Below are 45886 nucleotides of genomic sequence, written 5' to 3'. Positions count from 1 at the left end.
GTACTGCAGGGGGGACCCTGTGGGAGAGTAGGACGCCGCCGAACAATTATTGTGGGGAGCCCCGCACCGTATGGTGCGGGGCTTTTCCGCGTTCCGGACCGGGCGGATAATCGTGTGCGCTCATGGCGCCGTGCCTGACACGATCGATCCATGGAACATGTCATACGCCCCGTCCGCGCGGACGAGTGGCTCAAGGTCAGGGAACTGCGGCTGCTGGCTCTGCAGGATCCCGTGGCGGACATCGCCTTCCTGGAGACTTACGCCGACGCCGAAGCGCGGCCGGAGTCCTTCTGGCAGGACCGCGCCCGTGGTGCTGCGCACGGCGGTGCCGCGCGGCAGTTCATTGCGGAGACTCCCGACGGCGAGTGGGCCGGCACGGTGGTGGTGCTGGTCGAACCGGCCGGCACTGAGAGCGTCTTCGGCGACTGGGTGCCCATCTCACAGGGCCATCTGGTGGGAGTGTTCGTTCGTCCCGAGTTCCGTGGGACCGGGCTCACCGATGAGTTGTTCCGCAGCGCCTTGGAGTGGGCCTGGTCGGTGCGGGAGCCGAGGCTGGAGCGCGTACACCTGTTTGTCCACGAGGCCAACGGAAGAGCCGCTGCGTTCTACCGGAAGCTGGGCTTCGTACCCACCGGGGATTCCGTCCTCGCCCCCGGCGACAAGGGGGAGCGGGAGCTGGAGATGGCGGTCGTGCGTCCGGCCTGACGCTGGGGACGAGCGGCCACCAGAAGATCCACCAGGTAGGTCTCCTCCACCGTGCCGTCGGGCAGCGCCTCGCGCAGCCGCCTGCGTTCGTCGTCGAGGAACACATGCCGACGGGGCTCATCGAGGACCAGGAACGCCGATCGGCTGATGATGTTGGCGAGGTGGGTGTCGAGGGGGACCACACGGGTCCAGCGCACCTGGCGTCGTGCGACCCGCAGACCCGTCAGGCCCGCCAAGCGGATGGCGTCGCTGTCATCGGGACGTGTTGCGGGGTGCGGTTTCGTGCCGCAGAAGCGGGCGATGCGCTCGTGCTGTGCACGGATCCACGGCACGTCGAAGGCGGTGGTGTTCCACCAGATCGCCACCGCGCCGTCCCCGTGCAGGACGCGCAGCGCCTCGGGGACCGCGCGCGCCGGCTCCGTCCACTGCCAGGACTGCGCGTAGGTGATGAGGTTGTGCGAGGCGTCGGCCAGCGGGAGGGCGTTTCCGTCCCCGCGCACGACCGGCACATCGGGGAGTGCTCGGCGACACTCGGCGGCCATGGCCTCACCGGGCTCGACGGCGATCACGTCGGCACCTCTCCCGCGCAACAGTGCCGTAGCGAGTCCGGTGCCCGCGCCGACATCGGCGACCCGGGTACCAGTCAGCTGACGTTCGGTGAGCTGCTCGATGGCGTCGAAGACCGCGGGTGGATACGAAGGCCGGCTTGCGGCGTACTGGGCGGCGGCGGCATTGAACGAGTGGGCACGTGAGCCTGCAGTCATGCCCTCATCATCGTCCCCGGGGGAACAAGAGACGACCCGCGTCCGATCTCGGTGATCCTTCCCGGCGGCAGCCTCAGCGCGGCACGCTGTCCGGCCAGCGGGATCGCTGCTGTTCGCGGGAGCGCAGCAGAACGAGTGGTGTGAGTCCTTGGTCCTGGCCGGTTACCAGCAGCTCCGGGAGTTGGGGCAGTGGGGCCACGGCCGCGACATCGTCGAGGACCAGGGTCATTGGTGGGTCGAGCCGACCGTCGGTTGACCGTGCGGCCAGGCGGCGGCCGTGCTCGACCACGCTTGATACGAGTGCGGTGAGCAGCGGCATGGCGCCGGGGTGTGCGCGCGGATCCTCGATTGCTTCACCCACCACATAAAGAGTGCCCCCTTCATGGACGAAAGATTCCAGTGTGAGGGTGTCGGTTCGGTTGGGGGTGCAGGTCTCGCGGATGTGGATCGAGGAGAGTGCGGCCAGCGCACGTGCCGTCAGTTCCTGGGCGATCTCGCGGCGCTCGGGATGGGCGGTGAGCGCCGATTCGAGGAGACCCGCCGCGCCACCGGACGCCTTGGGATGGGTGCGGAGGATCCGTACGGGTTCGTGGGACGAACCGGACCCCTGGGCCCAGCGGTGCACCTGTTTGAACGGTCGGCCGTCGATCGCCGCCGCGTGCAGCCAACCACCGAGCAGCGTCTCAGCGGTGTCGGCCATTGCTGCGTCGATACGGGCCTGCGGCCGTATCGGGGCGAGCAGGGCGACGGCTCGTGCCGCGGCGATGTCCGCGGCCTCGCAGCCGGTGGTCGGGGACCAGTGCAGGCGGGCCGGGGTGTCGCAGAGGTGGCCCGGGTCGTAGACGAGTACCGGCCCGAGCTTGGCCCGGGCATCTTTGGTCTCGGCCCAGACCGCGGGCGACGACGTGACGACCAGCGCGGGGCCCGCCGCGTCGCGAACGGCCTGGACGGCGGTGGGGCGGCGGGTCTCGGCGGAGCCGTAGACAAGGCGCGGTGCGGTCTCCTGATGGGCGGCGCCGAGCGGCTGGGCCGGCACGGTGGCGATCGGCACATTGGCGATCGCCACCGGCGTTTCGGGCGGTGGACCGGCCGCCGGTTCGACGGACGCTTCGCCCACCGGTTCGACCGCTCGTTCCGCCGCTGGTTCAACCACCCGTTCCACCGCGGGTTCGACCGCTCGTTCGGCCGCCGACTCGGCCGCCGACTCGTCCGCCGGTCCGGCAGCTCGAGCTCGGCACCCCGCAGCACCCTCCGCCCGCCGGGACGCCCGTACCGCGCGCCAGCGGGTCACCGTGCCCAGCACGAAGACGGTGAGGACCAGCAGTGTCAGCAGCTCGCCGATCAGCAGCCCCCAGAACAGCCCGTACCCGGACAGCTGCGCGGGCGGGGTGTCCGGCCAGGCGCCAGGCAGGGCTTTGGGCGTGGTGGCCAGTTGGCGGATCGCCACCGGGGTGTGTGAGACCGTCACCCCATCCGGCCAGGAGCCGTGGGTGAACACTCCGGCCAGCCCGGTGGCCAGCCAGACCAGGAGCGTCAGACCCAGCAGGAACACCATCAGCGTGATCAACAGCCCGTCCGGGATCCCCCGCGACTGCTGCGATGCGGAGGCGGAGGTTGCGGACCGGTACGGGGGCCGGGCGTCGGGCATGTCAGGCCACCGTCGACTCTGAGGACTCGTTGAACTGCCGCTCGATCCGGGCCGCTCGCTCTTCCGCCTCCGTCTCCAGCTGGGCGGCCAGTGCGTCGTCGGCGTCCGGGGTGGAGGACTCCGTCATCGCGCGGTCGGTGAAGACCAGGGGGCGTTCCGCCTCGGTGATCAGGTGTTTGACGACCTGTACGTTGCCGTTGACGTCCCAGACGGCGATGCCGGGGGTCAGGGTGGGGATGATCTCCACCGCCCAGCGCGGCAGCCCGAGCACTCGCCCCGTCGCTCTCGCCTCGTCCGCCTTCTGGGCGTAGATGGTTCTGGTCGAGGCCATCTTCAGGATGGCTGCGGCCTCCCGGGCCGCCGCGCCGTCGACCACGTCCGACAGGTGGTGCACCACCGCCACGAACGAGAGCCCGAGCCGCCGGCCGAACTTCAGCAGCCGCTGGAAGAGCTGCGCCACGAACGGGCTGTTGATGATGTGCCACGCCTCCTCCACCAGGAAGATGCGCTTCTTGCGGTCCGGTCGGATCCAGGTGTGTTCCAGCCAGACACCGACGATCGCCATCAGGATCGGCATGGCGATCGAGTTGCGGTCGATGTGCGAGAGGTCGAAGACGATCAGTGGTGCGTCCAGGTCGATGCCGACCGACGTCGGGCCGTCGAACATGCCGCGCAGGTCGCCGTCGACCAGCCGGTCGAGGACCAGGGCGACGTCCAGGCCCCAGGCCCGTACATCCTCTATGGAGACGTTCATGGCCTCCGCCGACTCCGGTTCGGGGTGGCGGAGCTGTTCGACGATGTCGGTCAGGACGGGCTGGCGCTCCACGATCGTCTCGTTGACATAGGCGTGTGCCACCTTCAGCGCGAAGCCGGAACGCTCGTCCAGGCCGTGGCCCATGGCGACTTCGATGATCGTACGGAGCAGGGCCAGCTGCCCCGTCGTCGCGATCGCCGGGTCCAGCGGGTTGAGCCGGATGCCGTGGTCGAGTGCTGCCATCGCGTCCAGCCGGATGGGGGTTATACCCAGTTGCTGCGCGATGAGGGCCCATTCGCCGGCGCCGTCCTCGCCCTGCGCGTCCAGGACGACGACCTGCCGGTCCTTGAACCGGAGCTGGCGCAGCACGTAGGTCTTCTCGAGAGAGGACTTCCCGTTGCCGGATTCGCCGAGGACGAGCCAGTGCGGGGCGGGGAGCTGCTGGCCGTACAGCTGGAAGGGGTCATAGATGTAACCCTTCCCCGAGTACACCTCGCGGCCGATGATCACCCCCGAGTCGCCGAGGCCGGGTGCGGCCGTCGGCAGGTAGACCGCCTGCGCCTGGCCCGTGGACGTACGGACCGGGAGGCGGGTCGTCTCGACCTTGCCGAAGAGGAACGCGGCAAAGGCATCGGTGACGGCGGTCATCGGATCTCGCATCACGGGCCCCTATCGGCGGATGCCGGTCGCGAACGGCAGCGTATTCACAAAGGCCCTGTGGTGCTCGCGGTCGCACCATTCCAGCTTCAGATACGACTTTCCGGCAGAGGCGCGGATGGTCCGCTTGTCCCGGGCGAGCGCTTCGGGCGAGCGCGACGACACCGTGATGTACCCCACCAGGTTGACCCCGGCAGCACCGCTGGCGAGATCTTCACCCCGCTGGTCGAGCCGGCCGTGCGAGGCGACGTCGCGCGGGTCGACGGTCCGGTTCATCTTCGCGGCGCGGGAGGCTTCCGCCTCGTCGTTGGTCTTCTCGGTCAGCATCCGCTCGATCGCCACCTCGGTCGGTTCGAGGTCCATGCAGACCGCCACCGTACGGATCACGTCCGGGGTGTGGACGAGCAGCGGGGCCAGGAAGTTGACGCCGACGGGTGTCATCGGCCATTCCTTCACCCAGGCGGTGGCATGGCACCAGGGCGCGCGGGTCGAGGACTCGCGGGTCTTCGCCTGGAGGTAGGTGGGCTCCATGGCGTCCAGCTCGGCCGGCCAGGCGTTCCGCTTGGTCATGGCCTGGATGTGGTCGATGGGGTGGTCCGGGTCGTACATCGAGTGCACCAGCGAGGAGAGCCGGCTCTGGCCGAGGGGCTGGCGTACCCGGATGTCCGCCTCGGCGAGCCGTGCGCAGATGTCGGTCAGTTCGCGCGCCATGACGACCGCCAGGCCCGCGTCCCGGTCGAGCTTGCGGCCTGCCGCGGGCCGCGCGGCGCGGGCCATCGCGTTCGCCTCGGCGGACAGTTCGCGGGTGAAGTGCATGCAGGCCACGAGGTAGGCGCGGTGCTGTTCGCTGGAGGTGGACACCATCGAGGCGAGCTGGTCGTAGGAGTCCTGCAGCCAGGCCGGCGCGCGGGGGTCGCCGCGCTGGGCGACGTCCTTGGCGTGCGCGTCCGGGTCGGCGGGCAGGGTGCGTGCCAGGATCTGCAGGCGGGTCACGAAGCCGTCGCCGTTGGCCACGTGTTTGAGCAGTGTGCCGAACCGGTCGACCAGCGCTTCCTGGTCCTCCGAGTCCCGCAGGCCCACGCCGGGGCCCTCGATCTCGATGGCCGCGGTGACCGTACGCCGGTCGGCGTGCAGCAGGACGGCGATCTCATCGGGTCCGAAGGGGGCGGCGAGCCAGTTGATCCTGCCGATGCCCGGCGGTGGTCCGACCTCGACCTCCCGCCCGTCGAGCCGGGTGCCGGCCTCGACGGCCGACGATTGGTAGACGGTGCCGCGGCGCAGCGAGCGCTTGTAGCTGCGGTTGATTTCGAACCATTTGTAGAACGTGCGGTGTTTGTACGGGACGTACACCGCGGCGAGGGCCAGCATCGGGAATCCGGTGAGGGTCACGATGCGCAACGGCAGGACGGGGACCAGCAGTCCGCACATCATGCCGACGAAGGCGCCCGCGATGATCAGCGCGATCTCGCCCGTCTCGCGGTTCTTGCCGACGATCGCCGATGGCCGGGCCCGGCCGATCAGATACGTGCGGCGGGGCGCGACCGGCTGGGACTGGGTCGTCAACGCCCTCCACCTCCTGTGCCGTTGTTGCGTGTGCTGTGGGTTCCGGTACTGCTCGGCTTGCTACGGGGTGGGGGCGCGGCGGAGGGGACGCTTCCGCCGCCTCCCCGGCTGCCGCCGCCCATACCTCCGCCGGAGCCGCCGCGGTTACTGTGGGCCGCGACGCCGCCGGACAGGGGGTTTCCGGAGCGGGCGCCGCCGCCCTGACCGCCGCCGCCTCCGCCGTCGTTGCCGCCGCCCCGGCTGCTGTGCGTCTTGATGCCCTGCGACACCAGAGCAGCGGGTGAACTGATCAGCGCGGCGGCCTGGGAGCCGTCGGTGGCGGTCTTGCGGTTGGTACGGGAGGCCGCGACCTCGTCGCCGAAGCCGGGGACGAAGCGGTAGATCATGCCGCTGGCGAAGATGGCGAGCAGGATGATCGCGAGGCCGGAAACCACGGCGGAGAACGAATCGGGTCCCTTGCCGGACGTCAGTGCGCCGGCCAGGCCGAGCACGATCACGATGACCGGTTTCACCATGATTACCGCGATCATGATGCCGGCCCAGCGGCGGACATGGCCCCACATGTTCTTGTCGACGAGCCCCGCGTACACCACGGTGCCGAGCAGGGCGCCCGCGTAGAGCAGGGCGGCCCGGATGACGAGCTCCAGCCAGAGCACACCAGCGGCGAGGATCGACACCAGGGAGGTCACGATCAGCATGATCGGGCCGCCGCCGATGTCGGTGCCCTTCTTGAGCGCCTCGGCGAACGATCCGAAGAAGACGTCGTTCTGCCCGCCGGTGGATGACGCGATCACCTCGGTCACGCCGTCGGTCGCCGAGACGAGGGTGTAGAGGATCAGCGGTGTGAAGGCGGAGGCGATGACCGTCAGCCAGAGAAACCCGATGGCCTCCGACAACGCCGTGGTCAGCGGCACCCCGCGGACCGCCCGCTTGGCGACGGCGAGCAGCCACAGGACGAGGGTGAGGATGGTCGACGCGGCGAAGACGACGGCGTACTGGCGGAGGAACGCGGCGTTGGTGAAGTCCACGTTGGCCGTGTTCTTCACGGCCTCGGACAGTTTGCCGACGATCCAGGCGGCGGCGTCGGCACAGCCCTTCGCCAGGGACGAGAGGGGGTCCAGGGGGTCGTTGCTGGGCGTGGGGGTACTGGGGTTGGCCTTTTTGCCCGTGCAGTAGTCCTTGGCCAGACCGACGATGAGATCGCAGGGATCGTCGCTCTTGCCCGGGCTGGGGCTCGGCGACGGCGCCGCGACGGCAGCCGAGGACAAGAGGATGACTGCGGGCGGGAGAACGCCCAGAATCGTGGGCAGGGAAAGGGCACGACGTCGTCGGCTACCGGGCATAGGTGAAGCCTCCGAATCCCTGGACGGCACCGGCGATCTCGTCGGCAGTGGAAGCCCGGTTGTCGGCGCTGACGGGCGTCGGGCCTTCCTTCTGGCTCGACGACTCGATCTTCCAGTCGCCACCGACCCACTTGAGGTTTTCGGTGAGGGTGAACCAGGTTTCCGTGACCGGCTTGGTGGAACCTTCTCCGGCGAGACCGACCAGGCCCGTACACCAGACCGCTACAGACGTGGTGGCGCTCTGCTGCTGTGTCACCTGGGCACCTACGGGAACTGTCCGCGACACGAACGTCTGACCGCTGGGCGCGTCACCGTTCGCCGCGAGGCCGACGTTCTTGAGAAAGCCCGGAGCGTAAGCGCTGTCCAGCTCGGGCAGGAGCCCGTCGACGACGGCCGGGTCGTGAGTGGCGCTGATGATGGCATCCCGGCTGGTCTTCTTGAACATCCCGTCGGATCCGAGCGCCACCGCAAAATTGGCTGCCGCGCTCTGCGCGCCCTGCGCATCGTGCGCAAATCCCGAGGCGATCCATCCGCTCCGCCCGGTGACCGGCTTGACCCCCGACGCCGCCGTGGAAGCCGCCCCCGGCTTCTTCGCGTCGCCGGTGTCCGACGACGTACCGCCGCCCCGGTTGGCGAAGGCGATCGCCGCGATGAGCAGGACCACGACGCCCACGACCGTCACGAGCGAGCGCGAGGCCCGCGGAGGCCGTCTGCCGCCTCCGTAGACGTCGCCGCCTTCGGGCAGCCGCGTACGGGTCTGACCCGTGCCGCCCATGCCGTCGGGGCGGCCCGCGTCGCCGCCGTAGTCGCGCTCGTCGCCGAGACTCATGCCGCGTACGCCCCCTCAACCGTGTGCCGTGTCGTGCAGTACGACGGTAACTGTGCTGATGCCCGTGTGGGCGGGCCGTGGTGACACGACATCAGGGATGCCCAACCTCTGTATGAGCCGGGCAGCACCCGGGGCGACGGAGCCGCTGACCTGGGGTCAGACAGCCATTCCGTACACGATGGTGAAGACAGTGCCCAGGGAGCCGATGATGAAGACGCCGGTGAGGCCGGCGACGATGAGCCCTTTGCCCTGCTCCGCGCTGAACGTGTCGCGCAGCGCGGTGGCCCCGATGCGTTGCTTCGCCGCGCCCCAGATGGCGATGCCGAGGCAGAGCAGAATGGCGACCGCCATCACTACCTCGACCATCACCCGCGCCTCTTGCCCGAGGCTGCCGAACGGCCCCCAGTTGGGGGCGATTCCGCCGATGATGGTGCTGATGTCGCCCTTGTCGGCTGCCAGGTTCAAGTAACTCACCGCCCCTATCCGGTAGTTCATGCCCGTGCTCCGGCGCCCGGGTCATGTCCCATCTTCGCTGATGAAACTGCCTCCGTGTGTAACCCGGCAACGCTCTTTATCCTCATGTCCGCACGTGTGTCCGATTACCCCGCCCTGACCTGCGGTGCGGACTCGTGTTCCTCGAACATGCATGGTTACTCTGTGTATCACGAGGGGTGACGCCGGGCAATGACGTCGCTGCGTGCACCGGTGTGATTGTCGCTCCGGCTTCCGTAGCGGTGCTGACCACCGCTACGGGACGGTTACCGGTTCCGCTGCTTCGACGGACAGCGCCGGGCGGCGGGGCAGCAGGAGCGGAGTGCTCAGGATGAGGACGCCGGCGATGGCGATGGTGGTGCGTGGGCTGGTTACGTGAGCGAGCAGCCCCCCGAGAACGGTCAGCGTCGCGATGGTCGCGCGGCTCGTGATGGACCATGCCGAGAGGGTTCGGGTGATGCGCTCGGTTGCGGTGTGTTCGAGCCGGTAGGTGGCGAACACCGGGTTGAAGACCCCCACACAGGTGATCAGGCAGAACTCGGTCACCATCACGATCAGGAGCCCCGGGAGGCCGGGCCGGACGAAGGCCAGGCCCAGCGGCCAGCACGCTCGGAGGGCCCCACTGACGAGCATGACCCGGTGTTGTCCGAACCGGGCTACCAGCCAGGGGGCGAGCCGCGATCCCACCAGGCCGCCGATGCACGGCACGCCGAAGGCCAGACCGTACTGCCAGGGCGCGAAGCCCAGATCCCGCAGAAGGAGCACGGCCAGCAGTGGCGCGATCGCCATGATCAGTCCGTTGACCAGGGCGGTGTTGAAGAACAGCGGCCGCAGTACGGGGTGGCGCAGGACATAACGCCACCCCTCCACGACGTCGCCCGTGCTGAATCGCCGGGCGGGCCTGGCCGGCGGCTGTGGCTCGCGGCCGCTGATCGCCCGGATCCCGAGCGCCGAGAGCAGGTAGCTGACTGCGTCCAGCACCACCGTCGTCAGCGGTCCGAACATCCCGATGGCGGCACCGCCCAGGGGCGGGCCGAGGGCGGTCGCCGTCCAGGTCGTCGTCTCGAACCTGCTGCCGGCGGTCAGGAGGTCTTCGGGCCGTACCAAGTCCTTCAGGTGGGCACCGCTCGCGGAGGTGAACACGATGTTCGCCGCCGCGACGATCACCGACACGACGACCAGTTGGGCGAAGCCGAGGCAGCCCAGCGCATAAGCGGCAGGCAACGACAGCATGGCCAGAAACCGCAGCAGGTCCATCGAGATCATGACCGGTCGCTTACGGCGGAACTCCACCCACGGGCCCAGCGGCAACACGATCAACGCGCCCACCGCCAGGCCCGCCGCCGACAGGACGGACACCTGCATCGCGCTGCTGTGCAGTACCAGGACGGCGATGAGCGGCAGCGCGTCCAGCGCGAGCCAGGTACCCACCGTGCTGGCGGCGAACGCGGCCCAGAGCCAGCCGAAATCCCGGCCCAGCGACTGCCTGCGCGTCACACCGCCTCCGACCCGCTCCATCCGAACGCTACTGGTTGATCAAGATGATCAAACCGTCAGTCTACGGCCACGAAGGGGCGCATGAAGGTACGCGCGAAATCGGTGAACACATCCGGTCGATCTGTCCTCGGAGCGCTCAGCTGAGTGCCCAGTGAACAGACAGGCGGCAAGTGCTCACCGATTTCGCAGGGGGTGCCTCTGGGACCCGTGGATTGCGACCTACACGGGGCACTTCGATGTCGTCCGAACCGGTGGACCCTTGTCGCCACCGACCGCGGCCGAACCAGCAACCTCCCGAGCCCTCCGGACACAACGTACTTCGGGCATTCCCGAAAGGGGCACGGGGCCTTCGCCCTCACTTGTCGTCGATGTCACCTGGCAGGCCGCGCCAGGGTGGTTTCAACCCGCTGAGAAGGGCTCGCAACACTTCGAGACGGTGGGCTGCCTCGGAGGCCGCCGATGTCTTCAGCGCCTTGTGGGCAGCCTGCGCCGTGAGAACCCCGAGTATCACTCGGACCGAGCCTTTGCTGATGGCGACAGCGGCCAGCGACCAGGCGGCCATGCCGATGTATGTGGCGAGCATCTTCGATCACCCTTCTGCGGACTGGAGCTCTCAGGTGTAGCCCTGCTACCCGCGGAGGCGCTTCCCCGCAGTCGCGCGGAACCCGCCGCGCCGCGCGAACTCAGCGCAGCCGCGCCCCTGTTGCGGGAGCGGCGGCCGGAGTGAGTATGCGGGCATGAACGACACCGATGAGCCGCGAGGTCCCAGAGGGAAACGGGACCTGCCTTTTCCCTATAACCAGGATCTCTCCGGGGTGTTGCGCCATCTCAACCGCCGCACCCGCTGGGGCAGCGACCGGCTCGCGAACGACCGCGCCACAGCCTCGTTCCTGGCCGCCGGTATGAGGCTGCTCGTACAGCACCTCGGTCCCGGCGCCCAGCAGCGCGTCAGCAGCGAACGCCTGCTGCTCGGTTCCCTGTCGCAGCGCAGGGTCGCCGAGGAGTTCGCCGGCAATCCGGGCCCCTTCACCCGGCACGGCAATGGCGTGTCGATGCTGAGAGACCGCTGGAGCCCGCACTCGCACTTCGTCAGCGACTTGATCAACTTCGCGGTATGGAGGGAGAACTACCGGCCCGCGTACCGGAAGCAGCGTGCCGCCAACACCGAGCGGCTGGTGCACGGAGCGGACTTCGTACGAGCCGTCCACGACATCTCCTACCAGCACACCGCTGAGGGGGTCGAACTGCCCTCCGTCCGGCTCGGACTCGCCCTCATGACCGCGGCCGAGGGGGACGACGAGGTGACACGGATCATTTCCACCGTGTACGAGGACTATCTCGGCTCGTGGAAGCAGCTGTACACCGCCGTCCTACGGGAGCGCCATCTGCGTTTGCGCAAGGGCCTCACGCTCGACGATCTGGCGAACGCGCTGTCCGCCGCGACCGACGGTTTGACCCTCCGCGCCATCGGTAACCCCGGGGCCGGAGTCGTCGACCACGACAACCGACGCTCTCTCATGGGCACGGTCGCGCTCGCCGTCATCCACGCGTTCCTCGAGCTGGACGACGACGCGACCGGCCTCACACTGGAGCAGGCCGTCGCGATGCGGTTCGACCGGCGATCGTATTGAGCGACGCCCATCGGAAATCCACCTGGGCATGCAGCGAACGCACCGGCGAGGCCAGCTGCAGCGCCCCGTACAAAGCGGCTGCAACCATCACGAATGACACACAAGCCCCCGCTGGCCAAAGCGTTACTGACAGAACGCACGAGGGTTAGGTGACGGGGCCCTGGCCGTCCAGTTCGGCGAAGTGGTCGAATTCGCCTGCCTGGACGCCGAGTACGAAGGCGTCCCACTTCTTCTGGGTGGTGGTGACGACGTTGTCCGGGTCGCTGGTCTCGCGCAGGTAGACGGCGTCGTCGGGGCCGAAGGCGATTTCGATCCAGGGGCCGGGTCCCTTTTCGCCCTCGGGGGCGGCGCGGATCCAGTCGAGGTCGTCGGGGGTCTCAGACACGGGTCGCTCCGGTCCGCATGCGCTCTATCGCGTGGAGTAGGGCGCCCAAGGCGGGAACGGTGGTGCGCAGTATGACCCCTTCGGGGTCACTGCTTTCGGTGATTCTCACTGTCCGGTCCTCGGAGGCGACATGCAGACAGGACTCGCCGCTGCCGCAGTACGAGGACTTCTGCCAGTTGTAAGAGATCATCGCGGGCCTTTCACACGTCCTGGACAATGTCGTGGATGAACTTGCGCGACGCGTCAGGGGTGAGGGCAATTGCCTCCACTCGTTCCAGGAGGAGGCGGTACACCTCCAGTTCCGCCTGCGCATCAACGTATTTGGGGCCGTGTGCCTGATCCAGTTGGACGGTGTCCAGCTGTGGCACCGGCCCGTGTACGTAGTAGATGGACTGGCCGGCGCCCGGGTAGGCGCCGGCGCTGAACGGGATCACCTGGATGGTGATGCGATCGCGTTCGCTCATGTCCAGCAAGTGCCGCAGTTGACGGACGGCCACTGCGCGTCCGCCGAACTGCATGCGGAGTGCGGCCTCGTGGATGATCGCCTGGTACGGCGGCGGATCGTCCTGGTAGAGGACGGTCTGCCGTTTGACGCGGTGGGAGATGCGATGTTCCACCTCGGGCGGCGTGTATGCGGGGACCATGTGCAGGAAGATCTCGCGCGCGTGGTCCGCGATCTGGAGCAGTCCCGGGATGTGGGACGTGTGCGCGGTGCGCAGCTTGAGTCCGTGGTGTTCCAGTTCGCACAGGTCGATCAACGACGCGGGAAGGATCTCCCGGTACTCCTCCCACCAGCCGCGCTTGCGTTCCCCCGTCATGCCGATGAGTGCGTCGATCAGGGCATTGTCGGAGCAGGAGTAGTGGCGGGCCATCGCGCGGAGCCGTTCGGGACTGACGCCGAACCGGGCTCCCTCCATATTGCTGACCTGGCTCTGCTTGATGCCGAGGAGCTGTCCTGCCTCGGTGGAGGTCAAGCCCGCGCGTTCGCGCAACCTGCGCAGCTCGACGCCGAACCGGAGTTGACGAGCTGTGGGGGCGCTCCTCAGCGGCATCGATGTCTCTCCTCGTACAGGACGTCACCCACACGGATGAAGAACCTAGTAGTTCAGCTCAAACAGCTTAATACCTAAGGCGGTGCCGCTAGCTTTAGGCCACCGCCCGGAAGTACCTCGCTCGACGGAGCGACCTCGTCACCGGGCACCCAGCAGGCACAGTCAGTCAACTCCCCTCCGTGATCGGAGAATTCCGTGACCACCGTAGCGCCGTCCTGGGCGTACGCCCTCCAACTTCCGCACGATCCGCACGCCCCCGGCATCGCCCGCAAAACCCTCCGCGCGGTGCTCCACTCGCACGGTCTCGACCAACTCGTCGACACAGCTGAGCTGCTGGCCAGTGAACTCGTCACCAACGCCTACCGGCACTCGCGGGGCCCTTACGGCCTCCGCCTCCGCGCCATGGACGCCGACCGCATCCGGCTGGCGGTCTGGGACGGCAACCCGGCCATCCCCGCACCCTTCGGTCCGCCGCCGGGTGAGGACGCCGAGTGCGGGCGGGGGCTCCACCTGGTGCGACTCTGTGCCGCGAGCTGGGGTGCGTATGTCCTCGCGGGCGGCGGCAAGGTGCTCTGGGCCGAGTGCGAGGAGAAGCGCGACTGTCAGTGGGGTGGCTTACTGTGATCGATGCAGGTGCTTTTGGTGACTGGGCCGGGGGAGGCGTCGGGTGTCCGAGGTTCGCAGGGCCGGGCCGGGTAGCGCGGCCCGGATGTCTCGCGTCGGCCGGGTGGGTGGCGCGGTAGGCGTGTGTCCGCGCGGCGTGGTCCGTCGCGGGGCGTGCCGTGCTGAGGTGCCCGCAGGCCTGCCGCCTCGGATCGTCGGGTCGCGCTGCCACCGCCGAACCCGGAGGACCACCCCATGACCGAGCAGTCCCGGCGCAGCTTCCTCAGGCAGGTCTCGGTGGGCAGCGTGGTAGCGGGCGCGGGGGCGTTGGCACCGGGCCTGCTGGCCCGGCCGACGCCCGCGCACGCCGGGACGCGCCGGGGCAGGGCGGCCGCGCCGGGCACGGCCTACGGCATCGACATCAGCATGTCCGCCCAGACGACCGGGGTGCTGACCGCGGGTCTCTACCAGCTCCGGATGTTCAAGGCGGTGCAGAGTGCCGCGCCCGGCGGGGTGCCCACGCTGTGGGCTTCCATCGGTAACTACTCGGAAGAGACCCGGCTGTCCTGGACCGAGCAGTACTTCGCCTTCGCGTCGACCCAATACGACTACCGGCGAGCCCGGTTGGGCGGTGTAGCGGCCATGCCGATCGCATCGGGCCAGGCCCTCGACGTCGGACCCGGTGCGGTGGGCACTGTGGTGGACAGCGGCGGCAGTCCGGGCGCGATCACCTTCCGGAATACCACCGCAGATCCGTTCACCTGCGGCTTGGCGCAGCCGTCCCCGGACGGCGGGCCGACGATGCCGCTCTGTGCCTTTCCGCTGCGCGGCAGCAGCCCGGTCGCCGTCAAGCCGTTGCGGAAGGTGGCCCTGGCTTTCGCGGCGGGGCCGCTGTGGCCGGGCTCGGTGGTGCGATCGCCGGTCGGCCGCACGGTGCTGGTGGATCTGACCCGGGCCAAGTCCGCCGAGTTGTCGTACGACATCAACGCCGGATGGTCCTGGAAGGGCGCCGTCGTGGCCGAGACGGTTGCGACCACGGCCTTCACCAGCAGGCTCGTCGTCGCCGGCCAGGTATGACCGCTTGATCGTGGGGGAGCCCGCTGAAACAGTTGGCCCAGTGGACGCACTCAGACCTCAGGATCCAACACACATAGGCGCGCACGCAGTTGTCGCCCGGCTCGGGGCGGGTGGAATGGGCCAGGTGTACCTGGGGCGTTCGCCCGGGGGCCGGCTGGTGGCGATCAAGGTCATCCGGGAGGAGATCACCGACCACCCCGAGGCACTGAGCCGCTTCCGGCGGGAGGTCGAGACCGTACGGGCGGTGCGCAGCGCGTACACCGCGAACCTGATAGACGCCTCGCTGGCCGCGCCGCCGTACTGGCTGGCCACCGAGTACGTGACCGGGCCGACGCTGAGCCGTGCCGTACGGGAGCGGGGGCCGTTCCCGGCCGTCACCTGCCGGGGCGTTTTCGCCGCGCTCGCGGAGGGTCTGGCGAGCGTGCACGCGTACGGGGTGACGCACCGGGATCTCAAGCCGCAGAACGTCATTCTGTCGGCGCAGGGGCCGCAGCTGATCGACTTCGGGATAGCCCGGGGCACGGGGGACGCGGCGCTGACCGAGACCGGCTTCGCGCCGGGGACGCCCGGGTTTGCCGCGCCGGAGGTGCTGATGGCCAACCAGGTCGGTCCTGCAGCCGATGTGTTCGCGCTGGGCGCGACGATGGCGTACGCGGCGACCGGGCGGGCGCCCTTCGGAGGCGGCCAGCCGGCCTCGGTCGGGTACCGGGTCGTCCACGAGGAGATCGACCTGGCCGGGGTCGATCCGGACCTCGCGGCGCTGATCAACTGGTGCGTGGCGAAGGACCCGGCGGCCCGGCCGTCGCTCACGGCGTTGATCGAGCGGTGCGCGGTGCGGGCCGCCTTGGTGGACGACGGGTTCTACGGGGCGCTGGCGGGGCTCAGCGATGCGGTGCCGGTGGCGGGGCCTGTGCCGGTGGCGGTGCCGGAGGTCGGCCTGCACGGGGCGCCCACGGCGACGGCCGGGCAGTTCGCTCCCGGCTACACGCCGACGCAGGGAGTGGCCGCGCCGGATCATGCCCCCGTTGCCCCCTCGACCCGCAGGTTCAAGCCGTGGATGGCGGCGGTCGCCGTCGTGGCGGCCGTGGGAGTGGGCGCGGTTGTGGCTGTGCAATTCATGTCCGGTGGCGGCCACGCAGACCCCGCGAAGGACAGGAGTCCCAGCACCAGCCCGAGCAGTGGCCCGCCGAAGAAATCGGCCAAGGCGCCGTCGTACATCGAGAACAACCGGGTCTCCATCGACCAGTGGGGACTCTCCAGCGACCCCGGCGCGGCCGCTCATGGCATAGGCCAGTGCCGCACCTTCGGTGGGGAGGCGGACGCCCCGGCCGAGTTCCAGTACTCGGTGGAGAACGCCGACGATCCGAGCCTGCCGTATGTGGGGGCCAGGGCGAAAATCGAGTTCCGGTTCAAGTCTGCCGAGAACAGCGGCACGAAGCCGTCGGCGGCGCCGTACTACGTGTCGGTCGGCGTGCGGGCGCCGCATGACATCGATCCGAGCACCGGCAAGCCGTTCCCGGACCTGATGATGCCGAACAAATCGGTCGGATACACCAGCAGACCGGTGGACGCCTACGCCAACTGGAAGACCGGAGACTTCGTCACGCTGACGTACCCGGACGATTTCGCGGATCACACGAACGGGAAAGTGACCGACAGCATCCCTGTCGCCAACGACCCCGGGGACTGGACCGTGGTCTTCTTCCACGTCAAAGGAACCCCAACGGACTACTCCAGCATCAGCTGCTCGGGCTTCCGAGTGAAGTAGGCGGTGAACCACTGGCAAATGGGGGAGGGTTGAGGAATGCGCAAAGTCTGGGTGGTCGGCGGCATCGGTGCGGGCGTGAGCCTGGGCTTCATCGGCCTGCTCGTCGTCGGCACCTACTCGGCGGCCGCCGGCCTCGGCAGCGGATCAGCCGTCGCGCTGGCCAAAGGGGCCGTGCCCAGCCAGTACCGGACCACCGTGCAGAAATGGGGCAATCTCTGCCCTTCGCTCAACCCGGCGCTGCTCGCCGCGCAGTTGTACCAGGAGAGCGGCTGGGACCCGCAGGCCAAGAGCCCCGCCAACGCGCTCGGACTGGCGCAGTTCATCCCGGGCACCTGGACGACACACGGTATCGACGGGAACGGCGACGGCAAGAAGAACATCTGGGACCCCGCCGACGCGATCCCGTCAGCCGCCTCGTACGACTGCGAACTGGCCGGATACGTCAAGAACGTACCCGGTGACCGGAGCGACAACATGCTCGCCGCGTACAACGCCGGTTCGTACGCGGTCATCAAGTACGGCGGGGTGCCCCCGTACCGCGAGACCCAGAACTACGTCAAAATCATCCGCACCCTGGAGAAGAGCTTCGCCCGGCCCGTGAACGGCGTGGCCCCCTCCCAGCAGGCCGCCGCCGCCATCTATTACGCGCAGCAGAAGCTCGGTACCCCCTACCTCTGGGGTGGGAACGGCACCGCCGCCCAGGGAGGGCGGTTCGACTGTTCGGGGCTGACCAAGGCGGCGTACCACAGCGTCGGGATCGAGCTGCCGCGGGTGGCGAACGACCAGTACAACGCGGGGGAGCATCCGGCGCGGGACCAGTTGCTCCCGGGTGACCTGGTCTTCTTCTCGAACGACCTGTCCAACTCCCGGGCCATCCACCATGTGGGTCTCTACGTCGGCGGCGGCTACATGATCGACGCGCCCTACACCGGCGCCGTGATTCGCTTCGACAAGATTGATTCGCCGGACTATTTCGACGCCACCCGGGTCACCGAGGACGGCGCGAAAGCGCTGCCCAGCACGCATCCGGAGGCCTGAAACGCTGCGTTGCGCGACCGGGACCCACCGTGAGAGCGTCGCTTCTGAGCTGCGACGATGAGTCTCTCTTCGATAACGTCATGGTGATCTTTCGGTGGAGAACGGAACGCCGGAGGCGTCCAGGGCGTTCCCTGGACTGAGGACGCACCGAACGCGCACTGACCACGGGGTCGGGTGGAGCGGCGTGCAGGGACGTACGGCCGCGTAGCGGGAGCAAAGGCAAGGGGCAGCAGATGGCTGGACTCGCAAGTGATGGGTCGAACCCTGATGTCAGCCTGCTCTACGACATCAACGGCTTCGCGAAGTCCGCACCCGGCTGGCTCGACCGCACCATGGAGTTCGTCGGCGAGTACGGCATTCTGCTGGCGATGGTGCTGCTGGTGCTCGGCTGCTGGTGGCAGGCGCGCAAGGGGGCGGACCACGAGCGGTCGGTGACGGTCGTCGCCGGCGCGCTCTGGGCGCCACTGGCTGCCGGGATCGCGGTCCTGGTGAACATCCCGATCCGTGGATTCGTGGGGCGGCCGCGGCCGTTCGTGGATCACAAGGGCCTGGACGTATTGATTCCCGGGAAGACCGACTTCTCCTTCGTGAGCGACCACGCGACGCTGGCGATGGCCGTCGGGGCCGGACTCTTCGTGGCGCACCGGAAGTTCGGGCTCGCCGCGATCGGGCTGGCGCTGGCGGAGGGCTTCTGTCGGGTCTTCATGGGCGTGCACTATCCGACCGACGTGATCGGCGGCTTCGCACTCGGCACCGCCGTCGCGTTGCTGCTCTCGCCGCTCGCGATGGCGTTGCTGACCCCGGTGGTGCGGGCGGTGGCCCGGTCGGAGCGGCTGGGCTTTCTGGTGCGGTTCCGGCGTTCCCGGGAGGTGGCCTCGGCCGTGGTGGAGATCCCCGAGCCGAGACCGGAGCGCAACGACCTGGCCGCCTGAGCGGCCCGTTCACCACACCTCAGCCCCCGCGCCAGGTCACAGCGCTTGCGGGAAGCTGAACACCCGTTCGGGGTCGTACCGCTTCTTCAGGGCGGTCAGCCGCGACGCCCCGTCTCCGTAGTACGCCGTGCGCCATCCGGTGAGGGACGGGTCGCTGTAGTTCTGGTACGCCCCGCCCGAGGCGTACGGCCCCATCGCCGCATGGGTGGACTTCAGCCAGGCCTGCTGGGCGGAGCCGGCCGTGCCGGGGCGCCAGGACGCGACGTACTGGGCCAGGACCCGGGAGCGCCGGTGGACGAAGGCGGTGGCCGACGGGTCGACACGGTTGATCGCGCCGCCCAGTGCGGTGAGGGCGACGGAGCCCGCGCCCTGCGCGGCGGGCAGCCGGGCGAACCCTTCGACGCGGGACAGCAGCGCGGCGATCCCGGCGGCCGGGACCGCGCGGTCGTAGAAGTCCGAGGCGGCGGCATAGGTGTCGCGCTGCAGGGCACCCCGGGCGCGGCGGCCGGGCGTCGGCCCCGGCAGATGGCACTGGTCCTCGCTGAGACCGGCGCAGCCCGCGTACAGCAGCATGGCCTGCTCGTAGCTGTGCCTGCGCAGCGATACGGAGCTCGCTGAGGCACCCACCGCGTCGGCGAGTCGGTCGACGGCGTTCTGCAGACCGCCGTAGGAGCCGAGGGAGAACGCGGCGACGGTGAGGCCGGGCACCCCACCGCCCGCGGTGGCCTCCAGATGGGCCGACGACCAGATCTCGTCGGGCTGGTCGGGGCCCCATTTCTGCCAGGCGTCGATGACCGCGCGCGCCTTCGACCAGGGCCAGGAGAGATACGCGGAGACGGTCTGCGGGGCGGTGTGCGTACGGAAGGTCAGCTCGGTGACCACACCGAATTGGCCGTTGCCCGCGCCGCGCAGCGCCCAGAAGAGGTCCTTGTTCTCCTTGCCGGATGCGGTGATCCGCCGGCCGTCGGCGGTGATCAGGGTGGCCGAGGTGAGGGCGTCGCAGGTCAGACCGTAGGCGCGGGAGGCCACGCCGTGGCCGCCGCCGAGGGTGAGACCGGAGATGCCGACGGTGGGGCAGGAACCGCCGGGCAGCGAGCGGGAGCTCCTGCCCAGGGTCTCGTAGACGTCGACGAGCTTGGCTCCGGCGCCGATCGTGCCGTCGGCCGATATGTGTGACAGCTTCGACACGTCGATGACCAGGTGACCGTTGCCGGACGACCAACCGGCGTACGAGTGACCACCGTTGCGGATGGAGACGGGGACGTGGTGGGCCTGCGCGTAGGCCAGGCACTCGCGTATGTCGGCCTCGTCCGCGACGTAGGCGACGGCGGCCGGCTTCAGGTTGTCGAAGCGGGTGTTGTAGAGCTGACGGGCCGCCGGGTAGTCGGCGTCGCCGGGGCGGACCAGTTTGCCGTCGAGTCCGTGGCCGAGTGCGGTCCAGTCGGCAGCGGCGCGGGGCCGGGAGGACCTCGGTGTGGTGGGGGTGGCGGGGGATGTGGTGACGGGTGACGTGCTGCGGGCAGCCGGACCGGTCCGGCCCGGCGCGTCCGTGGCACCGCTGTGGCAGGCGACCGCGGTGGCCAGGACGGGGGCGGCGATGAGCAGGGTACGGCGTCGCATGGGCGGACCTCCGGCTTATCAGACGCGGTTGTGGGGGGCGGAGGTTCCCGTGACGAGCTGATGTGCGACGGGCGGGGGGATCAGCGCTTCGGCGCGTGCCCGGTCGCATCGGCGCGGGCGCGGTCACGGGATCGGCGGGCCGGGCCCGCCCAGCCGCAGGTGCAGCGTGCCAGGCAGAAGGAGCCCCGTTCGGAGGTACTCGTGGTGTGGTCGCCGCTGCGCTGGGAGGGGTGGTCGTCGTGCACCCGTCCACGGTACTCGGGCGTGACGGCGGCCACCGGACGTCGTTATGCGGGAGGAGCGGCACGGACGATTACTGGCCAGGCGTTGGGGGTTGGCGGCGATGGTGCAGCAGGGCAAGGGCAGGGACAGGGCCGGGGTGGTGGCCGGTGCCGCGCTCGCTCTGGCGGGTCTGGTAGGCGCCGGAGGATGTTCGGCCCGCGCCGGGGCCGCCGCCGACGACCGGGCCGGGGCCGACATGGTGCGGCAGGCCGCCGATGCGCTGGCCGCGGCCCGGAGCTCGAAGGTCGTCACCTCGATGACGATGGCGTCCGGCGGTACCCGGGTGACCATCCGAGGCGAGGGCGGGTTCGACTTCGTCCGCCGCACCGGGCAGCTTCGCGTGGTGCTGCCGAAGGACGCGGCGGGCGCCGAGGAGCACCGTCCGATCACCGAGGTGCTGACGCCGGCCGCGGTCTACATGAAGAACCGGGGTGCCAATGTGCCCGCCGACCAGTGGGTCGAAGTCGAACCCGCGAAGCTCCCCGATGGCAACCTGGTGACCAACGGGGCAACCGATCCGCTGGTGGCCGCCGAGCTGCTGCGCGGAGCGCACGGCGTGACGTACGTGGGCCGGGAAGAGCTGGGCGGGGTCCGGGTCCGGCATTACACCGGGACCGCGGACCTCGTGATGGCCTCGAAGCGCGCCCCCGCGCCCATCGGTCGGGCTCTGGCGGCTGCGGCGAAGGCGTTCGCCGGATCGTCGGTGCCGTTCGATGCCTACTTCGACGACCGGGGGCGGCTGTGCAAGGTGCGCCACCGGTTCGATTTCGCCAACAAGGGCCATACGGTCGAGGTCGCCTCGACGATCCTGCTGTTCGGTTTCGGCACCCCCGTCAAGGCCGGACTCCCCCCCAAGGACCAGATCTACGCCGGAACTGTCCAGTAGAAATGGTCCGTCCGTGCCATGCGCGCGGTGTGTCCGGCTCCCTACGCTAGGAAGTCGACTGCGGCAGAAAAGGGGTGATGTCCGTGCCTGGGGTGCTGACGGTGCAGGACCGCATTGCCCTCGTCGAGATCGAGCTCTGCAGCGAACTGATGATCGCCGCCGCGGCCGCGATCGAGGAGCGGCTCAGTCAGGATCGGATCGACGAGGTGCTCATGGTGGGGGCCGACCCATCGATTTCCGGCCCCGGCCGCCACGAGGACCGCCCCGAACGGTGAGTGGGGGCAGACCGGCCGGATGAGTGGCGCGTATCACCGCCGCTCCCGCACCATCAGGTGCGCAGCAGCCGGGCGATCGCCTTGGTCGCTTCCTCGACCTTCACGTCGATCTCCTCGCCGCCCCGGACCGCGGCGTCGGCCACACAGTGGCGCAGGTGCTCCTCGAGGAGCTGGAGGGCGAAGGACTGCAGGGCCTTGGTGGACGCCGAGACCTGGGTGAGTATGTCGATGCAGTAGACGTCCTCGGCGACCAGCCGCTGCAAGCCCCTGACCTGGCCCTCGATCCGGCGCAGCCGCTTGAGGTGCTCGTCCTTCTGCTTGTGGTAGCCATGCACCGCCGGCCGGTCGGTCGGCTCGTCGGCCGCCACCTGGCCGGCGCGGTCGGGGGCGCCCGCCGCCTCGGTGGTCGTCATCGCGTCCTCCGTTGTTGAACCGTTGTGAAGGGGTATGAGGCCGTCCTCCGAAGGGATCTGGATACCCCTTGTGGGTATATGGTACCGATCCTTCCGAAAATCGGGGCGGGGGCCGTGCTGATCACTCTGCCGCATGGGCGACACTGAGGAATGCCGGTTAGCCGTGGCCGGGCGATGCGCAGAGGGAGAGTGCTGGAGGTGTTGGCCGGATCAGGGAGCGGGGCGTGGTGGGTACGGCTGCAAGGCGCCGGAGCGACCTTATAGCGGAGCTATTGGGGCGGTTCGGCAACGCCGCAGATGTACGTGTCACGGCCCGCGAGCCCGGGCAACACCTTCAGTACCCTCCTAAGCATCACCCTGACCGAATCCAGAGCACCCGAGGAACCCACGTGCGCTTTCGTCTGACCCCCCGGGAGACGAGCTTCTACGACATGTTTGCCGCATCTGCGGACAACATCGTCACGGGCTCCAAACTCCTCATGGAACTGCTCGGCGCGGACGCCTCCGCCCGGGTCGAGATCGCGGAGCGGATGCGGGCAGCGGAGCACGCGGGGGATGACGCGACGCACGCGATCTTCCACCAGCTGAACTCCTCCTTCATCACGCCGTTCGACCGCGAGGACATCTACAACCTCGCCTCGTCGCTCGACGACATCATGGACTTCATGGAGGAGGCCGTGGACCTGGTCGTGCTGTACCAGGTCGAGGAGCTTCCGAAGGGTGTGGAGCAGCAGATCGAGGTGCTGGCCCGGGCGGCCGTGCTGACCGCCGAGGCCATGCCGAACCTGCGGACGATGACCAACCTCACCGAGTACTGGATCGAGGTCAACCGCCTGGAGAACCAGGCCGACCAGGTCCACCGCAAGCTGCTCGCCCAGCTCTTCAACGGCAAGTACGACGCCATGGACGTGCTGAAGCTGAAGCAGATCGTGGATGTGCTGGAAGAGGCGGCCGACGCGTTCGAGCATGTCGCCAACACGGTGGAGACCATCGCGGTCAAGGAGTCCTGAACTTCGTGGACACCTTCACTCTGATCGTGGTGATCGGCGTTGCGCTCGGGTTCACCTATACAAACGGTTTCCACGACTCCGCCAACGCGATCGCCACCTCGGTCTCCACCAGGGCGCTGACCCCCCGTGCGGCGCTGGCGATGGCCGCGGTGATGAACCTCGCCGGTGCCTTCCTGGGCAGCGGTGTCGCCAAGACCGTCAGCGAGGGGATCATCAGTACCCCGCACGGCCAGAAGGGGATGGGAATCCTCTTCGCCGCGCTGGCCGGGGCGATCGTCTGGAACTTGATCACCTGGTACTTCGGACTGCCGTCCTCGTCGTCCCATGCCCTGTTCGGCGGAATGGTGGGTGCGGCGCTCGCGGGCGGGATCGCCGTCTACTGGTCCGGGGTGCTCGACAAGATCGTCATTCCGATGCTCGCCTCGCCGGTGATCGGCCTGGTGGTCGGCTATCTGGTGATGGTCGTGATCCTCTGGCTGTTCCGGAAATCCAACCCGCACAAGGCCAAGCGCGGTTTCCGCATCGCCCAGACGGTCTCGGCCGCGGGCATGGCGCTCGGCCACGGTCTCCAGGACGCCCAGAAGACGATGGGCGTCGTGGTGATGGCGCTGGTCATCTCGGGCCACCAGTCGTACACCGACGCGATCCCGGTCTGGGTCAAGCTGGTCTGCGCGCTGATGCTCTCGCTCGGCACGTACGCGGGCGGCTGGCGCATCATGCGGACCCTCGGCCGCAAGATCATCGAACTGGACCCGCCGCAGGGCTTCGCCGCGGAGACCACCGGAGCCGCGATCATGTTCGGTTCGGCGTTCATCTACCGCGCGCCGATCTCCACGACCCATGTCATCACCTCGGCCATCATGGGCGTGGGCGCCACCAAGGGCTCGCGTGCGGTGCGGTGGGGTGTGGCGAAGAACATCGTCCTCGGATGGTTCATCACGATGCCGGCTGCGGCGATCGTTGCGGCGTTGTGCTACTGGGTGGTCGAGCTGATCTTCTGATCCGGGTCGGCCCCGTTGGGCTGTGGTGGTGGCGGCGGTGGGTCCGGGGGGCGCCCCCGGGGAATGCGGCTGGTCCCGGAAGTGAAACGGCCCGCCCCCGGAATCCGCGGGGGCGGGCCCTTTCCGTCTTGCGGTGGCACCGCCATGCAGCACCGCAAGCCAGGGCGTCTATCCGAAGCGGCCGGAGATGTAGTCCTCGGTCGCCTGGACGGACGGGTTGGAGAAGATCCGCGCGGTCTCGTCGATCTCGACCAGCCGACCGGGCTGGCCAACCGCGGCCAGGTTGAAGAAGGCCGTACGGTCCGACACCCGCGCAGCCTGCTGCATGTTGTGGGTGACGATGACGATGGTGAAGCGCTCCTTGAGCTCGCCGATCAGATCCTCGATGGCGAGCGTGGAGATCGGGTCCAGGGCCGAGCACGGCTCGTCCATCAGCAGCACCTGCGGCTCGACCGCGATCGCCCGGGCGATGCACAGCCGCTGCTGCTGGCCGCCGGAGAGGCCGGCGCCCGGCTTGTTGAGGCGGTCCTTCACCTCGTTCCAGAGGTTGGCCCCCTTCAGCGACTTCTCCACGATGCCGGCCAGCTCGCTCTTCCGGTACGAGCCGTTGAGCCGCAGGCCGGCCGCCACGTTGTCGAATATCGACATGGTGGGGAACGGGTTGGGGCGCTGGAAGACCATGCCGACCGTGCGGCGGACGGAGACCGGGTCGACGCTCGACGCGTACAGGTTCTCGTCGTCCAGCATGACCTTGCCCTCGACGCGGCCGCCGGGGGTGACCTCGTGCATGCGGTTGAGCGTGCGCAGGAAGGTGGACTTGCCGCAGCCCGAGGGGCCGATGAAGGCGGTCACGGAGCGGGGTTCGACGGTCATCGAGATGTCTTCGATGGCCTTGTGGTTGCCGTAGTAGGCGTTCAGGCCGCCGACGTCGATGCGCTTGGCCATGAGAAATCAGCTTCTTTCGGTTGCCGCGTCAGCGGCCGGTCTTCGGGGCCTTCCAGCGGGCGATGCCGCGGGCCACCAGATTGAGGATCATGACGAAGGCGATCAGCACGAGTGCCGCGGCCCAGGCCCGGTCGTACGAGGCGTCGTTGCCGGCCGCCCACTGCTCGAAGATGTAGAAGGGCAGTGACGACTGGGCGCCCGAGAACGGGTTGTTGTTGATCGAGGGTGAGCCGAACACCAGCAGTACGAGCGGAGCGGTCTCGCCCGCGATACGGGCGATCGCGAGCATCACACCGGTGGCGATACCGCCGATGGCGGTGGGCAGTACGACCTTCAGGATGGTGCGCCACTTCGGGATGCCGAGCGCCAGCGACGCCTCGCGCAGTTCGCCCGGCACCAGCTTGAGCATTTCCTCGGTCGAGCGCACCACGACGGGCATCATCAGCAGGGCCAGGGCCATCGACCCGGCGAAGCCGGAGTAGCCGAAGTCCAGAATGATGATCCACAGGCTGAGGATGAACAGACCGGCCACGATCGAGGGGATGCCGGTCATCACGTCGACGAAGAAGGTCACGGCCTTCGCGAACTTGCCGCGGCCGTACTCGACCAGGTAGATCGCGGTGAGCAGGCCGATCGGGGCCGCGATGACGGTGGCGATGCCGACCTGCTCGAGGGTCCCGATAATCGCGTGGTAGACCCCGCCGCCGGGGAGAATCGACTGGGTGCCGGCCATCGAGTGGGTCAGGAAGTTGACGTCCAGCACCTTGACGCCGCGCCGGGCCGTCTCCCAGAGCAGGGAGACCAGCGGGATGATCGCGAGCAGGAAGCAGACCCACACCAGGCTGGTGGCCAGGCGGTCCTTGGCCTGCCGGCGGCCCTCGACGCGGGCGGCGAGCGCGTACGTACCGAGGATGAACAGCAGCGCGGCGATCAGGCCCCACTGGATCCGGCTGCTCAACCCGGCGGCCAGACCGATCCCGCAGGCCACCGCGACCGAGCCGGCCGCCAGGGCCGGCGGCGCCCAGCGGGGCAGCCGCGGCTGGTGCAGGGTGTTCCGCCGGGACGGGGGGTCGATGACCGCGGCCCGGTCGTTGACGATGACGTCGCTCATGCCGAGGCCCCCGAGTATTCCTTGCGGCGGGCGATGATCAGCCGGGCCGCGCCGTTGACCAGCAGGGTCAGGACGAACAGGACGAGTCCTGAGGCGATCAGCGCGTCCTTGCCGACCCCGATCACGCCCGCTTCCTTGAAGCTGCTGGCGATGTTCTGGGCGAAGGTGCCGCCGCCGGGATCCAGCAGGCTCTTGCCGATGTCGAAGCTGGGCGACAGCACGGTCGCGACGGCCATCGTCTCGCCGAGCGCCCGGCCCAGGCCCAGCATCGACGCGCTGATGACGCCGGAGCGGCCGAAGGGCAGGACAGACATTCTGATGACTTCCCAGCGGGTGGCGCCGAGCGCGAGCGCGGCCTCCTCGTGCATCTTCGGCGCCTGCAGGAAGACCTCGCGGCTGACGCTGGTGATGATCGGCAGGATCATGATCGCCAGCAGGATGGAGATGGTGAACAGCGACCGGGCGGCGCCGCCCTGGTAGCTGAGGACGCCGGTCCAGCCGAGGTAGGTGTCCAGCCAGGTGTAGAGGCCGGTGAGGTGCGGGACGAGGAAGAGCGCGCCCCACAGGCCGTAGACGATGGACGGTACGGCGGCCAGCAGGTCGATGACGTAGCCGAGCGGCGAGGCGAGTCTGCGCGAGGCGTAGTGCGAGATGAACAGCGCGATGCCGATGGCGACGGGGACCGCGATGACCATCGCGATGAGCGAACTCACCACGGTGCCGAAGGCGAGGACCGCGATGCCGAAGACCGGGTGGTCGGTGTTCGGGTCCCACTCGAAGGTGGTGAAGAAGTTACCCTGGTTGGCGGAGATCGCGTGGCTCGCGCGGACCGCCAGGAAGGCCGCGATGGCGGCCATGATCACCAGCAGCAGGATTCCGGACCCCCGGGAGAGGGCGAGGAAGACCCGGTCGCCGATGCGGACGGGCGAGGCGGACTTTCGCGGAACGGTGCGGGGGACTGCGGTCGGGATGACGTCCATGGGTTTCTCCGGTCTGCGGGGCCGGTGAGGGCTCCGGGCGCGGCGGTGCACCGGATGGGGGCGGCCGGCCCTGCCGTCAGGCGGTGGGCCGGCCGCACTCGAGTCAGGAGAGGGTCTTGACCGTGCTCTGCACCTTGGCGGCGATCTCGCTGGGCAGCGGGGCGTAGCCGAGCTGCTTCAGCGCCGTCTGGGCGTCGCTGCTGGAGATGTACGCCAGGTACGACTTCAGGGCGGCGAGGGTGTCGGCCTTGTTGCCCTTGGTGCCGACGATCTCGTACGTCACCAGGGCGAGCGGGTAGGCGCCCTCGGCCTTGGTGTTGTAGGCGAGCTGGAGGGCGAGGTCGCTGCCGGTGCCGACGATCTTCGCCTCGGCGATGGCCTTCGACGCGTTGTCGGCAGTGGCCTCGACCGGTGCGGAGGCGCCGGTGTCGAGCTTGACGGTGCTGATGCTGCTGGCGGTGGCGTAGGACAGCTCGAAGTAGGAGATCGAGCCGGAGGTCTGCTTGACCTGCGAGGAGACGCCGGAGGAGCCGTCGGCGGACTGGCCGCCCTTGGCTTCCCACTTCTTTCCGGACTCGTACGGCCAGGCGCTGGGCGCGGCGGCCTTGAGGTACTTGGTGAAGTTGTCGGTGGTACCCGAGTCGTCGGAGCGGTGGAACGCCTGAATCTTCAGGTTCGGCAGTTTGGCGCCCTTGTTGAGCGCGGCGATCGCCGGGTCGTTCCAGTTGGTGATCTTGCTGTTGAAGATCTTGCCGAGGGTGTCGGCGTCGAGGACCAGGTTGGACACGCCCGGCACGTTGTACCCGACGGCGATGGGTCCGCCGACCATCGGCAGGTCGATGGCCTGGCCACCCTTGAAGAGCTTCTTGGAGGCGACGACCTCCTCCGGCTTGAGCGCCGAGTCGGAGCCGGCGAAGGTCGTCTTGCCCTGCAGGAGTTCCTGGATGCCCGCGCCCGATCCGTTGGGCTTGTAGTTGATCTGCACGTCCTTGCAGACTGCGGTGTAGTTCTTCACCCACAGGTCCATGGCGTTCTTCTGGGCGCTCGACCCCGACGCGAGCAGCTGACCCTTGCCGTCGCACTTGATGTTCGACGCGGCGCTGGTCTTGCCGCCGGTGCCGCCGGTGGAGCCGCTGTTGTCGTCCGAACCGCACGCCGTGAGGACCAGGGCGCCGGAGACGGCGAGGGCGCCGAGCGTGGCGGCGCGAAGCCGGTTCTTGCGCTGAAGCTTCACTTCGGGTGTTCCTTCCAGGAGCCGCCGGCGCTTCTTTTCCTTGTACGGCGGCGTGCGATGAGATGTCCGGTGAGGCGGGTCGCCGTGCACCGTGCACTGCCGAAATTAGGCAGATCAGGTGAAGTGGCCGAAGGGTGCGAGTGAACGGGGAGTGAACCTCGGCGGACGACCACGTGCCGCGGTGGCAGTCATGGCGTGGCCACCGCCGTGCGCTGCCAGTTCTGCTGGAACGCGTACCTGGCCGCTTCCACCTCATGGCGCTGGTCGGCGTGCAGCACTCCCAGCGCGTACGCCGTCGTCGGCGCGATCCGGGGTGTACGGGCCGCTGCCGCCGCGGCTGCGGCTGCTTCGGCCGCCTCCCGGTGGTGGTCGAGTGCCTGCCCGGCGTCGAGCAGCTTCAGGTCGGGCACCGGCCGGTTCGCGGTGTCGGCGCTCAGCACCTCCCGGGCGTACCGGTGCAGCCGCAGCAGCAGCCGGACCCGGTGCCAGGGGGCGTCCAGGGAGTCGCTGAGGCCCGCCGCGTTGTACGGGTGTGCGGCCCGGTGCAGCGGCAGCGCGCCGACCGCCTCGGCGAGCCGGTGGTCGGCCGATTCGACTGCGGGCAGCAGCGCCGCACCGGCGTGTTCGGCTGCCGACGGGGCGAACGGAACCTCCGAGGCCAGTAACGCCACCGCGTCCGCCACCGCGTGGAACCGCGCCGAACCCAGCGCCTGCAGCGACGCCGAGTGGGCCCGGGTTCTGGCCAGCGTCAGCTGCCGCTCGAGCAGCGCACCGGCCCGGGCCGCCCCCACGGCCGGCGCGGGCCGGGCCGCCTCCGCTGTGGCCGCGATCGCCGTCGCTTCGGGGGCGGCCGGTCTCGCCCCGTCCGTCCGGGCCGCGGGCAGCGTCGGCGTGGCGTCGGAGAGCCTGGCCAGCGCGTGGAGCAGCCGGTCGAGCCGGGCCGCGTACGCGTGCTCGCGGGCCAGCGTGCCGGAGAGCCAGGCCAGCTCGGCGCGCAGCTGATCGGCCCAGCCGGGGTCCAGCAGCGCCCGGAAGGTGTGCAGGGTGCCACTGATCCGGCGGGACGAGCGGCGCAGGGCGTCGGCCGACTCCTCTTCACCCGCCGAGTGGGCGCGCAGGCTGCGCAGGAACTCCGCAGCCCGGTCGTGCAGGTATCGGGACAGCAGCGCGTCCGCCGTCCCCGTCGGGTCAGGGGGTCGCACGGCGGCGCCTCCGGGCGTCTATCAGCATCTCCTGGACATGGCGCAGCGGCTGTCCCTCGGCGTCGGTCGCATGGCGCGTCCAGTTGCCGTCGGGGCCCAGGTGCCAGGAGGCCGTGTTGTCGGACATACCGGTTTCCAGCAGTCGGCTGAGGGCCGCGCGGTGGCCCGGGTCGGTGACCCGGACCAGGGCCTCGATGCGGCGGTCGAGGTTACGGTGCATCATGTCGGCGCTGCCGAACCACACTTCGGGCTCACCGCCGTTGCCGAAGGCGAACAGCCGGGAGTGCTCGAGGAAGCGGCCGAGTATCGAGCGGACCCGGACGTTCTCGGAGAGCCCGGTGACGCCGGGGCGTATCGCGCAGATGCCGCGTACCCAGATGTCGACGGGCACCCCGGCCTGCGCGGCCCGGTAGCAGGCGTCGATGGTGGCCTCGTCGACCATCGAATTGACCTTGATGCGGACATACGAGGGGCGGCCTGCGCGATGGTGGGCGACTTCCTTGTCGATCCGGGAGATCAGCCCGTCACGCAGCGACTTGGGGGCGACGAGCAGCCGCCGGTAGGTCTGCCGCCGCGAGTAACCGGAGAGCCGATTGAAGAGGTCCGAGAGGTCGGCGCCGACCTGCGGGTCGGTGGTGAGCAGCCCGAGGTCCTCGTACATACGGGCGGTCTTCGGGTGGTAGTTGCCGGTGCCCACATGGGAGTAGCGGCGCAGCGTGTCGCCCTCCTGGCGGACCACCAGGGACAGCTTGCAGTGGGTCTTCAGCCCGACCAGCCCGTACACCACATGGCAGCCGGCCTCCTCGAGTTTCCGCGCCCATTTGATGTTGGCCTGCTCGTCGAAGCGGGCCTTGATCTCGACCAGGACGAGGACCTGCTTGCCGGACTCGGCGGCGTCGATCAGCGCGTCCACGATCGGCGAGTCACCGGAAGTGCGGTACAGGGTCTGTTTGATGGCCAGGACGTCCGGGTCGCCGGCCGCCTGCTCCAGGAACGCCTGCACGGAGGTGGAGAACGAGTCGTACGGGTGGTGCAGCAGGACGTCCCGCTCGCGCAGCGCCGCGAAGATGTCGGGCGCCGACGCGGACTCGACCTCGGACAGGTCGCGGTGGGTGCCCGCGATGAAGTTCGGGTACTTCAGATCGAGCCGGTCCAGTGAGGAGATGCCGAAGAGGCCGGTGAGGTCGAGCGGCCCCGGCAGCGGATAGACCTCCGCGTCGGACACATTCAGCTCTCTGACCAGCAGGTCCAGGATGTACGGGTCGATGGACTCCTCGACCTCCAGGCGGACCGGCGGGCCGAACCTGCGCCGCATCAGCTCCTTCTCCAGGGCCTTGAGCAGGTTCTCGGCGTCGTCCTCCTCGACCTCCAGGTCCTCGTTCCTGGTGACCCGGAACATGTGGTGCGCCAGCACTTCCATGCCGGGGAAGAGCTCCTCCAGATGCGCCGCGATGACGTCCTCGACCGGGACGTAGCGCTCCGGCGACGCCTCCAGGAAGCGCGTGAGCAGCGGCGGCACCTTGACCCGGGCGAAGTGCCGGTGGCCGCTGACCGGGTTGCGCACCACCACGGCCAGGTTGAGCGAGAGCCCGGAGATGTACGGGAAGGGGTGCGCCGGGTCGACGGCCAGCGGGGTCAGCACGGGGAAGATCCGCTGCCGGAAGAAGGTGAAGAGCCTGGCCTGTTCCTTCTCGGTGAGGTCGGGCCAGCGGATCAGGTGTATGCCTTCGTCGGCGAGGGCGGGCGAGACGTCCTGCTGGAAACAGGCGGCGTGCCGGGCCATCAGCTCCCGGGACCTGTTCCAGATCTGTTCCAGCACCTCGCGGGGGAGCAGCCCGGACGCGGACCGGGTGGCGACGCCGGTCGCGATGCGGCGCTTGAGTCCGGCGACCCGGACCATGAAGAACTCGTCCAGATTGCTCGCGAAGATGGCGAGGAAGTTGGCCCGCTCCAGCAGCGGGGTCGTGGGGTCCTCGGCGAGTTCCAGTACCCGCTCGTTGAAGGCGAGCCAGCTCTGTTCCCGGTCGAGGAAACGGCCCGACGGCAGCTCGGCTCCGTCCGCCTCCTCTTCGTACACGTCGGCGTCGGCGTCGATGCCCGAATCCAGGTCGGGCACGGCCGCCGCGACGGTGTGCGGACGGTGCGCGGTGATCGAACCGACGGATGGCTGGAGCGACGGGAGCGGGACCTCTGCACTGGGCTGCTGGCTCATGTGCCCATTGTTCCGCGCGGGAGGACCGGAGGGCGCGGTGGCGGCTTGCATTCCGCGAGGGTCGCAAGCGTGTCTGAATGACGGGTAACGGGGACATGACGTCCGAGGTGCGGGCGGGGGCCTGCTCCGGCCCCGGCCCGCGGCCGGGCCCCGATCAGCCGTGGCGGCGGCGCAACAGCCGGAAGGCGACGGCCACGGCGATGGCGGTGAGGGCGAGGACGATACCGGTCTCCACGAGTTGGAGGGGCCAGTAGTGGGAGAGCGGTTGGTACTCGTAGACGTAGTGCCCGCTGGGGTCCGGGGTGCATGTCTGCTGCACGCAGCGCATCGGTGCCTCATGCAGCCGGGTGCCCGAGGGGCCGATCCAGTAGGTCTGGATGCTGTAGCCCGGCGGGACGCCGGTGAAGGCCTTCGACGTGATGGTCTGCGACGGCTGGAGAAGATAGCGCCAGTGGCCGATCGCCCAGGCCAGGGCCGCGGTGGCAGCGGTGCCGGCGACGAGCGCGGCTACCGCGCGGCTCAGTACCAGTCCCGCGAGAGCGCCGAGGGCTAGACCGAGCAGCGGATACCCGACGGCGAGTGGACCGGCATTGAGGTACACGCTGCCGTCATACGGGCTCCAGTCGCCGATGCCGAAGCGCCGGGACATCGCGAAGCGGTACAGCGCGGCCAGCAGGCCGGTGCCCGCGATGACGAACAGGGCGGGCAGGGCCAGCTTGGTGGCGAGCCAGCGCACGGGGGTGACCGACTGGGTCCACACCAGGACACTGGTGCGGTTCTCCAGCTCCCGGCCGACCAGCGCCGCGCCTGCGAACGCGGGGGCGGCGTAGGCCGCGGCGCGGATCAGTGCGTTCACGGCCATCAGCGCGTACTTGTAGCGCCACACCGCGGAGTGACTTGCGCAGGAATGCGCTGCGCAGCGGGCGATCTCGTCGGTGGCGGCCGTCGTTCCGGGGCCCACCATCCAAAGGAGCAGCAGCGCGGTGACGGCGACGTAGCCGATCCAGACCCACCGCGCGGGTCGGTGTACCCGCAGCACCGTCCAGACCAGTCCGGTGGGGCTCAGCCGGCCGCCATGGGGGGCCGCTGCGGGCAGGGCGGAAGCGCTCATGCGGACACCTTCTTCCGGAGCACGCGGAAGGCGACCGCTGCCACGACGATGGCGAGGGCCAGAAGGATGCCGGTCTCGACGAGTTGGAGGGGCCAGAAGTGCGAGGTGGGCTGGTAGGTGTTGTAGAAACCGGTGAGGTGATGGTCGGCCCAGCACTGCTGGTCGTCCACGCAGATCGGGTCGGTCACGTGTGCGCCACCGGAGGTGATGGCGCCGTCGGCCAGGGGCCATCCGCTGCCTGCGCCCAGGTAGCCGTCCCTGAGGGAGCCGATCACCGTCCTGGCGGGCCACAGATGGCCGCGCAGGGCCCCGAGCACCCCCTCCACGACGCCGACAGCGGCCACGCAGGCCACCATGGCGGCCAGGGTGCGTCGCACGAGGAGACCCGCCAGCGCACCGATGGCGACGGCCGGCAGCACGATGGCGACGCCGACCGGGCCGATCACGCCGTAGTAATCGAACCAGTGCAGCCCGTTCTCCCAGTTCCCACGGGGGCGGCCCGTCCACGACCAGCGGCAGACGCCCACCAGAACGCCCGCCGCCGCGAGGGCCGCGGCGGTGGGTACGGCGAGCTTGACCGCGAACCAGCGCAGGGGGGAGACCGACTGCGTCCACAGCAGTTGGTACGTGCCGGAGTCCAGCTCCCGAGCGACCAAGGGGCCCGCGACGAATGCGCCGACGGCGACCGGCAGCAGGCGGACCAGGGCGCTCCCCGCGGCCATGAAATTGCCGTAGGTGGCCCCTTCCAGCAGGCCGGGACCGGTCGAGACCGGCGCCCACAGCCGCGCCACGATCAGCAGCGCGGCGCAGACCGTGAAGAGTGCCCCCGCCCACCGGAACGCTGTCCGGTGCCCGCGGATCACGACCCAACAGGACCCGCGGATGAGCGACCGGTCGCGGCCCGGGGCGTTCGTGCCCGGCGTGGGGCCGGCTGCGGTGGCCGTACCTGGCACGCTCATGCCGTCACCCCCGTGCGGCGCTCGGAGCTGGGGGTGAGCAGCGCGGGCGCGTCGGGGGAGCGCAGATGCGCGAGCAGCAGTTCCTCCAGGGAAGGTTCCACGGCCTGCCAGTCACCCGAGATGGGGCCGTCCCGCCGTACCAGAGCGGTCATCCGGCGACCTGTGGTCCGGGACTCGATGACCGTGTGCGGACCGAGGTCGGCCACCGGCCCGGTCAGCAGCGCGTGCACGGCCAGCAGTTCTTCGGTCTCACCACCGAGCTGCACCCGGCCGCCGTCGAGGAGCAGCAGGTAGTCACAGGCGCCCTCCAGTTCGGCCAGCACGTGCGAGGACATCACGATCGTGGTGCCGTGCTGGAGTGCGGTGGACATCAGCATGCCCATGAGTTCGTGACGGGCCAACGGGTCCAGGTCGGCCATCGGCTCGTCGAGCAGCATCAGGTCGGGGCGCTTGCCCAGGGCCAGGGCGAGGGCCACGCGGGTGCGCTGTCCGCCGGAGAGGGTGCGGATCCCGGCCTTCGGGTCCAGTGCGCCGTCCGTCACGATCCGTTCGGCGGTGGCCGGGTCCCAGCGGGCCGGGTTCAGCTCGTAGCCCATCCGCAGGGTTTCGGCGACCGTCAACTGCCCGATCAGCGGCTTGTCCTGCGCGACGTACGCGATCCGCTCCCTGGCATCGGCGGGCGTGCCACCGAGCACCCGCATCGTGCCCTCGGTCGGCCGCAGCAGCCCCGCCGCATGGGCCAGCAGCGTGGACTTGCCGGCGCCGTTGGGGCCGACGAGGGCGCAGATACGGCCGGTGGGCAAGCGGAAGGAACAGTCCCGCAGCGCCCAGCCGCGCCGCCGGTAGGTCTTGCCGAGGCCGGCGGCCTCGATGGCGGTGTCAGTCATACGTTCGCTTCCCCCTGGGAGCTCTGATGCGCGAAGCAGTCGTCGAGTACGGATGCGCAGAGCGCCGCCGCGTCGTCCTTGTCCAGTCCGGCGGTGCGGGCCCGGCCGGCCCACTCGGCGAGCTCGGCGCGCAGCGCGGAGTCGGCGGGCGGGGTCCGCCCGAGCGACTTCCGGATGAAGGTGCCCATCCCGCGCCGGGCTTCGACGAGGCCTTCGCGTTCCAGCTCGCGGTAGGCCTTGAGGACGGTGTTGGGGTTGATGGCGGTGGCTTCCACGACCGCGCGTGCGGTGGGCAATTGGTCGCCGGGCTGCAGCAGGCCCAGGCGCAGCGCCTGTTTCGTCTGCTGGACGATCTGGAGGTACGTCGAGACGCCGCTGCGCCGGTCGATCCGGAACTCGATCACTCGCCCACCCCCTTTCACTAATTAAGTAGTGGAAGGGTGATGCAAAGAAGGGGGCGGTGTCAACTCCTGGTCGACACCGCCCCCGGCAACCGGCCCCGCAACCGGCCCCGGCCCGTAGGCCGGGTCAGGACTCCGTCCGGTACATCAGGTCCACCTCGTGGGTGGTGAAGCCCAGCCGCTCGTACACCGTGACGGCCGCCGTGTTGTCCTCGTCGACGTACAGCATCGCCGTCGGCAGCCCCTGCGCCGCGAGATGGCGCAGTCCGGTCGCGGTCAGTGCCTTGCCCAGGCCGCCGCCCTGCGCGTCGGGGTGGATGCCGACCACGTACACCTCGCCCAGCTGCTCCTTGGCGTGCACCTTCGTCCAGTGGAAACCGATGATCTCGCCGCCCGGGCCTTCGTCCGATGCGCGTACCGCGAGGAAGAACCCCTTCGGGTCGAACCAGGACTCGGCCTTGCGGTCGTCCAGGTCGCGCTGGGTCATCTGGCCCTGCTCGGGGTGGTGCGCGAAGGCGGCGGCGTTCACCGCGAGCCAGGCGGCGTCGTCCTCGCCGGGCACGAAGGTACGTACGCTCACGCCGTCCGGGTAGACCGGCTCGGGGATGTCGAGCGGAACCAACGGGCGCCGCAGCTGTCGCAGTTCACGAAACCTCGAGAGGCCGAGCACCTGAGCCAGGTGCCGGGCGGCGGAGTGGCCTCCGTGTGCCCACACCCGCAGCCTGCTCCCGGAGGCGGCGAGCAGCGCGGACCCCAGGGCACGGCCGTGGCCCTGCCCGCGATACGAAGGATGGACGACCAGTTCCGCGGCGGGCGCTTCGACCGGGTCGGTGGCCTCCAACTGGGCGTACCCGGTGAGCGTGTCGTCGACGCCGACAAGAAAATGCTGCACCCCGTCCCGTTTCTCACCGCGCAGCTGGAGCCTCCCCTGTTCGGAGACGGCCTGCTGTCCGTCATTGCGCGCGGCCTCGGCGAGCAGCGTGAGCACGGCCTGCTGCTGGTCGTCGGTGAGGGTGTCCAGGGTCTGCATCTGTCGGCCGGGGATGGGGCCTGCGGGCGCGTTCGTCATGGTGACGAGCGTACGGCGGGCGGCGCCGGGACCCGGGCTGTCACGGGGGTCAGTCGTTGGCGGGTGCGGAATGGAGCACCTGGTGCGCGATGCGGGTGAGGTCGTCGGCGCTGGGCAGCAACTCGCGTACATGCGTTCCTGCCCTGCCCTGTTCCACCGAACGAGTGGCCGCACGCTCAACGGAAACCGCCTCGTAACCGCCACCCCCCTGTCGCGCTACGCGCGTTGACTCTAGGCTGCCGCTCGCACCCCTCACCGTTCACACAGACCTCACAAGGGGACGAATGTCAGCGACACCTCACAGAAGCCGAGGCAGCCGTGCGACGCGGCGCCTCCTCGCCGCCGCTGCCGGGCTTGCGACCGCCGGGGCGCTCGTCGCGGCGATGCCGGCCGGTGCGCACGGGCACGGGCACGGCGGGCACGGCGGGCACGGGCAGCACAAGCCCGCGCACGACCCCACCGTCGACGTGCAGATGCTGTCCTTCAACGATCTGCACGGAAACCTGGAGCCGCCGGCCGGTTCATCGGGCACCGTGGCCGAGACGCAGCCGGACGGGACGGTGAAGTCGATTCCCGCCGGTGGCGCGGAGTATCTGGCGAGTTCGCTGCGGACCGCCCGTAAGGGCCACCCGTACTCGATCACCGCCGCCGCCGGCGACATGGTCGGCGCCAGCCCGATGCTGTCGGGGCTCTTCCACGACGAGCCGACCATCGAGGCGCTCAACGACATCAAGCTCGATGTCACCTCCGTCGGCAACCACGAGTTCGACGAGGGCGCGACGGAACTGGCGCGGATGCAGAACGGCGGGTGCCACCCGACCGACGGCTGCTACGAGACGGGCAAAACGTTCCCGGGCGCCGACTTCCCGTACCTGGCCGCCAACGTGACGAGTGAGAAGACCGGCAAGCCGATCCTCAAGCCGTACACGGTCTGGAAGAAGAACGGCGTCAAGATCGGCTTCATCGGGGTGACCCTGGAGGGCACGCCGAACATCGTCACCGCCAACGGCGTCAAGGGGCTCAAGTTCCACGACGAGATCGAGACGATCAACAAGTACGCCAAGGAACTGGACCGCCAGGGCGTCAAGTCGATCGTCGCGCTGATCCACGAGGGCGGGCTGCCGGCCAGCAGCTCGTACAACTACGACTGCGACTCGCCGGGCGCCGGGGACGGTATCTCGGGTCCCATCGTGGACATCGCCAAGGGCATCTCGCCCAAGGTGGACGCGCTGGTCACCGGTCACACCCACCAGGCGTACGTGTGCACCATCCCGGACCCGTCCGGCAAACCGCGGATGGTCACTTCGGCGGCCTCCTTCGGCCGGCTCTACACGGACACCACGCTCACCTACGACCGCAGGACGAAGGACATCGTCCGCACCTCGGTGAAGTCGGTGACCTCGGCGAACCACATCGTCAGCCGTGACCAGCCCAAGGCGCAGGACATCAGCGACCTGATCGCCCGCTGGGACACGCTGGCCGCGCCGATCGCCGACAAGCCGCAGGGCTACATCTCGGCCGACATCAACGGCCGGGGAGCGACGACCCCGGAGGAGCCGCTCGGCGACCTGATCGCCGACGCCCAGCTCGCCGGGCTGGCCCCGGCCGACAAGGGCGGCGCGCAACTCGCGCTCATGAACCCCGGCGGTATCCGCTCCGACCTCGTGTACAAGGCGAGCGGCAGTGAGGGCGACGGGGTGGTGACCTACGGCGAGGCGTTCACCGTGCAGCCGTTCACCAACATGATGAACGTCGTCGACCTGACCGGGGCGCAGCTCATCAGCGCGCTCCAGCAGCAGGTCAGTGGCGCCAACGAGGCGTCGCCGAAGATCCTTCAGGTGTCCAGGGGGCTGACCTACACCCTCGACATGACGAAGACCGGTGCGGACCGGGTGGTCACCGACACCATCAAGCTCAACGGCACGGCGATCGACCCGGCGGCGACCTACCGGGTCGGGATGAACGAATTCCTGGCGGGCGGCGGCGACGGCTTCGCGGCCCTCGGCCAGGGGACGAACAAGCTGGTCGGCGCGTCCGACCTGGACCTGTTCAACGCCTACCTGGCGGCCAACTCGACGGCGTCCGCGCCGATCGCGCCGCCGGCCGCGGACCGGATCACCCTCGTGAAGTAACAGCCGGGGGGTGGGGCACCGCCGTGGTGTCCCACCCCCCCGGGCCGCCGTTTTACGGGGCTCCGGCCGGCGGCGGTGTCGGCACGCCCGGGATGCGGATTGTAGCCTCGGTGCCGCCGCCCGGCGCGGGCCGGAGTCCGATGTCGCCGCCGGACTGCTGCACCGTGCGGGCCACGATCGACAGGCCCAGCCCGGAACCGGGCAGTGAACGCGCCGACGGTGAACGCCAGAAGCGCTCGAAGACGTACGGCAGTTCCTCGGCCGGGATGCCCGGACCGTGGTCCCGTACGGTCAGCACGCCCCGGTGCAGGGCCACGTCGATGGTGCCGCCCGGCGGGCTGAACTTCACCGCGTTGTCGAGGACGTTCACGATGGCCCGCTCCAGCGCGGCGGGCTCCGCCGGTACGTACCACGGTTCGAGTCCGGCGTTGATCGTCAGCTCGGGTCCGCGCAGTCTCGCCCGCTCCAGCGCGGACTCCGCGATGTCGTGCAGCGCGACGACCTTCACCGGGCCGGACCGGGCGGCGTCCGGCCGGGAGAGTTCCTGGAGGTCGCCGATCAGCGCGGCCAGTTCGGTCATCTGCGCCTTGACCGACGCCATCAGCGCCTTCCGGTCGTCGGGCGGGATCGCCCGTCCGGTCTCCTCGCTGCGGGCGAGCAGCTCGATGTTGGTACGGAGCGAGGTGAGCGGTGTGCGGAGCTCGTGCCCGGCATCGGCGATGAGCTGTGCCTGCCGGTCGCGGGATTCGCCGAGGGCGGCGGTCATGGAGTTGAAGGACTCGGACAGCCGGGCGATCTCGTCGTCCCCCTCGACCGGGATGCGGATCGTCAGGTCTTCGGTGCGCGCGACGTGTTCGACGGCCCGGGTGAGTTCGTCGACGGGTTTCAGACCGGCGCGGGCGATGCCGAGTCCGGCGGCGCCGGCCCCGATGACTCCGACGCCGGACACGCCGAGGAGGAGCAGGGCGAGTTCCCTGAGGGTCCGCTGGGTGTCGGCCAGTGGGTACGCGATCATTTTCGCGATGCCCGGGTAGGGCGCCCCGTTGGGCGCGTACACCGGGGCGGTCAGGATGCGGACGGGGTGTCCGTCGGTGTCCACGCCGTTGCGGAACCGGCGGCGGGACGATTCGGGCGACTTCGCCACCTGGACGTCGCTCCGGTCGACCTTCAGGACACCGGCGGTGCTGATGGTGTCGACGATGCACACGGTGCTGTCGGGCTCCACCAACTGGAAGTAGTACACCGGCTTCGGCCCATGGGTGTCGCCCTGGGCCACCGGCGCCGGGATGCAGCGCACCGCACCGGGGTTGAGCCGCACGGTCTGGCCCGCCAGATTCGAGTCGACCTCGGCGTACAGCCGTTCCTCCACCAGGAACCAGCAGATCACCGAGACCACCGCCACCGCGAACGCCACCGCGGCGGCGGTCAGCATCGCGAGCCGGGACCGGAGCGGCAGCCGCCGGAACCAGCGCACGGGCTCCGGCAGTCTCACTCGGCGCTCCCCGTCCGCAGCGCGTAGCCGACGCCACGGACCGTGTGCACCAGCCTCGGCTCGCCGGCGGCCTCGGTCTTCCTGCGCAGGTACATCACGTACACGTCCAGCGAGTTGGAGCTCGGCTCGAAGTCGAAGCCCCAGACGGCCTTCAGGATCTGCTCCCGGGTCAGTACCTGGCGCGGGTGCGCCAGGAACATCTCCAGCAGGGTGAACTCGGTGCGGGTGAGCTCCACCCGCCGGTCCCCGCGCATCACTTCGCGGGTCGACAGATCCATCCGCAGATCGGCGAAGGTCAGCACGTGGTCGTCCGGCACCTCGCCGGCCGCCGCGGCGTACGAACTGCGGCGCAGCAGCGCGCGGATCCGGGCGAACAGCTCGTCCAGTTCGAACGGCTTCACCAGATAGTCGTCGGCGCCCGCGTCGAGTCCGGTGACGCGGTCGCCGACGGTGTCGCGGGCGGTGAGCATCAGGATCGGGGTCGTGGACCCCGAGGCGCGGAGCCGGCGGGCGGCGGTCAGGCCGTCCATCCTCGGCATCTGGATGTCGAGGACCACGAGGTCCGGCTCGTACGGGCCCGCCTTGGCCAGCGCGTCGAGACCGTCGACGGCGACCTCCGTTCCGTAGCCCTCGAAGGCGAGGCTGCGCTGCAGGGCCTCACGCACGGCGGGCTCGTCGTCGACGATCAGGATGCGTTGCTGGTCGCGGCCGTCTTCGGCGGGGCTCATCGGTTGTCTGTCCTCGGATCGCGGGATGTCGGGTGCGGGCCCTTTCAGCCTCGCACGGCCGCCCGTCGGCGGCGTGCGGCACGCCCCTTGGCGGCCGGGGCACTGCGGATCTCCGGGGCCCGGGCGGGTGCCCGGCCCGCCTCGGCCTGGGCGAGTGCGAAGGGCAGGCCGAGATCCGCCGGGTCCGCCCAGGAGACCGCGGTGAGCAGGGCGTGCCTGGCTCGGTTGACGGTGACGTGCAGAGGTGTGGCCACGGGGAGCCTCCTATTGCCGGACAGGACCTAGCTGTTGGTGCTGCTGCCGCCGGCCCGGAGGTTGGCGAGGTCGGCCTTGACCGTGTTGATCGGGATGGCGAAGCCGAGGCCGACGCTGCCCGCGCTGGAGCTGTCGCTGCTCTGTGCGGCGGCCGAGTACATCGCCGAGTTGATGCCGATGACCTCGCCGTTCATGTTGATCAGCGCGCCACCGGAGTTGCCCGGGTTGAGCGAGGCGTCGGTCTGCAGCGCCTTGTAGGTGGTGGTGGAGTCACCGGTGTCGCCGTTGAACTGCCGGCCGCCGAACTGGAACGGCCAGTTCTCCGAGCCGCCACCGCCCTGCTGCTGTTGCTGCTGATCCTGGCCTTCGTCCTTGGCGACCGTGACGTCACGGTCCAGCGCGGAGATGATGCCGCTGGTGACCGTGCCGGTGAGGCCCTCGGGGGAGCCGATGGCCACGACCTGGTCGCCGACGGCGATCTTGCCGGAGTCGCCGAGCGAGGCCGGCTTGAGGCTGCCGGCGCCGGACACCTTGAGCAGGGCGAGGTCCTTGTCCGGGTCGGTGCCGACGACCTTGGCGGTGTACGACTTCCCGTCGCTCAGGGCGACCTTGACGGTGTCCGCGCCGGAGACGACGTGATTGTTGGTCACGATCTCGCCCGCGGCCGTGACGATCACGCCCGCACCGGTGGACTGACCGGCGGTGGACGTGGCCTTGACCTCGACGATGCTCGGCGAGACGGCCTGGGCGACGCCGGAGACCGTGCCCCTGCTCGACTGCGAGACGGTGGTGCCGCTGACCGTGCCGGCCGGGCTGCTGCTGCCGTTGTCCAGGAAGGACTCGGTGAGCGCTGCCGAACCGCCACCCACCACCGCGGAGACGATGGCCGCGGCGGCGAGCAGGGCGATCGGCCGCTTGGCCCGCTTGGGCTTGACATGGACTGCCGTCGGAGCGGGCGGCGGCCAGGCCGCGTACGGCTCGTGGGCGGGCGGCGGCGGGTAGGACCGGGCCGCGTACGCATCTTCGTGCTGCGGGTTGGGGTACTCCGGGTTCTCGGTCATGTACACAGCCTGTCCACCGACCATGAGAGTTTTCTGAGTCTCCGCTGAGAAGCCCGACAGAACCCTGTATGCCCGATATAAAGGCGAACCGGCGACCTGCTACGCGCAGCCGCAGGAGCGCCGGACCACCAGAGCCGAGGGGAACTGCTTCAGCCGCTCACGCCGGGATCCGGCGACCCGCAGCGAGTCGTCCAGTACGAGATCCACCGCGGACCGCGCCATCGCCGGGCGGTCCGAGGAGATCGTGGTCAGCGGCGGGTCGGTGAGGGCGGCTTCCTTCACGTCGTCGAAACCGGCGACGGCCAGCTCGCCGGGCACATCGATGCGCAACTCCCGGGCGGCTCGCAGCACGCCGATCGCCTGGTCGTCGGTGGAGCAGAAGATGGCCGGGGGCCGGTCCGGGCCGGCCAGCAGTTCCAGCGAGACCCGGTAGGCGTCGTAGCGGTTGTACGGCGCCTGGAAGAGCCGCCCTTCGACGGAGCGGCCGGACTCCTGCATGGCCCGCCGCCAGCCCTCGACGTGGTCGGCCACCGGGTCGCCGACGGCCGGGGTCGACTCGACACCGCCGAGGCAGGCCACGTACGGGTAGCCGTGTTCGAGGAGGTGGCGGGTGGCGAGCTGGGCTCCGCCGATGTCGTCCGTGACGACCGCGACGTCGTCGATCGCCTCGGGCCGCTCGTGCAGCAGCACGACCCGGGCGTCCCAGGCCTCGATCTCGGCGGCGGCCGGCTCGCTCATGCCCTGGCTGACCAGGATCAGGCCCGAGACCCGCATGCCGAGAAAGGCCCGCAGGTAGTGGAGCTCACGCTCGGTGCGGTAGTCGGAATTTCCGACCAGGACCATCTTTCCGCGTTCGGCGGCGGCCTGTTCGACCGCGTGCGCCATTTCGGCGAAGAAGGGCTGCCGGGCGTCCGGCACGATCATTCCTATGAGATCGGTGCGGCGCGAGGCCATGGCCTGAGCCACCCGGTCCGGCCGGTACCCCAGCTCCTTGATGGCGTTGACCACCCGCTCGCGCGTGGCCGGGGCGACCGGCCTCGGTCCGTTGTTGATGACGTAACTGACGACCGCGGTCGAAGTCCCCGCCAGTCGCGCTACGTCGTCCCGCGTCACCTTGGCCACGCGCGGCAGTCTACGCGGATGGACCAGTCCATGGACCTACCGTTTTGCTGGTCGGACAGCTTCCTCCGTCGACGGTGCGGCTTCCTCCGTAACGGTGACGGACGAGCCGGGGGTTGACGCCGGGCCGTCGGCGGGCCGGCCGCCCGTCTTCGGCTTGGTCGCCTCGCCGGATCGCTCGGCCTTCTCCGGGGTGACGAAGCGGTAGCCGACGTTGCGGACGGTGCCGATCAGCGACTCGTGCTCGGGGCCGAGCTTGGCGCGCAGCCGCCGCACGTGGACATCGACCGTCCGGGTACCGCCGAAGTAGTCGTAGCCCCAGACCTCCTGGAGCAGCTGGGCGCGGGTGAAGACCCGTCCCGGGTGCTGGGCGAGGTACTTGAGCAGCTCGAACTCCTTGAAGGTCAGGTCCAGCACCCGGCCCTTGAGCTTGGCGCTGTACGTCGCCTCGTCGACCGAGAGGTCGCCGTTGCGGATCTCCATCGGGGAGTCGTCCGAGGTGAGCTGGAGCCGACCGGTCGCCAGCCGCAGCCGCGCCTCCACCTCGGCCGGGCCGGCCGTGTCCAGCAGCACGTCGTCGATGCCCCAGTCGGCGGTGACGGCCGCGAGACCGCCCTCCGTCACGATGAGGACCAGCGGGCAGCCCGGGCCGGTGGAGCGGAGCAGTTGGCAGAGGCTGCGGACCTGCGGCAGGTCGCGCCGTCCGTCGATGAGAATCACGTCGGCACCCGGGGTGTCGACGAGCGCCGGGCCTTCGGCGGGAGCGACCCGCACACTGTGCAGCAGAAGTCCGAGGGCGGGGAGCACCTCCGTCGACGGCTGGAGGGCATTGGTCAGGAGCAGCAGAGAGCTCATCGCGCCCCACCTGCCATGGTCGTCATACGGTCGTGCACGGTTCGCTCGCCCATTACGTCGTTCCTCCTCGATGCGAGGACGTATACGGCACTGCTGGTTCGTACCCGCTCACCCCGTTCCACGGGGTTCGCCACGCCGGCGCCGCCTTTCGTATACAACGCGCCGAAAGCACAAAAGGACCTGGAGGCAACTCTGCCCAGGTCCTTATCCCAGCAGAATAGCCCACATGAGCTCCGAGACAGAAGGTCAGCAGCATGGTTTCCGTGTTTCCTCGGTCACCACGGGCGACCGGCGCGTCATGCTGCTGACCCGGGACGGGGTCCGTATCGAGGCGCGGTACGAGCCGTGCACGACCGGTTCCACGGACGCCGCGATCGTGCTGGCGCACGGTTTCACCGGGGCGGTCGACAAGCCCGCGGTACGCCGGGCGGCCGGGGTGTTCGCCGAACACGCGGCCGTGATCACCTTCTCGTTCCGCGGGCACGGGCGGTCGGGCGGGCGTTCGACGGTGGGCGACCGGGAGGTGCTCGATCTCGCCGCCGCGGTCGACTGGGCCCGCACGCTCGGCCACCGCCGGGTGGTGACGGTGGGTTTTTCCATGGGCGGCTCGGTGGTGTTGCGACACGCTGCGCTGAGCGGAGCCCGGGTCGACGCGGTGGCCGCGGTGAGCGCCCCGGCCCGTTGGTACTACCGGGGGACCGCCCCCATGCGCCGGCTGCACTGGGTGGTGACCCGGCCGCTCGGCCGGCTGGTGGGCCGGGTCGGTTTCGGCACCCGGATCCACACCGAGGACTGGAACCCCGTCCCGCTCTCCCCGGTCGACGCGGTACCCCTCATCGCACCCACCCCGCTGCTGATCGTGCACGGCGACCGGGACCCGTACTTCCCACTGGACCACCCGCGGATGCTGGCAGGCGCGGCGGAGGGGGTACAGCTCTGGATCGAGCCGGGAATGGGACATGCGGAGAACGCGGCCGGGGCGGAGCTGCTGGGACGGGTGGGGGAGTGGCTGCTGCGGAAGTAATGACCGCCGAACCCGGGCGGTCCGGCGCGGGAGTCATGCCTGTCCGGCGCGGCAGAATCGGTTTCCCTGTCCGGCGAGGCAAGGCCCGGGCCCGTCCTGCGCGGCGGATTCGTCCCCGTCGGTGCGAGACAGATCCAGCCCGTCCGCGCGTGCAGAACCAGGCCCGTCCGGCGCGGCAAAATCAAGCCCGTCCGGCGCTTGAGGACAAAGAGGGGGTCTGGGGCGCAGCCCCAGTTTCGGGAAGGGGCGGGGAGGGGAAACACCCGCCCGCCCACGACCCGGCATCATGGACCCGCGCGACGCACCCCCAAGAAGGAGCCACCCATGCCCGCGGGAACCATCCGCTACTGGGCCGCCGCCAAGGCCGCCGCAGGCACCGCCGAAGAGCCCTACGCCGCAGCAACCCTGGCCGAGGCGCTCGACGCCGCCCGGGCGCGACACCCAGGTGAGCTGGTGCAGGTGTTGCGGCGGTGCTCGTTCCTCGTCGACGGTGATCCCGTCGGAACCCGCGAGCATGAGACGGTACGGCTTGCCGAGGGCGGCACGGTCGAGGTGCTTCCGCCGTTCGCAGGAGGGTGACCCCAGCATGAGCGATCAGCAGCAGTATCCGTACGGGCAGTACGGCCAGTACGGCCAACAGCCGCCGTACGAGGACCCGCACGCCCAGGACCCGTACGCACAGGACCCACGAGCCCACGAGCCGTACACCCAGACCTGGGACGGCCAGACCTGGGACACCCAGTACCAGCCGGTGCAGCACCCGCACCAGCCGGTGCAGCAGCCCTACGAGCCGGTGCAGCACCCGCACCAGCCGGTGCAGCAGCCCTACGAGCCGGTGCAGCACCCGCACCAGCCGGTGCAGCAGCCCTACGAGCCGGTGCAGG

At 69.6% G+C, this 45886-nt stretch carries 46 protein-coding genes and 1 pseudogene; 15 read left to right on the top strand and 32 right to left on the bottom strand.

Going from position 1 to position 45886, the window contains the following annotated elements; genetic code table 11:
• The first annotated feature begins 150 nt into the window (after positions 1 to 150).
• Positions 151 to 705, top strand: coding sequence for a GNAT family N-acetyltransferase (locus tag AB0M87_RS30365; protein WP_365858643.1), 555 nt, complete (start codon positions 151 to 153; stop codon positions 703 to 705).
• On the opposite strand, the gene AB0M87_RS30360 is transcribed toward AB0M87_RS30365, so the two are convergent.
• The 9 genes from AB0M87_RS30360 to AB0M87_RS30320 form a co-directional block, all read right to left on the bottom strand.
• Positions 606 to 1469: a class I SAM-dependent methyltransferase gene (locus AB0M87_RS30360; RefSeq protein WP_365858641.1), complete on the bottom strand. Its 864-nt coding sequence runs from the start codon at positions 1467 to 1469 to the stop codon at positions 606 to 608. The two genes, AB0M87_RS30365 and AB0M87_RS30360, sit on opposite strands and share 100 nt — an antisense overlap.
• 73 nt (positions 1470 to 1542) lie before the next feature.
• Positions 1543 to 3117 (bottom strand): type VI secretion protein, encoded by a 1575-nt coding sequence (locus AB0M87_RS30355; protein ID WP_365858639.1) that lies wholly within the window; start codon positions 3115 to 3117, stop codon positions 1543 to 1545.
• A 1-nt stretch (position 3118) separates the two neighbouring features.
• On the bottom strand, positions 3119 to 4531 hold the full coding sequence (locus AB0M87_RS30350; RefSeq protein WP_365858637.1) for an ATP-binding protein: 1413 nt from the start codon (positions 4529 to 4531) through the stop codon (positions 3119 to 3121).
• Positions 4532 to 4540: 9 nt separating this feature from the next.
• Positions 4541 to 6091 carry an SCO6880 family protein gene (locus tag AB0M87_RS30345; protein WP_365858635.1) on the bottom strand — a complete coding sequence of 517 codons (1551 nt, stop codon included), beginning with the start codon at positions 6089 to 6091 and terminating at the stop codon, positions 4541 to 4543.
• A complete protein-coding gene (locus AB0M87_RS30340; protein WP_365858633.1) occupies positions 6088 to 7434 on the bottom strand; it encodes a hypothetical protein in 1347 nt (448 codons plus the stop codon). The genes AB0M87_RS30345 and AB0M87_RS30340 overlap by 4 nt, the downstream gene beginning before the upstream one ends.
• Positions 7424 to 8263, bottom strand: a complete 840-nt coding sequence (locus AB0M87_RS30335; protein WP_365858631.1) for a hypothetical protein — start codon at positions 8261 to 8263, stop codon at positions 7424 to 7426. Before AB0M87_RS30335 ends, AB0M87_RS30340 begins: the two co-directional genes overlap by 11 nt.
• Positions 8264 to 8419: 156 nt before the next feature.
• Positions 8420 to 8728 carry a hypothetical protein gene (locus AB0M87_RS30330; protein ID WP_365858647.1) on the bottom strand — a complete coding sequence of 103 codons (309 nt, stop codon included), beginning with the start codon at positions 8726 to 8728 and terminating at the stop codon, positions 8420 to 8422.
• A 282-nt stretch (positions 8729 to 9010) separates the two neighbouring features.
• Positions 9011 to 10252 (bottom strand): MFS transporter, encoded by a 1242-nt coding sequence (locus AB0M87_RS30325; protein WP_365858629.1) that lies wholly within the window; start codon positions 10250 to 10252, stop codon positions 9011 to 9013.
• A gap of 355 nt (positions 10253 to 10607) precedes the next feature.
• A complete protein-coding gene (locus tag AB0M87_RS30320) occupies positions 10608 to 10835 on the bottom strand; it encodes a hypothetical protein (RefSeq protein ID WP_365858627.1) in 228 nt (75 codons plus the stop codon).
• Positions 10836 to 10989: 154 nt separating this feature from the next.
• On the opposite strand from AB0M87_RS30320, the gene AB0M87_RS30315 reads away from it, so the two are divergent.
• The gene (locus tag AB0M87_RS30315) at positions 10990 to 11883 is read left to right on the top strand and encodes a hypothetical protein (protein WP_365858625.1); all 894 of its coding nucleotides are present in this window, start codon (positions 10990 to 10992) and stop codon (positions 11881 to 11883) included.
• 145 nt (positions 11884 to 12028) lie between these two features.
• On the opposite strand, the gene AB0M87_RS30310 is transcribed toward AB0M87_RS30315, so the two are convergent.
• Genes AB0M87_RS30310 through AB0M87_RS30300 form a run of 3 tightly spaced genes read right to left on the bottom strand, consistent with a single transcriptional unit; the run spans position 12029 to position 13320 of the window.
• Complete coding sequence (locus tag AB0M87_RS30310; protein ID WP_365858623.1) at positions 12029 to 12268, bottom strand: DUF397 domain-containing protein; 240 nt, start codon at positions 12266 to 12268, stop codon at positions 12029 to 12031.
• Positions 12261 to 12458 (bottom strand): DUF397 domain-containing protein, encoded by a 198-nt coding sequence (locus AB0M87_RS30305; protein ID WP_365858621.1) that lies wholly within the window; start codon positions 12456 to 12458, stop codon positions 12261 to 12263. Before AB0M87_RS30305 ends, AB0M87_RS30310 begins: the two co-directional genes overlap by 8 nt.
• 10 nt (positions 12459 to 12468) lie before the next feature.
• Positions 12469 to 13320, bottom strand: coding sequence for a helix-turn-helix transcriptional regulator (locus tag AB0M87_RS30300; protein ID WP_365858619.1), 852 nt, complete (start codon positions 13318 to 13320; stop codon positions 12469 to 12471).
• 195 nt (positions 13321 to 13515) lie between these two features.
• Here AB0M87_RS30300 and AB0M87_RS30295 point away from each other — a divergent pair, with 195 nt between their 5' ends.
• The 5 genes from AB0M87_RS30295 to AB0M87_RS30275 all read left to right on the top strand — a co-directional run bounded on the left by AB0M87_RS30295 (position 13516) and on the right by AB0M87_RS30275 (position 18738).
• Positions 13516 to 13944, top strand: coding sequence for an ATP-binding protein (locus AB0M87_RS30295; RefSeq protein ID WP_365858617.1), 429 nt, complete (start codon positions 13516 to 13518; stop codon positions 13942 to 13944).
• 234 nt (positions 13945 to 14178) lie between these two features.
• Positions 14179 to 15000 (top strand): twin-arginine translocation signal domain-containing protein, encoded by an 822-nt coding sequence (locus AB0M87_RS30290; protein ID WP_365858615.1) that lies wholly within the window; start codon positions 14179 to 14181, stop codon positions 14998 to 15000.
• Between the two features lie 10 nt (positions 15001 to 15010).
• Complete coding sequence (locus tag AB0M87_RS30285; RefSeq protein WP_365858612.1) at positions 15011 to 16768, top strand: serine/threonine-protein kinase; 1758 nt, start codon at positions 15011 to 15013, stop codon at positions 16766 to 16768.
• A 36-nt stretch (positions 16769 to 16804) separates the two neighbouring features.
• Positions 16805 to 17806 carry a bifunctional lytic transglycosylase/C40 family peptidase gene (locus tag AB0M87_RS30280; protein ID WP_365858610.1) on the top strand — a complete coding sequence of 334 codons (1002 nt, stop codon included), beginning with the start codon at positions 16805 to 16807 and terminating at the stop codon, positions 17804 to 17806.
• A gap of 233 nt (positions 17807 to 18039) precedes the next feature.
• The gene (locus AB0M87_RS30275) at positions 18040 to 18738 is read left to right on the top strand and encodes a phosphatase PAP2 family protein (RefSeq protein ID WP_365858608.1); all 699 of its coding nucleotides are present in this window, start codon (positions 18040 to 18042) and stop codon (positions 18736 to 18738) included.
• A 36-nt stretch (positions 18739 to 18774) separates the two neighbouring features.
• Here AB0M87_RS30275 and AB0M87_RS30270 read toward each other — a convergent pair whose 3' ends face one another.
• The gene (locus AB0M87_RS30270; protein WP_365858607.1) at positions 18775 to 20358 is read right to left on the bottom strand and encodes an FAD-binding oxidoreductase; all 1584 of its coding nucleotides are present in this window, start codon (positions 20356 to 20358) and stop codon (positions 18775 to 18777) included.
• 80 nt (positions 20359 to 20438) lie between these two features.
• A complete protein-coding gene (locus AB0M87_RS30265) occupies positions 20439 to 20636 on the bottom strand; it encodes a hypothetical protein (RefSeq protein WP_365858649.1) in 198 nt (65 codons plus the stop codon).
• Positions 20637 to 20701: 65 nt separating this feature from the next.
• On the opposite strand from AB0M87_RS30265, the gene AB0M87_RS30260 reads away from it, so the two are divergent.
• Positions 20702 to 21526: a hypothetical protein gene (locus tag AB0M87_RS30260; RefSeq protein ID WP_365858605.1), complete on the top strand. Its 825-nt coding sequence runs from the start codon at positions 20702 to 20704 to the stop codon at positions 21524 to 21526.
• 77 nt (positions 21527 to 21603) lie between these two features.
• Entirely contained in the window at positions 21604 to 21801 is a 198-nt protein-coding gene (locus AB0M87_RS30255) for a hypothetical protein (protein WP_365858603.1), read from the top strand.
• A gap of 53 nt (positions 21802 to 21854) precedes the next feature.
• Here the strand turns inward: AB0M87_RS30255 and AB0M87_RS30250 are convergent, their stop codons facing one another.
• Positions 21855 to 22214, bottom strand: a complete 360-nt coding sequence (locus AB0M87_RS30250) for a metal-sensitive transcriptional regulator (protein ID WP_365858601.1) — start codon at positions 22212 to 22214, stop codon at positions 21855 to 21857.
• Positions 22215 to 22603: 389 nt separating this feature from the next.
• Between AB0M87_RS30250 and AB0M87_RS30245 the strand changes: the two genes are divergently transcribed.
• A complete protein-coding gene (locus AB0M87_RS30245; protein WP_365858599.1) occupies positions 22604 to 23224 on the top strand; it encodes a DUF47 family protein in 621 nt (206 codons plus the stop codon).
• A gap of 5 nt (positions 23225 to 23229) precedes the next feature.
• Positions 23230 to 24225, top strand: a complete 996-nt coding sequence (locus tag AB0M87_RS30240; protein ID WP_365858597.1) for an inorganic phosphate transporter — start codon at positions 23230 to 23232, stop codon at positions 24223 to 24225.
• A gap of 168 nt (positions 24226 to 24393) precedes the next feature.
• On the opposite strand, the gene pstB is transcribed toward AB0M87_RS30240, so the two are convergent.
• The 11 genes from pstB to mshD all read right to left on the bottom strand — a co-directional run bounded on the left by pstB (position 24394) and on the right by mshD (position 36336).
• Positions 24394 to 25170 carry a phosphate ABC transporter ATP-binding protein PstB gene (gene pstB / locus AB0M87_RS30235; RefSeq protein WP_365858595.1) on the bottom strand — a complete coding sequence of 259 codons (777 nt, stop codon included), beginning with the start codon at positions 25168 to 25170 and terminating at the stop codon, positions 24394 to 24396.
• Positions 25171 to 25198: 28 nt separating this feature from the next.
• Positions 25199 to 26281 (bottom strand): phosphate ABC transporter permease PstA, encoded by a 1083-nt coding sequence (pstA, locus tag AB0M87_RS30230; protein ID WP_365858593.1) that lies wholly within the window; start codon positions 26279 to 26281, stop codon positions 25199 to 25201.
• On the bottom strand, positions 26278 to 27261 hold the full coding sequence (gene pstC, locus AB0M87_RS30225; protein ID WP_365858591.1) for a phosphate ABC transporter permease subunit PstC: 984 nt from the start codon (positions 27259 to 27261) through the stop codon (positions 26278 to 26280). Before pstC ends, pstA begins: the two co-directional genes overlap by 4 nt.
• 103 nt (positions 27262 to 27364) lie before the next feature.
• Positions 27365 to 28495, bottom strand: coding sequence for a phosphate ABC transporter substrate-binding protein PstS (gene pstS, locus AB0M87_RS30220; protein WP_365858589.1), 1131 nt, complete (start codon positions 28493 to 28495; stop codon positions 27365 to 27367).
• 188 nt (positions 28496 to 28683) lie between these two features.
• Positions 28684 to 29697, bottom strand: a complete 1014-nt coding sequence (locus AB0M87_RS30215) for a CHAD domain-containing protein (RefSeq protein ID WP_365858586.1) — start codon at positions 29695 to 29697, stop codon at positions 28684 to 28686.
• Entirely contained in the window at positions 29684 to 31909 is a 2226-nt protein-coding gene (locus tag AB0M87_RS30210) for an RNA degradosome polyphosphate kinase (RefSeq protein WP_365858584.1), read from the bottom strand. Before AB0M87_RS30210 ends, AB0M87_RS30215 begins: the two co-directional genes overlap by 14 nt.
• Positions 31910 to 32063: 154 nt before the next feature.
• Complete coding sequence (locus tag AB0M87_RS30205) at positions 32064 to 33020, bottom strand: hypothetical protein (protein WP_365858582.1); 957 nt, start codon at positions 33018 to 33020, stop codon at positions 32064 to 32066.
• Positions 33017 to 33979, bottom strand: a complete 963-nt coding sequence (locus AB0M87_RS30200) for an ABC transporter permease (protein ID WP_365858580.1) — start codon at positions 33977 to 33979, stop codon at positions 33017 to 33019. Before AB0M87_RS30200 ends, AB0M87_RS30205 begins: the two co-directional genes overlap by 4 nt.
• A complete protein-coding gene (locus tag AB0M87_RS30195; protein WP_365858578.1) occupies positions 33976 to 34866 on the bottom strand; it encodes an ABC transporter ATP-binding protein in 891 nt (296 codons plus the stop codon). The genes AB0M87_RS30200 and AB0M87_RS30195 overlap by 4 nt, the downstream gene beginning before the upstream one ends.
• Entirely contained in the window at positions 34863 to 35270 is a 408-nt protein-coding gene (locus AB0M87_RS30190) for a GntR family transcriptional regulator (RefSeq protein ID WP_365858576.1), read from the bottom strand. The genes AB0M87_RS30195 and AB0M87_RS30190 overlap by 4 nt, the downstream gene beginning before the upstream one ends.
• A gap of 124 nt (positions 35271 to 35394) precedes the next feature.
• Positions 35395 to 36336, bottom strand: coding sequence for a mycothiol synthase (mshD, locus tag AB0M87_RS30185; protein WP_365858574.1), 942 nt, complete (start codon positions 36334 to 36336; stop codon positions 35395 to 35397).
• Between the two features lie 284 nt (positions 36337 to 36620).
• On the opposite strand from mshD, the gene AB0M87_RS30180 reads away from it, so the two are divergent.
• Positions 36621 to 38468 (top strand): bifunctional metallophosphatase/5'-nucleotidase, encoded by a 1848-nt coding sequence (locus tag AB0M87_RS30180; RefSeq protein WP_365858572.1) that lies wholly within the window; start codon positions 36621 to 36623, stop codon positions 38466 to 38468.
• Between the two features lie 52 nt (positions 38469 to 38520).
• On the opposite strand, the gene AB0M87_RS30175 is transcribed toward AB0M87_RS30180, so the two are convergent.
• The 6 genes from AB0M87_RS30175 to AB0M87_RS30150 all read right to left on the bottom strand — a co-directional run bounded on the left by AB0M87_RS30175 (position 38521) and on the right by AB0M87_RS30150 (position 43978).
• Complete coding sequence (locus AB0M87_RS30175; protein WP_365858645.1) at positions 38521 to 39954, bottom strand: HAMP domain-containing sensor histidine kinase; 1434 nt, start codon at positions 39952 to 39954, stop codon at positions 38521 to 38523.
• 2 nt (positions 39955 to 39956) lie between these two features.
• Positions 39957 to 40688 (bottom strand): response regulator transcription factor, encoded by a 732-nt coding sequence (locus AB0M87_RS30170; protein WP_365858570.1) that lies wholly within the window; start codon positions 40686 to 40688, stop codon positions 39957 to 39959.
• Positions 40689 to 40732: 44 nt separating this feature from the next.
• Positions 40733 to 40942, bottom strand: coding sequence for a hypothetical protein (locus tag AB0M87_RS30165; protein WP_365858568.1), 210 nt, complete (start codon positions 40940 to 40942; stop codon positions 40733 to 40735).
• Between the two features lie 27 nt (positions 40943 to 40969).
• The gene (locus AB0M87_RS30160; protein ID WP_365858566.1) at positions 40970 to 42004 is read right to left on the bottom strand and encodes a trypsin-like peptidase domain-containing protein; all 1035 of its coding nucleotides are present in this window, start codon (positions 42002 to 42004) and stop codon (positions 40970 to 40972) included.
• 99 nt (positions 42005 to 42103) lie between these two features.
• Positions 42104 to 43126 (bottom strand): LacI family DNA-binding transcriptional regulator, encoded by a 1023-nt coding sequence (locus AB0M87_RS30155; RefSeq protein WP_365858564.1) that lies wholly within the window; start codon positions 43124 to 43126, stop codon positions 42104 to 42106.
• Between the two features lie 36 nt (positions 43127 to 43162).
• Positions 43163 to 43978, bottom strand: a complete 816-nt coding sequence (locus AB0M87_RS30150) for a response regulator transcription factor (protein WP_365858562.1) — start codon at positions 43976 to 43978, stop codon at positions 43163 to 43165.
• Between the two features lie 226 nt (positions 43979 to 44204).
• Between AB0M87_RS30150 and AB0M87_RS30145 the strand changes: the two genes are divergently transcribed.
• The 3 genes and pseudogenes from AB0M87_RS30145 to AB0M87_RS30135 all read left to right on the top strand — a co-directional run.
• On the top strand, positions 44205 to 45002 hold the full coding sequence (locus AB0M87_RS30145) for an alpha/beta fold hydrolase (protein ID WP_365858560.1): 798 nt from the start codon (positions 44205 to 44207) through the stop codon (positions 45000 to 45002).
• 324 nt (positions 45003 to 45326) lie between these two features.
• Complete coding sequence (locus tag AB0M87_RS30140; protein ID WP_365858558.1) at positions 45327 to 45581, top strand: MoaD/ThiS family protein; 255 nt, start codon at positions 45327 to 45329, stop codon at positions 45579 to 45581.
• A 7-nt stretch (positions 45582 to 45588) separates the two neighbouring features.
• Positions 45589 to 45886 (top strand): annotated as a pseudogene (locus AB0M87_RS30135) (hypothetical protein); the annotation flags it as partial.

It is taken from the genome of Streptomyces sp. NPDC051320 (assembly GCF_040682175.1).
Classification (GTDB): Bacteria; Actinomycetota; Actinomycetes; order Streptomycetales; family Streptomycetaceae; genus Streptomyces.
This window is presented reverse-complemented; position numbering and strand designations above follow the sequence as displayed.

Excerpts from the sequence above, each read along its gene's own strand:
- AB0M87_RS30270 (WP_365858607.1), bottom strand. The coding sequence starts at position 20,358 with ATGCGACGCCGTACCCTGCTCATCGCCGCCCCCGTCCTGGCCACCGCG.
- AB0M87_RS30275 (WP_365858608.1), top strand. The coding sequence starts at position 18,040 with ATGGCTGGACTCGCAAGTGATGGGTCGAACCCTGATGTCAGCCTGCTC.
- AB0M87_RS30210 (WP_365858584.1), bottom strand. The coding sequence starts at position 31,909 with ATGAGCCAGCAGCCCAGTGCAGAGGTCCCGCTCCCGTCGCTCCAGCCA.
- AB0M87_RS30355 (WP_365858639.1), bottom strand. The coding sequence starts at position 3,117 with ATGCCCGACGCCCGGCCCCCGTACCGGTCCGCAACCTCCGCCTCCGCA.
- AB0M87_RS30250 (WP_365858601.1), bottom strand. The coding sequence starts at position 22,214 with ATGACGACCACCGAGGCGGCGGGCGCCCCCGACCGCGCCGGCCAGGTG.
- AB0M87_RS30255 (WP_365858603.1), top strand. The coding sequence starts at position 21,604 with ATGTCCGTGCCTGGGGTGCTGACGGTGCAGGACCGCATTGCCCTCGTC.
- AB0M87_RS30315 (WP_365858625.1), top strand. The coding sequence starts at position 10,990 with ATGAACGACACCGATGAGCCGCGAGGTCCCAGAGGGAAACGGGACCTG.
- AB0M87_RS30180 (WP_365858572.1), top strand. The coding sequence starts at position 36,621 with ATGTCAGCGACACCTCACAGAAGCCGAGGCAGCCGTGCGACGCGGCGC.
- AB0M87_RS30340 (WP_365858633.1), bottom strand. The coding sequence starts at position 7,434 with ATGCCCGGTAGCCGACGACGTCGTGCCCTTTCCCTGCCCACGATTCTG.
- AB0M87_RS30205 (WP_365858582.1), bottom strand. The coding sequence starts at position 33,020 with ATGAGCGCTTCCGCCCTGCCCGCAGCGGCCCCCCATGGCGGCCGGCTG.
- AB0M87_RS30170 (WP_365858570.1), bottom strand. The coding sequence starts at position 40,688 with ATGAGCCCCGCCGAAGACGGCCGCGACCAGCAACGCATCCTGATCGTC.
- AB0M87_RS30335 (WP_365858631.1), bottom strand. The coding sequence starts at position 8,263 with ATGAGTCTCGGCGACGAGCGCGACTACGGCGGCGACGCGGGCCGCCCC.
- AB0M87_RS30150 (WP_365858562.1), bottom strand. The coding sequence starts at position 43,978 with ATGAGCTCTCTGCTGCTCCTGACCAATGCCCTCCAGCCGTCGACGGAG.
- AB0M87_RS30360 (WP_365858641.1), bottom strand. The coding sequence starts at position 1,469 with ATGACTGCAGGCTCACGTGCCCACTCGTTCAATGCCGCCGCCGCCCAG.
- AB0M87_RS30200 (WP_365858580.1), bottom strand. The coding sequence starts at position 33,979 with ATGAGCGTGCCAGGTACGGCCACCGCAGCCGGCCCCACGCCGGGCACG.
- AB0M87_RS30195 (WP_365858578.1), bottom strand. The coding sequence starts at position 34,866 with ATGACTGACACCGCCATCGAGGCCGCCGGCCTCGGCAAGACCTACCGG.
- AB0M87_RS30140 (WP_365858558.1), top strand. The coding sequence starts at position 45,327 with ATGCCCGCGGGAACCATCCGCTACTGGGCCGCCGCCAAGGCCGCCGCA.
- AB0M87_RS30290 (WP_365858615.1), top strand. The coding sequence starts at position 14,179 with ATGACCGAGCAGTCCCGGCGCAGCTTCCTCAGGCAGGTCTCGGTGGGC.
- AB0M87_RS30160 (WP_365858566.1), bottom strand. The coding sequence starts at position 42,004 with ATGACCGAGAACCCGGAGTACCCCAACCCGCAGCACGAAGATGCGTAC.
- pstA (WP_365858593.1), bottom strand. The coding sequence starts at position 26,281 with ATGAGCGACGTCATCGTCAACGACCGGGCCGCGGTCATCGACCCCCCG.
- AB0M87_RS30305 (WP_365858621.1), bottom strand. The coding sequence starts at position 12,458 with ATGATCTCTTACAACTGGCAGAAGTCCTCGTACTGCGGCAGCGGCGAG.
- AB0M87_RS30145 (WP_365858560.1), top strand. The coding sequence starts at position 44,205 with ATGAGCTCCGAGACAGAAGGTCAGCAGCATGGTTTCCGTGTTTCCTCG.
- AB0M87_RS30350 (WP_365858637.1), bottom strand. The coding sequence starts at position 4,531 with ATGCGAGATCCGATGACCGCCGTCACCGATGCCTTTGCCGCGTTCCTC.
- AB0M87_RS30280 (WP_365858610.1), top strand. The coding sequence starts at position 16,805 with ATGCGCAAAGTCTGGGTGGTCGGCGGCATCGGTGCGGGCGTGAGCCTG.
- pstB (WP_365858595.1), bottom strand. The coding sequence starts at position 25,170 with ATGGCCAAGCGCATCGACGTCGGCGGCCTGAACGCCTACTACGGCAAC.
- pstC (WP_365858591.1), bottom strand. The coding sequence starts at position 27,261 with ATGGACGTCATCCCGACCGCAGTCCCCCGCACCGTTCCGCGAAAGTCC.
- AB0M87_RS30365 (WP_365858643.1), top strand. The coding sequence starts at position 151 with ATGGAACATGTCATACGCCCCGTCCGCGCGGACGAGTGGCTCAAGGTC.
- AB0M87_RS30300 (WP_365858619.1), bottom strand. The coding sequence starts at position 13,320 with ATGCCGCTGAGGAGCGCCCCCACAGCTCGTCAACTCCGGTTCGGCGTC.
- AB0M87_RS30320 (WP_365858627.1), bottom strand. The coding sequence starts at position 10,835 with ATGCTCGCCACATACATCGGCATGGCCGCCTGGTCGCTGGCCGCTGTC.
- AB0M87_RS30260 (WP_365858605.1), top strand. The coding sequence starts at position 20,702 with ATGGTGCAGCAGGGCAAGGGCAGGGACAGGGCCGGGGTGGTGGCCGGT.
- mshD (WP_365858574.1), bottom strand. The coding sequence starts at position 36,336 with ATGACGAACGCGCCCGCAGGCCCCATCCCCGGCCGACAGATGCAGACC.